This window comes from Flavobacterium sp. FlaQc-47, assembly GCF_044006475.1.
Lineage (GTDB): Bacteria > Bacteroidota > Bacteroidia > Flavobacteriales > Flavobacteriaceae > Flavobacterium.
Window position 1 is genome coordinate 576,716 of sequence record NZ_JBIPCQ010000004.1, and the last position, 57,671, is coordinate 634,386.

General features: G+C 33.2%; 55 protein-coding genes (2 of these 55 running past the window's edge). 29 read left to right on the forward strand and 26 right to left on the reverse strand.

Annotated features, from left to right (window positions below):
• A protein-coding gene (locus tag ACHRVX_RS15730) for a GDSL-type esterase/lipase family protein (RefSeq protein WP_395333858.1) crosses the window boundary here: on the reverse strand, positions 1-891 show its 5' portion. It extends 198 nt beyond the left edge of the window; 891 of the gene's 1,089 nt are visible here — the first part of the coding sequence; it begins with the start codon at positions 889-891; the stop codon falls past the left edge of the window.
• Positions 892-1,090: 199 nt separating this feature from the next.
• Here ACHRVX_RS15730 and ACHRVX_RS15735 point away from each other — a divergent pair, with 199 nt between their 5' ends.
• Entirely contained in the window at positions 1,091-1,597 is a 507-nt protein-coding gene (locus tag ACHRVX_RS15735; RefSeq protein ID WP_395333860.1) for a C40 family peptidase, read from the forward strand.
• A 102-nt stretch (positions 1,598-1,699) separates the two neighbouring features.
• Here the strand turns inward: ACHRVX_RS15735 and ACHRVX_RS15740 are convergent, their stop codons facing one another.
• Positions 1,700-3,274, reverse strand: coding sequence for a murein L,D-transpeptidase (locus ACHRVX_RS15740; RefSeq protein ID WP_395333862.1), 1,575 nt, complete (start codon positions 3,272-3,274; stop codon positions 1,700-1,702).
• Positions 3,275-3,461: 187 nt separating this feature from the next.
• Positions 3,462-3,878 (reverse strand): DUF1573 domain-containing protein, encoded by a 417-nt coding sequence (locus ACHRVX_RS15745; protein ID WP_395333864.1) that lies wholly within the window; start codon positions 3,876-3,878, stop codon positions 3,462-3,464.
• A gap of 160 nt (positions 3,879-4,038) precedes the next feature.
• Between ACHRVX_RS15745 and ACHRVX_RS15750 the strand changes: the two genes are divergently transcribed.
• From ACHRVX_RS15750 to ACHRVX_RS15760, 3 genes are all read left to right on the forward strand, one after another.
• Positions 4,039-5,301 carry a sensor histidine kinase gene (locus ACHRVX_RS15750; RefSeq protein ID WP_395333866.1) on the forward strand — a complete coding sequence of 421 codons (1,263 nt, stop codon included), beginning with the start codon at positions 4,039-4,041 and terminating at the stop codon, positions 5,299-5,301.
• The gene (locus tag ACHRVX_RS15755; RefSeq protein ID WP_395333868.1) at positions 5,298-5,981 is read left to right on the forward strand and encodes a response regulator transcription factor; all 684 of its coding nucleotides are present in this window, start codon (positions 5,298-5,300) and stop codon (positions 5,979-5,981) included. The genes ACHRVX_RS15750 and ACHRVX_RS15755 overlap by 4 nt, the downstream gene beginning before the upstream one ends.
• Before the next feature lie 127 nt (positions 5,982-6,108).
• Positions 6,109-6,873 carry an MBL fold metallo-hydrolase gene (locus tag ACHRVX_RS15760; protein ID WP_395333870.1) on the forward strand — a complete coding sequence of 255 codons (765 nt, stop codon included), beginning with the start codon at positions 6,109-6,111 and terminating at the stop codon, positions 6,871-6,873.
• Between the two features lies 1 nt (position 6,874).
• Here ACHRVX_RS15760 and ACHRVX_RS15765 read toward each other — a convergent pair whose 3' ends face one another.
• The 5 genes from ACHRVX_RS15765 to ACHRVX_RS15785 form a co-directional block, all read right to left on the reverse strand.
• Positions 6,875-9,100 (reverse strand): B12-binding domain-containing radical SAM protein, encoded by a 2,226-nt coding sequence (locus tag ACHRVX_RS15765; protein WP_395333872.1) that lies wholly within the window; start codon positions 9,098-9,100, stop codon positions 6,875-6,877.
• 113 nt (positions 9,101-9,213) lie between these two features.
• Positions 9,214-10,578 carry an alpha/beta hydrolase family protein gene (locus ACHRVX_RS15770; RefSeq protein WP_395333874.1) on the reverse strand — a complete coding sequence of 455 codons (1,365 nt, stop codon included), beginning with the start codon at positions 10,576-10,578 and terminating at the stop codon, positions 9,214-9,216.
• Between the two features lie 16 nt (positions 10,579-10,594).
• A complete protein-coding gene (locus ACHRVX_RS15775; protein ID WP_395333876.1) occupies positions 10,595-11,257 on the reverse strand; it encodes an SdpI family protein in 663 nt (220 codons plus the stop codon).
• Between the two features lie 2 nt (positions 11,258-11,259).
• Entirely contained in the window at positions 11,260-11,514 is a 255-nt protein-coding gene (locus ACHRVX_RS15780; RefSeq protein ID WP_395333878.1) for an autorepressor SdpR family transcription factor, read from the reverse strand.
• 99 nt (positions 11,515-11,613) lie between these two features.
• Complete coding sequence (locus ACHRVX_RS15785) at positions 11,614-12,891, reverse strand: MFS transporter (protein ID WP_395333880.1); 1,278 nt, start codon at positions 12,889-12,891, stop codon at positions 11,614-11,616.
• Positions 12,892-13,159: 268 nt separating this feature from the next.
• Between ACHRVX_RS15785 and bshC the strand changes: the two genes are divergently transcribed.
• The 3 genes from bshC (at position 13,160) to ACHRVX_RS15800 (ending at position 16,922) form a co-directional block, all read left to right on the forward strand.
• Entirely contained in the window at positions 13,160-14,749 is a 1,590-nt protein-coding gene (gene bshC, locus ACHRVX_RS15790; RefSeq protein WP_395333882.1) for a bacillithiol biosynthesis cysteine-adding enzyme BshC, read from the forward strand.
• A gap of 219 nt (positions 14,750-14,968) precedes the next feature.
• The gene (locus ACHRVX_RS15795; RefSeq protein WP_395333884.1) at positions 14,969-16,240 is read left to right on the forward strand and encodes an acyltransferase family protein; all 1,272 of its coding nucleotides are present in this window, start codon (positions 14,969-14,971) and stop codon (positions 16,238-16,240) included.
• A gap of 262 nt (positions 16,241-16,502) precedes the next feature.
• Complete coding sequence (locus tag ACHRVX_RS15800) at positions 16,503-16,922, forward strand: nucleoside-diphosphate kinase (protein WP_055095565.1); 420 nt, start codon at positions 16,503-16,505, stop codon at positions 16,920-16,922.
• 80 nt (positions 16,923-17,002) lie between these two features.
• Here ACHRVX_RS15800 and ACHRVX_RS15805 read toward each other — a convergent pair whose 3' ends face one another.
• The 14 genes from ACHRVX_RS15805 to ACHRVX_RS15870 form a co-directional block, all read right to left on the reverse strand.
• Positions 17,003-17,437 (reverse strand): hypothetical protein, encoded by a 435-nt coding sequence (locus ACHRVX_RS15805; RefSeq protein ID WP_395333886.1) that lies wholly within the window; start codon positions 17,435-17,437, stop codon positions 17,003-17,005.
• A 67-nt stretch (positions 17,438-17,504) separates the two neighbouring features.
• Positions 17,505-17,801 (reverse strand): DUF721 domain-containing protein, encoded by a 297-nt coding sequence (locus tag ACHRVX_RS15810; protein ID WP_213305316.1) that lies wholly within the window; start codon positions 17,799-17,801, stop codon positions 17,505-17,507.
• Positions 17,782-18,222 carry a hypothetical protein gene (locus tag ACHRVX_RS15815; protein WP_395333889.1) on the reverse strand — a complete coding sequence of 147 codons (441 nt, stop codon included), beginning with the start codon at positions 18,220-18,222 and terminating at the stop codon, positions 17,782-17,784. The genes ACHRVX_RS15810 and ACHRVX_RS15815 overlap by 20 nt, the downstream gene beginning before the upstream one ends.
• Before the next feature lie 460 nt (positions 18,223-18,682).
• A complete protein-coding gene (gene ftsY / locus ACHRVX_RS15820) occupies positions 18,683-19,636 on the reverse strand; it encodes a signal recognition particle-docking protein FtsY (RefSeq protein WP_213305322.1) in 954 nt (317 codons plus the stop codon).
• A 270-nt stretch (positions 19,637-19,906) separates the two neighbouring features.
• Positions 19,907-20,059 carry a DUF4295 domain-containing protein gene (locus ACHRVX_RS15825; RefSeq protein ID WP_007805819.1) on the reverse strand — a complete coding sequence of 51 codons (153 nt, stop codon included), beginning with the start codon at positions 20,057-20,059 and terminating at the stop codon, positions 19,907-19,909.
• Positions 20,060-20,163: 104 nt separating this feature from the next.
• Positions 20,164-20,346 carry a 50S ribosomal protein L33 gene (rpmG, locus tag ACHRVX_RS15830; protein WP_047778459.1) on the reverse strand — a complete coding sequence of 61 codons (183 nt, stop codon included), beginning with the start codon at positions 20,344-20,346 and terminating at the stop codon, positions 20,164-20,166.
• A 27-nt stretch (positions 20,347-20,373) separates the two neighbouring features.
• Complete coding sequence (rpmB, locus tag ACHRVX_RS15835; RefSeq protein ID WP_008468080.1) at positions 20,374-20,610, reverse strand: 50S ribosomal protein L28; 237 nt, start codon at positions 20,608-20,610, stop codon at positions 20,374-20,376.
• Positions 20,611-20,681: 71 nt separating this feature from the next.
• On the reverse strand, positions 20,682-21,935 hold the full coding sequence (locus ACHRVX_RS15840) for a CinA family nicotinamide mononucleotide deamidase-related protein (RefSeq protein ID WP_395333892.1): 1,254 nt from the start codon (positions 21,933-21,935) through the stop codon (positions 20,682-20,684).
• Between the two features lie 229 nt (positions 21,936-22,164).
• Positions 22,165-22,509 (reverse strand): Hpt domain-containing protein, encoded by a 345-nt coding sequence (locus tag ACHRVX_RS15845; RefSeq protein WP_395333894.1) that lies wholly within the window; start codon positions 22,507-22,509, stop codon positions 22,165-22,167.
• Positions 22,509-23,120: a fumarylacetoacetate hydrolase family protein gene (locus ACHRVX_RS15850; RefSeq protein WP_395333896.1), complete on the reverse strand. Its 612-nt coding sequence runs from the start codon at positions 23,118-23,120 to the stop codon at positions 22,509-22,511. The genes ACHRVX_RS15845 and ACHRVX_RS15850 overlap by 1 nt, the downstream gene beginning before the upstream one ends.
• 93 nt (positions 23,121-23,213) lie before the next feature.
• Positions 23,214-23,984 (reverse strand): exonuclease domain-containing protein, encoded by a 771-nt coding sequence (locus tag ACHRVX_RS15855; RefSeq protein ID WP_395333898.1) that lies wholly within the window; start codon positions 23,982-23,984, stop codon positions 23,214-23,216.
• Positions 23,985-24,200: 216 nt separating this feature from the next.
• A complete protein-coding gene (locus tag ACHRVX_RS15860; protein WP_395333900.1) occupies positions 24,201-25,526 on the reverse strand; it encodes a dihydrolipoamide acetyltransferase family protein in 1,326 nt (441 codons plus the stop codon).
• An 84-nt stretch (positions 25,527-25,610) separates the two neighbouring features.
• Entirely contained in the window at positions 25,611-26,774 is a 1,164-nt protein-coding gene (locus tag ACHRVX_RS15865; protein WP_395333902.1) for a glycosyltransferase family 2 protein, read from the reverse strand.
• A gap of 30 nt (positions 26,775-26,804) precedes the next feature.
• Positions 26,805-27,986 carry a hypothetical protein gene (locus tag ACHRVX_RS15870; RefSeq protein WP_395333904.1) on the reverse strand — a complete coding sequence of 394 codons (1,182 nt, stop codon included), beginning with the start codon at positions 27,984-27,986 and terminating at the stop codon, positions 26,805-26,807.
• A 210-nt stretch (positions 27,987-28,196) separates the two neighbouring features.
• Between ACHRVX_RS15870 and ACHRVX_RS15875 the strand changes: the two genes are divergently transcribed.
• Positions 28,197-29,189: a hypothetical protein gene (locus tag ACHRVX_RS15875; protein WP_395333906.1), complete on the forward strand. Its 993-nt coding sequence runs from the start codon at positions 28,197-28,199 to the stop codon at positions 29,187-29,189.
• A gap of 38 nt (positions 29,190-29,227) precedes the next feature.
• Here the strand turns inward: ACHRVX_RS15875 and ACHRVX_RS15880 are convergent, their stop codons facing one another.
• A complete protein-coding gene (locus ACHRVX_RS15880) occupies positions 29,228-30,421 on the reverse strand; it encodes a DUF5009 domain-containing protein (protein WP_395333908.1) in 1,194 nt (397 codons plus the stop codon).
• Between the two features lie 115 nt (positions 30,422-30,536).
• Between ACHRVX_RS15880 and ACHRVX_RS15885 the strand changes: the two genes are divergently transcribed.
• Positions 30,537-31,274, forward strand: coding sequence for a tyrosine-protein phosphatase (locus ACHRVX_RS15885; protein WP_395333910.1), 738 nt, complete (start codon positions 30,537-30,539; stop codon positions 31,272-31,274).
• Positions 31,275-31,284: 10 nt separating this feature from the next.
• Here the strand turns inward: ACHRVX_RS15885 and ACHRVX_RS15890 are convergent, their stop codons facing one another.
• Positions 31,285-32,703 (reverse strand): undecaprenyl-phosphate glucose phosphotransferase, encoded by a 1,419-nt coding sequence (locus ACHRVX_RS15890; RefSeq protein ID WP_395333912.1) that lies wholly within the window; start codon positions 32,701-32,703, stop codon positions 31,285-31,287.
• A 145-nt stretch (positions 32,704-32,848) separates the two neighbouring features.
• On the opposite strand from ACHRVX_RS15890, the gene ACHRVX_RS15895 reads away from it, so the two are divergent.
• The 5 genes from ACHRVX_RS15895 (at position 32,849) to ACHRVX_RS15915 (ending at position 37,779) form a co-directional block, all read left to right on the forward strand.
• Complete coding sequence (locus ACHRVX_RS15895; RefSeq protein WP_395333914.1) at positions 32,849-33,814, forward strand: T9SS C-terminal target domain-containing protein; 966 nt, start codon at positions 32,849-32,851, stop codon at positions 33,812-33,814.
• A 307-nt stretch (positions 33,815-34,121) separates the two neighbouring features.
• Positions 34,122-35,984, forward strand: a complete 1,863-nt coding sequence (locus ACHRVX_RS15900; protein WP_395333916.1) for an ABC-F family ATP-binding cassette domain-containing protein — start codon at positions 34,122-34,124, stop codon at positions 35,982-35,984.
• A gap of 122 nt (positions 35,985-36,106) precedes the next feature.
• The gene (locus ACHRVX_RS15905) at positions 36,107-36,475 is read left to right on the forward strand and encodes a four helix bundle protein (RefSeq protein ID WP_395333918.1); all 369 of its coding nucleotides are present in this window, start codon (positions 36,107-36,109) and stop codon (positions 36,473-36,475) included.
• 75 nt (positions 36,476-36,550) lie between these two features.
• Positions 36,551-37,024, forward strand: coding sequence for an FKBP-type peptidyl-prolyl cis-trans isomerase (locus tag ACHRVX_RS15910; RefSeq protein ID WP_395333920.1), 474 nt, complete (start codon positions 36,551-36,553; stop codon positions 37,022-37,024).
• A gap of 212 nt (positions 37,025-37,236) precedes the next feature.
• On the forward strand, positions 37,237-37,779 hold the full coding sequence (locus ACHRVX_RS15915; protein WP_395333922.1) for a hypothetical protein: 543 nt from the start codon (positions 37,237-37,239) through the stop codon (positions 37,777-37,779).
• A 136-nt stretch (positions 37,780-37,915) separates the two neighbouring features.
• On the opposite strand, the gene ACHRVX_RS15920 is transcribed toward ACHRVX_RS15915, so the two are convergent.
• Positions 37,916-39,466 (reverse strand): SDR family NAD(P)-dependent oxidoreductase, encoded by a 1,551-nt coding sequence (locus tag ACHRVX_RS15920; RefSeq protein WP_395333924.1) that lies wholly within the window; start codon positions 39,464-39,466, stop codon positions 37,916-37,918.
• A gap of 159 nt (positions 39,467-39,625) precedes the next feature.
• On the opposite strand from ACHRVX_RS15920, the gene ACHRVX_RS15925 reads away from it, so the two are divergent.
• Entirely contained in the window at positions 39,626-40,417 is a 792-nt protein-coding gene (locus ACHRVX_RS15925; RefSeq protein WP_395333926.1) for an O-methyltransferase, read from the forward strand.
• 204 nt (positions 40,418-40,621) lie between these two features.
• Positions 40,622-41,011, forward strand: coding sequence for an XRE family transcriptional regulator (locus ACHRVX_RS15930; protein WP_395333928.1), 390 nt, complete (start codon positions 40,622-40,624; stop codon positions 41,009-41,011).
• Positions 41,012-41,097: 86 nt separating this feature from the next.
• On the opposite strand, the gene ACHRVX_RS15935 is transcribed toward ACHRVX_RS15930, so the two are convergent.
• Positions 41,098-41,757 (reverse strand): DUF6565 domain-containing protein, encoded by a 660-nt coding sequence (locus ACHRVX_RS15935; protein ID WP_395333930.1) that lies wholly within the window; start codon positions 41,755-41,757, stop codon positions 41,098-41,100.
• A gap of 297 nt (positions 41,758-42,054) precedes the next feature.
• Here ACHRVX_RS15935 and ACHRVX_RS15940 point away from each other — a divergent pair, with 297 nt between their 5' ends.
• From ACHRVX_RS15940 to ACHRVX_RS16000, 13 genes are all read left to right on the forward strand, one after another.
• Complete coding sequence (locus tag ACHRVX_RS15940; protein ID WP_395333932.1) at positions 42,055-42,741, forward strand: ABC transporter ATP-binding protein; 687 nt, start codon at positions 42,055-42,057, stop codon at positions 42,739-42,741.
• Positions 42,742-42,824: 83 nt separating this feature from the next.
• Entirely contained in the window at positions 42,825-43,394 is a 570-nt protein-coding gene (locus ACHRVX_RS15945) for a cob(I)yrinic acid a,c-diamide adenosyltransferase (RefSeq protein ID WP_089478627.1), read from the forward strand.
• Positions 43,395-43,603: 209 nt separating this feature from the next.
• Positions 43,604-43,825, forward strand: coding sequence for a DUF2795 domain-containing protein (locus tag ACHRVX_RS15950; protein ID WP_007138072.1), 222 nt, complete (start codon positions 43,604-43,606; stop codon positions 43,823-43,825).
• 89 nt (positions 43,826-43,914) lie between these two features.
• A complete protein-coding gene (secA, locus tag ACHRVX_RS15955; protein ID WP_395333934.1) occupies positions 43,915-47,256 on the forward strand; it encodes a preprotein translocase subunit SecA in 3,342 nt (1,113 codons plus the stop codon).
• A gap of 242 nt (positions 47,257-47,498) precedes the next feature.
• Positions 47,499-47,876: a hypothetical protein gene (locus tag ACHRVX_RS15960; protein ID WP_395333936.1), complete on the forward strand. Its 378-nt coding sequence runs from the start codon at positions 47,499-47,501 to the stop codon at positions 47,874-47,876.
• Between the two features lie 117 nt (positions 47,877-47,993).
• Positions 47,994-48,797 carry an MbnP family protein gene (locus tag ACHRVX_RS15965; RefSeq protein WP_395333938.1) on the forward strand — a complete coding sequence of 268 codons (804 nt, stop codon included), beginning with the start codon at positions 47,994-47,996 and terminating at the stop codon, positions 48,795-48,797.
• A gap of 248 nt (positions 48,798-49,045) precedes the next feature.
• Positions 49,046-50,086, forward strand: a complete 1,041-nt coding sequence (locus ACHRVX_RS15970; protein WP_395333940.1) for a cytochrome-c peroxidase — start codon at positions 49,046-49,048, stop codon at positions 50,084-50,086.
• A 538-nt stretch (positions 50,087-50,624) separates the two neighbouring features.
• The gene (locus ACHRVX_RS15975; RefSeq protein WP_395333942.1) at positions 50,625-51,584 is read left to right on the forward strand and encodes a transporter; all 960 of its coding nucleotides are present in this window, start codon (positions 50,625-50,627) and stop codon (positions 51,582-51,584) included.
• A gap of 219 nt (positions 51,585-51,803) precedes the next feature.
• On the forward strand, positions 51,804-52,181 hold the full coding sequence (locus tag ACHRVX_RS15980; protein WP_395333944.1) for a hypothetical protein: 378 nt from the start codon (positions 51,804-51,806) through the stop codon (positions 52,179-52,181).
• 93 nt (positions 52,182-52,274) lie between these two features.
• Entirely contained in the window at positions 52,275-54,434 is a 2,160-nt protein-coding gene (locus ACHRVX_RS15985) for a TonB-dependent receptor (protein ID WP_395333946.1), read from the forward strand.
• Positions 54,435-54,661: 227 nt separating this feature from the next.
• Positions 54,662-56,260, forward strand: a complete 1,599-nt coding sequence (locus ACHRVX_RS15990) for a PepSY domain-containing protein (RefSeq protein ID WP_395333948.1) — start codon at positions 54,662-54,664, stop codon at positions 56,258-56,260.
• A 280-nt stretch (positions 56,261-56,540) separates the two neighbouring features.
• A complete protein-coding gene (locus ACHRVX_RS15995; protein ID WP_395333950.1) occupies positions 56,541-56,972 on the forward strand; it encodes a DUF2306 domain-containing protein in 432 nt (143 codons plus the stop codon).
• Positions 56,969-57,671, forward strand: the 5' portion of a protein-coding gene (locus ACHRVX_RS16000; protein ID WP_395333952.1) for a YARHG domain-containing protein. It continues 188 nt past the right edge of the window; 703 of the gene's 891 nt are visible here — the first part of the coding sequence; it begins with the start codon at positions 56,969-56,971; its stop codon lies beyond the right edge, outside the window. The genes ACHRVX_RS15995 and ACHRVX_RS16000 overlap by 4 nt, the downstream gene beginning before the upstream one ends.

Below are 57,671 nucleotides of genomic sequence, written 5' to 3' on the forward strand. Positions count from 1 at the left end.
TTCTCCGCCAACCATTGGGCTGTTTGTAATTACAATTTGGGCTTTCGGATTGTGTTCATAAAGCATTTTTATAAAGTTGATGTAATTCGAAACATACTTTTCAGGATTAAAAGGCAAACGTTCTTTTTTCCCGTCTCCACCTGAAAAATCATTGGTTCCCAAAGCAATACTGATAATATCAGGCTGAAAAGCAAAATCGTATTTAGGTTTAGAATTATCTTTTGTCAAATACAAATTTTGATACACATCCGGCATTATGGCTTCGTCCTTATTTTCGTCATTCCAGTTTCTGTACATTCCAATTCCGGAAACAGAACTCATCAAATAATCCACATCAATTTCTCTCGAAAGCACCGGTCCATAAGCATAATAACCGTTATGATGATCAAAATATTCTCCTTTATCACAATCAACCGAATCGCTCGCTGCGCCACACGTAATAGAATCACCAACAAACTCGATTTTCTTCTTCTTTTTAGCAACAATAGAAGTTACGTTTGCCGTTGTTCCTGCAAATAAAATATTTCCGCTCTGTGCCTCTGTATTTTTATAAATTTCAAGTTTGTGAATTTTTGTATTTGAAATTGTTTTTATTGGAAAAGATTGCGCAGGTCCTTTTTCAATTCTCAATTTTCCGAGGTATTTTCCGTCTAAAACCAAAGAAATATAATTATGATGTTCCCATGCATCAATGCTTTGCAACGAAATATCACATTTGTTGCCGGTAAAATTAAATGAAACCGAAGAAGCGGTTCCAATTAAAACAACAGTATTATTTTGAAGTTTTTCAACCCGTCCTTCATATAGAAATTTACCGGTTTTGTTTTGTGCAATTGAAACAAACGAAATCAGCAAAAACGAAATTAGAAAGGCTATTTTTTTTTGAAACATAATTTATTTGTTAAATATAAATGTGATTCACAAATATACCCGAAATTAAACAGTCAAAAAGATACTAAAACATCAAAAAGTAATAAAAAATCACCAAAAAAAAACTTCGATTTTTATCTATTACCAAAATTCATTTCTTTGATTTTCAAAATGAACCGCCTATCTTTATAAATTAAATCGCACAGATACTTCCTCCCAAATGAAATTAGCCTCTTATATATTATTATCCATCTCTTTTTTATCCTGCTCTTTTACATCAAAGGAAAAGAAAACGTTAATCGACCCAATAGCAAAAACGCAAACAAATACTGAAAGGGATTCCCTTGTACTTTATGCCAGGCAATACTTAGGAACGCCGTATTTATATGCCGGAAGCGATCCGAAAAAAGGATTTGATTGTTCCGGATTTGTGAGTTACGTTTTTAAAAATTTCGGTAAAGATTTACCCAGAAGTTCCGGCAGCTATAAAAACTTAGGTACGGCATTACAACCGGAAGATTTTAAAGTAGGAGACATTTTAGTTTTTTATGGCTATCAGGACAAAAGCATTATTGGGCACTTAGGAATTATTTGCGAAGCTAACGGAATGAAGTCAAAATTTATACATGCCTCTTCTGGAAAAGTAAGCAGCGTAACGATTACTTCACTTGATACAGAACATTATACAAAACGTTTTTATAAATGTATTGACGTTTTATCTAAATAGTTTTTTACCACGAATTACACAAATTTACACTAATTTTTTACTTTGAAATATTAAAAATAATTCGTGTAAATTTGTGTAATTCGTGGCAAACCTTTTTAAACTTTATTCTTCAGTTAACAATTTTATCAAACTTTCATCTCTTTTATAGACATCTTTATAAAAATTCAAATTTCCATCGCGATCTACCCAGGCGGTAAAATAGCCAATGTAAACCGGAATTTTCTTTTTAAGCGTATACCAGCTTTCTTTACCTGCATTCATGGCTTTATCAATTCTTGCCGGTGTCATACTTGGATCTTGTTTTAAAATTTCAATGGCCAAATCCCTTGGTTTTCCTACACGAACGCAACCGTGACTAAATGCTCTGTTTTCTCTTTCGAATAAACTTTTTGCCGGCGTATCATGCAAATAAATATTGTTTGAATTTGGAAACAAAAATTTTACCAAACCAAGCGAATTATTTCTCCCCGGCAATTGACGAACAGCGCCGTTATTCCATTCCAGATTTTTCTGAGCCAGATAATTTTTATTCTTCGCCATTCCGGGTTTTATCTCACTTTTTATAATACTTGGAGGAACATTCCAATACGGGCTGAAAACAATATTATTCATCATTCCGCTAAAGACCACTGTTTTAGTCATTGCTTTACCCACCACAACCGGAGATACAAAAGCAATATCATGATTGCGAATCAAATACAATCTAAATTCAGGAATATTAACCTCAATATATTCTTTTCCTTTCTCAAGTTCAGGATCAATCCATCGGCAACGTTCCATATTGGCAATAATTGTTTTGATTCTGTCCGAAACCGGAATATTCAATTCTGCAATATGTTCTGGTAAAATGATATTTTTTGGTGTTAAACCGTGATGTAATTCGTAGCTTTTAATGGCTTTAATCAAAGTTGAATCACAAATATTACTTTTCGAATTTTCTTTAAGATCTCCGGTAATAAAAAGTCTTTCTCTAATTTGTCCTATTGCAGGAACAGAATCACCTTTTTTTAGGCTTTTAAAATCCTCGCCAACTTCAATTGTTTTCCATCCTCCCTTTTTCTCAATTTCTCTATATTGATGAAGCGCATCGCGAAGCTTGTAATACTGGCTGAACATTTTACTCTTTTTATCATCACTAATCGTAGATTTTTTATAAATCGAATCTGAAAAAACCTGGTAATTCACTTTTTTTCGAGGTAAAAGCCATTCTAATGATCTCGTTGTTTTTTCGTCAACACCGGAAACTTTCTGAACATAATAAAAATACAAATTGCTAATCATCAAATCTGTATCTGATTGTGAAAGCTTGTTTTCGGCTGTATGTTCAAAAATAGGATTGATCTTTTCGTTATAAGCAAAATTAGCTTTCAAACCTTCCTGATCTAGTCCTTTGTATTTATTAAAAAGTGTATTACCATATTCTACCACTCCTTTATTATCCAGCCATAATTGAGTAGAATTGTTTTTTTTGTATAATGCCAAAACCTCATTTTGAAATTTGACCAATTTAGGATATGCCTGGTAAAAAGTTGCAATTTTTGAGCTGTCAATATTGATTTTGAGCTCTGGTATCACTTTTTCTGCAGTCTTTGAATCTTCTTTTTTTCCGGACTTCTTATTACAAGAAACAGCGCTTAAAAGAATAACAAAAGCAACAAGCGGATACAAAATTTTCATAATATTTTTTTTAATAAAAATAGAAAAGTTTTAATGAAAACAAAGCATTTATACAATAATTAATATTGACTTTACAATCTTAAAAAGCAGTAACATTTATAGCAGCTTATTGCTTAATAAAATGCATAAAAAAACTCCGGGCACATTACATACCCGGAGCTTCCACTTTATAAATCAACCTTTATTTTTAAATTACTGTTCCTTTCAGAGTAAGGATTTGCGGAGCTGTTTCCGCACTTGTTGTTACAGTAACTGTTTTTGTAAAACCACCTTTATTTGCCGCATTGTAAGTTGCTGTTACTTTAGCTGATTTCCCAGGCAAAATTGGCTCTTTTGTATAATCTGTTGCAGTACAACCACAAGAACCCTGAACGTTTGTGATTACAACTGCTGTTTTTCCAGTATTTTTAAATTCGTAAACAATTGCTTTAGGTGTTCCTTGCGGAATTTGCCCAACATCAATAGTTTGTGCTTTCCATACAATTGTTGAAGCTGCTATTTCAGCTGTTTTTGTTTCAGACGTAATTGCTTTTATTGGCGCAATTGCTGAAAAAGACATTAAGCTTAAAGCTAAAGCTAACATCGAAATTTTAATAATTTTCATAGTTATTATATTTAATGGTTTATAGTTCTAATTTATTTTTCAAAGATAATTCAGACAAAACCGAATCGCTGTTAACCGCTTTCAAATCTTTGTTAATGACTTGTTAATCGGCGTTTTTAAATCTAAATTTGATTAATATTACACCCTAAAACATCATTTCTTGAAAATAAACAAACTCAATAGTATTATCCTTCTGGGACTTGTGGCCATAATTAGCATTTTGGTGGCGCAATTGCTTTGGACAAAAGAGGCTTTTACTTTGGAACAAAAAAAACTGAGCCAGAAAGCAAATATTGCTTTACTGGAAGTCGCCCGAAAATTATACGAAGGAAAAGATCACGAATCATCGTGCCAGAATCCTGTTCAAAAAATTTCAAACGACTATTATATTGTAAACATTCAAAATGCTTTTGAACCTGATGTTTTAGAATTCTATCTGAGATCAGAGTTTAAAAAAATGAATATTACAACTGATTTTGAATATGCGGTTTACAATTGCCAAAGTGATGAAATGGTTTATGGAAAATATATTTCGTTTTCTGAAAAAGAAAAAGCAAAAAAAACAGTTTCCTTCCCTAAACATAAAAACTTAGTGTATTATTTTGCGATTCGTTTCCCAAATGAGACTACTTACTTATTTAGTTCAATGCGATTTTGGTTCATCCTTTCTATTGCTTTGATTTTAATTTTACTGATTTATGTGTATTCGATTTTTACGCTTTTGCAGCAGAAGAAATATTCTGAATTACAAAGGGATTTCATCAATAATATGACGCATGAATTCAAAACGCCTCTATCCTCCATATTAATTGCCTCAAAATATTTAATTGAGCAGAATCCGATTAAGGACGACAAAAAATTACATACTTACACAGATATTATTATCAACCAAAGTAATAAACTTAACAATCACATAGAGAAGATCTTAAACATTGCCAAATCAGATTATACTCCGTTGGAATTAAAAAAAGAAACAGTTTTAATTGTTCCGATTATTGAAGAAACGATTGAAAATATTCAGTTGAAACATCCAGAAGCTTCCATCAAAATAGAAACAGTATCAAATGAATATCACTTAGAAACTGATGTTTTTCATTTTTCTAATCTGGTCTATAATTTACTGGATAATGCTATTAAATATTGCAATGAGAAACCTGAAATTAAGATTGGAATTTTAGTTGAAAATGCTACTTTAAAACTGACTTTTACAGATAACGGAATTGGAATTTCAGGCAAAAATATTTCTTTTATCTTTGATAAGTTTTACCGTGCCCAAAACGAAAAAAGTAATGAAGTAAATGGTTTTGGACTGGGTTTGTATTATGTTAAAGAAATTTGCAATTTGCACAACTGGAAAATAAAAGCAGAAAACAACACAACAAACGGCATTAAGATAACTTTGTCAATTCCTTATAAAAAATGAAACAATTCAAGATACTTTATACTGAAGACGATGAAACATTAGCGTTTTTGACCAAAGACAATTTGGAACAAAACAATTATGAAGTGGTACATTGCTGCGACGGAAAACTGGGTTTGGAAACCTTTAAAAAAGAAAATTTTGACATTTGTATCTTTGATATTATGATGCCAAAAATGGATGGTTTTGAATTGGCTACCGAAATTAGAAAAGCAAATACTGATATTCCTATTATATTCCTTTCGGCTAAAACTTTAAAAGAAGACAGAATTAAAGGTTTGCGTCTGGGCGCCGATGATTATCTGGTTAAGCCTTTTAGTATTGAAGAATTACTATTGAAAATTGAAATTTTCCTGAAGCGTTCCCAGAAAAATATTCCGGTAGAAAAATCAGTTTATGAAATTGGGAAATATCAATTTGATACGAACAATTTTATCCTTTTTAATGAAAACGAAAAAATCAGTCTGACACAACGAGAAGCCGAATTATTGAAATTATTTCTTGATAATAAGAATTCGGTTTTAAAAAGAGAACAAATTTTGACTTCACTCTGGGGAACCGATGATTATTTTATGGGAAGAAGCCTTGATGTTTTTATTTCGCGTTTGCGTAAAATCTTAAGTAATGAAAAAGGTATTTCTATAGAAAACCTGCACGGAATTGGTTTTCGATTTACCATGTAAATTATATTTTTAAATCTCCCCGGACTATATTATTAAATAAGTTTATTTATTTTTTAAAACAAATAAAGGAAAATCTGTAAGATTAATTATTGTTAAATTTCGTATTTTAGTATCTAAATTTCCAAATATGAAAATACATCATTTACGCAACGCCACTTTAGTTATTGAAACTGAAACCGATGTTATATTGGTTGATCCCATGTTAGGAAAAAGAAAAACGATTCCGCCTTTTACTATTTTCAGATACAAACCTAAAAGAAATCCACTTGTAGCTTTGCCAAAAAACAGCCGTGATATTTTAAGCAGAGTCACAATTTGTCTGATCACGCATTTGCATCCTGATCATATTGATAAAGCCGGCGAAGTTTTTTTAAGACGCAAAAGCATTCCTGTAGTTTGCAGCACAAAAGATCAAAAAGCATTAGTAAAACGAGGATTAAATATTATTCAGAGTTTGAATTATTGGGAACCGCAAGAATTTTTAGGCGGTAAAATAATTGGTATTCCTGCCATTCATGGTTATGGGTTTATTGCCCGATTAATGGGAAACGTGATGGGATTTCATATTGAATTGCCCAATCAAAAGTCAGTTTACATAAGTTCTGATACGATTTTTACAGAACATGTTCAAAAAGTTTTAATTGAATGGAAACCTGACATTGCAACTGTAGCCTGCGGAACTGCCAGATTAGATATTGGTCAGCCTTTATTAATGAGGATGAATGATATTTTGAAATTTACAGCTTTGGCACCGGGAAGAGTTTTTGCCAATCATTTAGAGGCTTTAAATCATTGCCCAACAACAAGAGCCGAATTACGATCAGCATTTTCTGAAAATAATCTTTTGGATAAAGTTGATATTCCAAGTGATGGAACTAATGTAGAATATTGATTTACAAAACCAGTAATCCAAATTCGCGTAAAGTATTGATGGGTTTTGAATACCAAAACAATTCAAAATCATCTAAACTCGTTTCAAAATCGGCTTTTACTTCCTGAAAAGTATAATTTTTCGCATTTGAGATTGTGATTTTGGTTAAAATTTCAACCAGCCATTCCCCTTCATTTTTATTGGTCTGAATATTGAAACTTTCTTTTTTATCATGAAAAGTAAAAGTCATCATTTCCCATGAATTTCCTTTTTTAGATTTTGTAAAATGCTCAACAAAAGGTTTTCCTCCTAACCAGACTACTTTTGCATTTGGTTTTGTATTGAAATCATTTCCTTCTTCAAGTGCATTAAAAATAAAGTCCGGATCAATTTTTGTCTTCGGAATTTTAAAATCGAACCAATCCTGCAATTCATAATCAAAACAGATTCCGTGCATGAAATTAAAAAGGGATTTCTTTAATCCAAAGCTAAACTTATCGTGATTGATTCCTGTAGAATCTGTATAATCAATATCATTGTTGGCAAAAGTTCCAATGGCTTCCGTTTTTTTTGTAACTCCAAATTTCTCCGGATACAATCCAACGGGACTGTGAGCTGTCATGGCAAATTGATGCCAAAATCCGGATTGTAAAATCCCGGCTTCAAACAATTGACGTACCATTTCAAGACTATCAACGGTTTCCTGAATCGTTTGTGTTGGATAACCGTACATTAAATAGGCATGAACCATGATTCCTGCTTCAGTAAAATTTCGGGTCACTTTTGCAACTTGTTCTACTGTTACGCCTTTGTCAATTAATTTTAATAATCGGTCTGAAGCTACTTCTAAACCACCGGAAACGGCGATACAACCAGAAGCTTTTAGCAATAAACATAAATCTTTTGAGAAGCTTTTTTCAAACCGAATGTTTGTCCACCAGGTTACGGCTAATTTTCGACGTAAAATTTCCAAAGCCAAAGCACGCATCAAAGCCGGAGGAGCTGCTTCATCAACAAAATGAAAACCATTTTGACCTGTTTGCAGCATCATATCTTCCATTCGATCACACAGCAAATTTGCCGCAACAGGTTCATAAACCTTTATATAATCTAAAGAAATATCACAAAAAGTACATTTTCCCCAATAACAACCATGTGCCATTGTGAGTTTATTCCAGCGCCCGTCGCTCCACATTCTGTGCATTGGATTCACAATTTCGATAACAGAAATGTATTTATCCAAAGACAAATCAGAATAATCCGGAGTTCCTACATAAGCCTGTTTATAATCGTGTTTTAGTGAATTGTTTTTATAGACCACTTTTCCGTGTTCAAGTAAAAAAGTTCTTTTGTAACGCTTCTCGACTTCGCTCGAAGTGACAGTATTTGGATTTTCGAGATTGAAAATTAATTCTTCAATTGGCACTTCACCATCATCTAAAGTGATAAAATCGAAAAACTCAAAAACACGCGCATCAGAAAGGGAACGTAATTCGGTATTGGGAAAACCACCTCCCATTGAAATTTTAATCTCAGGATGATTTTGTTTAATCCATTGTGCACATCTAAAAGCGCTATATAAATTCCCAGGAAAGGGAACCGAAATTAAAAAGAAAGTAGGTTGTACGGCTTCAACTTTAGTTTTTAAAATCGAAATTAAAATTGCATCGATATAAGTCGGTTTTTGCTGTAAAGCTTCGTACAACTCATCAAATGAATTTGCGCTTCGGCCTAAACGTTCTGCATATCGGCTAAAGCCAAAATTTTCATCTACACATTCTACAATATAATCAGATATATCCTCAAGATATAAAGTCGCTAAATGTTTTGCCTTGTCTTGCGTTCCCATCGTTCCAAAAGCCCAATCGAGTTCTTCTAGCTGTGCAAAACGAGACGCTTCGGGCAGAAAATCTTCCTGACAAATTTGCAATGCTAATGTTGGGTTTTTTCCCTGTAAAAACTGAATTACAGCATCAATCGTTTTGATGTATTCATCCTGTAAAGCAAAAATACGTTTGGAATTATCTGATGTTTCAAAATTTGAAACTTCAAACCTGAAACGGGAAACCTGAAACAAATCTATCAAACCCTTTTTCGAAAACAATTCTAAAATCACATCAATACCCAAATCAGCCTGAACCGATTCGATATTTTTGGTATTCAAAAATCCTTTTATATACGCTGTTGCCGGATACGGTGTATTCAGTTGGGTAAAAGGTGGCGTAACGACAAAAAGTTTGGTTTTCAAGGCGACTTTATTTTTTTGCAAAAATACGGGATATTTAGAGACTTTTCAGGAAAAGATTTTATTGTGAGGTGTTTTGGAGTTTGGGATTTAAAAATATTAATTTTCACTAAGGTTTATTTCGTTTGTACCAAAACCCAGTTGAAGATTTCTTCTAAAGCAACTGGAGAAATTGTCTGCTCAATTGTTTCATATTCCTGAACAGAACCTGTTTTACATTCCTGAAATAAATGATTTAAACCGGGAAGTTCTTTGATTGTTACATTTTTATTCCCTGCCCTGATCAAAGCTTTTTTGATCGCTTCTAAATTAACCGTTGAAGCAACTTGCAAATCCTTACTTCCGTTAAGTGCTAAAACAGGACATTTTACTTTTGCTAAAGCTGTCGCCGGATCAATTCTTAAAAAATTGTACCACCAGACATTTGTAATTTGTTCTATAAATAATTTTGAAGTTTTATCATCAAATTTTGACTGGGCGTAGTTACTTAAATTATCTTTCAACTTTTCATCATTTCCAGCAGAAGCCACGATAATGTCATAGGCACCTTTAAAAATTTCCTGACCTTTTTGAATGTCATTTTCAGGAACTCCAAATTGCCTTTCGAGCATTTCTTTTTGTACTAATAACAATTTATCGCCACGAACACCCGGCGCAGCTAATAAAACTATAAAATCAATATCTTTTGAATTTCCTGCAATAATTGGAGCTATTATTCCTCCCTCACTATGACCTAATAATCCAATTTTGTCTTTATTAATTTCATTTCTGTTTTTCAAATAATCAACGGCAGCCTGAACATCTCTCGAAAAATCAATCGTTGTTGCTTTTGTAAAATCACCAGTAGATTCGCCTGCTCCACGATCATCAAAACGTAAAACGGCAATTCCTTTTTTTGTCAAATAATCAGACAAAACTAAAAATGGTTTATGTCTTAATACTTCTTCGTCTCTATTTTGTTTACCGCTTCCTGTAATTAAAATTACAGCTGGAAAATTACCGTCTTTTTTAGGTAAGGACAAAGTTCCTGCTAAAGTTACATGATCTGTTTTATTTTCAAATTTCACTTCCTCGGTATAATAAGGAAAAGGTTTTTGCGGTTCTTGTGGTCTTGCATATACTTTTTTAAGAACGATTTCTTTTGATAAATTCAATTCTATAGATTGTCCTCCCTGCTTAAAAGTACCTACAATAATATTGTCCTTATTTAATGTTCCCTGATAAGAAATTTGCGCACTTGGTATTTCTAATTTTAAGATTGAATTCTCAAAAGTCGTTTTTTCTAAAGGTATTCCCATCGCTTTCTGGTCTGGACTATCCATTGTTGAACTGTATCCATTTTCTGTTTTAGAAACATTAAACACCACTCTTAATTGAGCGTCCTGAATTTTTAAAACACCATTCCATTTTCCTGAAATTTCTTGTCCTGTCATTATAAAAAATCTTAAACCTGTTATTATAATAAGTATTGTTTTTTTCATTTTCAATTGGCGATATTTATAAAAGGTTTTCTTTTTTTTCTAAGTTCCTAAATTTAAAAAAGGAATAAATTACGGGCAGAAATGCGATTATAATACCAATGGTAATAAAGCCTTTGAAAAAAGTAAAATCAGGAAAAATTAATCCGCCTAAAATGATGATAAATCCGCCAACAAACCAAAGCTTACCTGCAAATAGGTGCGTTGCTTTCCAGATCTGACGGCTTTCTAATGTCCACGGAGTTCGAATTCCAATAAAATAATTGGGCTGAATCACTTTCAAATAATTACCCAGAACCATTAATAAAATTCCAGCTAAAACATAAACTAAATTAGGACTTGAGAAACTTTGATTTTTTATAAGATAAATAAAAAACACAGCAACTGTAGACTTGAACAGGATCATGAAAAACTTCAGCTGGTAAAATTTTCTTCCCATAAGATAAATTCTCATTTTAGGATCAAATTTTATGGCAGCAAGAGTAACGATATACATTAAACCGGGCAGCATAACAACCAAAACAATTAAGAGCCACTTACTTCCCCAATGTTCAATTTGTCCATTAAGATTCCAATGTATCGGAATTCTTTCAGGAAGACTCGTCCATATTATCGCCAAATACAAAAAAGGTATCAAAACAATTCCAAGTATTGGAAGTTCTTTTTTCAATTCTAAATTCATTTTTATTTTTTAAAGGTTAGTATCCATTGCAAAACATCTTCCATTATGGTGGTATTGATGGAGTAAATGATGAATTGCCCGTTTTTTTCAGATGAAATTAAATCAGCGCGCTTCAAAATATCTAAATGATGTGAAATACTAGGTTTCGAAATATTAAAAGCATCCGCAATTTCTCCAGCCGACAAATCCTTCTCTTTTAAAAGCTCCAGAATTTCACGTCGGGTTGCATCATTTAATGCTTTAAAAATATCATTCATCATTTATATATTTAGACAAATATCTAAATACTTTTTTAATTGACAAAAAAAAGCCGCAATTTTTTTAAATCACGGCTTCTTTTTATCTGCAAAATAGTTTTAAAACTTATGTTCTTCTTTACTAATCACCAAAAATGCAAACAAAGAGATGCATGCCGCAATGGTTAAATACAAGCCTACATAACTTACACTATAAGTTGAGGCTAACCAAATTGCAATCATTGGCGCAAATGCCGCACCAAGAATTCCTGCCATGTTAAAAGTTAAGGATGCACCGGAATAACGAACATTTGTTGGAAACAACTCTGATAAAAAAGTTCCTAAAGGTCCATAAGTGAATCCCATTAAAGCCATACCGATACAGGCAAAAGTGGTCACCAAAACAATGTTTCCGGAACTTAAAAAATAAGAAAAGAAAAACCCGAAAATCCCGATAGCCACCGTAGCAATAATAAGCATTTTACGCCTTCCGATGTTATCTGCCACTACAGCCGAAACCGGAATAAAAATAGCAAAGAACAATACCGAAAATAATTGTATTAATAATCCGTCTCTTTTCACAATCCCTAAATCTGAAGTCGCCCAACTTAATGTAAAAACAGTCATTAAGTAAAAAACCAAAAAAGTTGTAATAGCGGCAAACGTTCCAAAGATTAGTTGGTTTTTATACGATTTGACAAGCGTTAAAAAAGGAATTTTAACTTCTTCGTGCTCTTTTTTAGAATTTTCAAAAGAGGGAGTTTCAGTAATTTTTGTTCGAATGTAAAAACCTACTATTACCAAAAGTGAACTGGCAATAAACGGAATTCTCCATCCGTAATCCATAAAATCTGCATTGCTCATTGAATCTGTTAAAAATAAAAAAGTTCCACCGGAAAGTAATAATCCTATTGGAGCTCCTAATTGCGGAAACATCCCGTACCATGCTCGTTTATTTGGCGGTGCATTTTCTATAGCCAATAAAACAGCTCCTCCCCATTCGCCTCCTAAACCTACACCTTGTCCAAATCGGCATAACATTAATAATAACGGAGCTGCAACGCCAATACTGGCATAACTTGGTAAAAAACCAATGCAAACAGTAGAAATCCCCATCGTTAATAAAGCGGCAACCAGAGTAAATTTACGTCCGATTTTGTCTCCATAATGTCCAAAAAATGCAGAACCTAAAGGGCGGGATAAAAAAGCTATTGAAAAAGTAGCCAAAGATTCCAGAGTCGCCATGGTCGAATTAGAACCGGGAAAAAATAATTGCGGAAAAACCAATACGGCTGCATTGGCATAAATATAAAAATCAAAAAATTCAATTGTAGTTCCAATTAAGGAACCAAAAAGAACATGTTTTAATGAGTTCTTCTTTTTTGGGTTAGCTTCCATGTAAATAGATATATCTTTTTTAATTACAAAAATATAATTTCGTTATTAATAATTCATCTTTATTATAAATACTTTCAAAATAACAATCTTTTTTAACAACTAACACTCATTCTGTACTTTCTAAAACATTGAATAATGCAAACAGTAAAAACCTGATTACGGGAACTTTAAAATAAAAATGAAAAATGAAATCATAAGCAATCGTTAAAACCGTTTTTAACTGCATATTTTCATTAAATTTACAGCTGTCAAAAATAAATATAAAATTATGCCAACCGACTGTATCAGCTATCAAACTTCAGGATATTTTTCTCAGTTAATGCAAGATTATTTAGATCAAAAATCAGAATTAAAACCGCTGTACAATCATTTTCCAACATTGGAAAACTTTGAAAAACAAATCATTGAGAAAGCGAAAAATTTTGATAATGCAAACCGAATTCCTTTGGTTAATACATTAAAAAAGCAATATCAACATATCGAAATTTCAGATGCTACCAATCAAAACATTGAGCTTTTAGCACTTGCAAACACTTTTACCGTTACAACCGGACATCAATTAAATTTGTTTAGTGGTCCCTTATACTTTTTATATAAAATTATTTCGACGATTAATCTTACCAAGGAATTAAAGCTAAAATATCCCACAAATAATTTTGTTCCCATTTACTGGATGGCGACGGAAGACCATGATTTTGAAGAAATTAATTATTTTAATTTTAAAGGAAAAAAATTCAGATGGAATAAAGAAAGTACTGGTCCGGTAGGAAGACTTTCTACAGAAGGATTAGCTGAATTTCTGGAAATATATGCTGCAGAATTAGGATCCAGTACAAATGCCAGCTTTATAAAAAAGCTTTTTGAAGATGCCTATTTAAAACATGAAAACTTAGCCGATGCCACTCGCTTTTTAGCCAATAGTTTATTCGCTCAATACGGTTTAGTGATTTTAGATGCTGATGATGCGAATTTAAAACGCGCTTTTATTCCCTATATTAAAGAAGAATTAGAACAACAGACTTCTTTCAAAACAGTTCAGGAAACGATAGAACAACTTAAAGAATATACGGTTCAGGTAAATCCGCGTGAAATTAATTTATTTTATATTGAAGATGATTTACGCGAACGAATTATTTTCGAGAGTGACAGATACGATGTTAACAATACCAAAATCTCATTTTCGAAAGAAGAAATTTTAAAATTATTAGAGAATAATCCGGAAAATTTTAGTCCAAACGTGATTATGCGTCCTTTATACCAGGAAATTATTTTACCTAATTTATGCTACATTGGCGGAGGCGGGGAAATTGCGTACTGGCTGGAATTGAAATCATTCTTTGATGCTGTAAATATTACTTTCCCAATGCTTTTAGTTCGTAACTCAGTACTTTTAGCAACTGAAAAGCAAGGTAAAAAAGCTGATAATTTAGGCTTAAGCTGGTCAGATCTTTTCACAAAATCTGCCCGGTTAATTAATGTTATTACTCATAAATTATCACCATTTCCGATTGATTTAAGTCCGCAAAAAGAAATTTTGGAAAAACAATTTGAATATCTTTACGAATTAGCACAGCAAACGGACAAATCATTTAGCGGAGCTGTAAAAGCGCAGGAAGTAAAGCAAAAGAAAGGCTTAGACAATCTTGAAAAAAGATTATTAAAAGCTCAAAAACGAAAATTAGATTCTGAATTACAACGTGTTACTGATTTACAATTTGAGTTGTTTCCAAATCAGAGTTTGCAGGAACGCCATACAAATTTTTCGGAATTTTATCTTGAAAAAGGCGAACAGTTAATTCCGCTTTTAATTCAAAAACTGAAACCTTTAGAAACTAATTTTAATATAATTATGATATAAAAAAAGTTTGCCACGAATTACACAAATTTCCACGAATGTAAATGCTCAAAGGAAAAGCAATATGCTTTTCTTTAAAATTAGTGCAAATTCGCACAATTAGTGGCAAACAAACAATAAAGTAATAATCCTCAGAAACAAATAACCACTTCTTCTGAAATTATTGCCTCTCTAAACCAAATAGTAACTTTTAAAACAAAAATTAACCTATTTACCAAAATTATGACCAGAGAGCGCTTGATTTCGTTGGATGTCTTTAGAGGACTCACTATTTTATTGATGACAATTGTAAACAATCCCGGAGATTGGGGCAATGTTTACCCGCCTTTATTACACGCCGAATGGCATGGCTGCACACTAACCGATTTGGTTTTTCCTTTTTTTATTTTTATCATGGGAGTTGCTGTTCCTTTAGCAATGCCGGATAAAATCTACGACAAAAATACTTTTAATAAAATTTTAGTTCGTTCCTTACGCATGTTGTGTTTGGGAATATTTTTTAATTATTTCAGTAAAATACAATTATTCGGACTTGACGGGATTCCGCTTCTTATTGGCAGATTAATTATTACTGTAGCCGTTGGTTATGCTTTAATGGGCAGTTTCAGTTCAAAAGTCAAAAATATACTGGCATTTTCAATTTTGATTATCTATCTCTTTTTAGCTTACAGCGGCATTGAAGCATATCACGACGTACGTTTACCGGGAGTTTTACAACGTATTGCAATTGTTTATTTTTTAGTTTCACTTCTGTATTTAAAAACATCACAAAAAACACAAATCATAACCGGTATCGTTTTACTATTAGGTTATTGGGCGATAATGACTTTGATTCCGGTTCCGGGCATTGGCGAAGCAAATCTGGAAAAGGGCACAAATTTAGCCGCCTGGGTTGATAGTGTTTTCCTTAAAGGACACATGTATCGTGGAACAGTTACCTGGGATCCGGAAGGAATTCTAAGTACTATTCCCTCAATTGTAAATGGAATTATTGGCTTGTTAATCGGACAAATATTGCAACGTGAAATTACCAAAACTCAAAAAGCAACTAAAATTGCGATTGCTGGTATAATACTAATAATCGCAGGTTTAGTGTGGAATATTGTTTTCCCCATCAACAAGTCAATCTGGACAAGCAGTTATGTTTTATACACAACAGGATTAGCGGCAACATTTTTATCCATATTATATTATATAATTGACATTGCCGATTATAAAAAGGGATTCAAACCATTTTTAATTTGGGGTGTAAACCCAATGATTGTATTTTTTACTTCTCAAATCATTCCCCAGGCTTTGGTCATGATACAATTTAAAAACCCGCATAATCCTGAAGAACAAATTAATCTTTTAACTTATTTATACACTTTCGGTATTGCACCTTTTTTCAGTAATCCAATGGCAGCCTCTTTAGCGGGTGCATTGATTTATGTTGGAATATGGACATTTATATTATGGGTCTTTTACAAGAATAAATTGATTTTCAAAGTTTAGAAGTTTTTACCATAATGTAATATTCTACCATATAAGTAATATAAGATGTTATAAGTAGAAGGACGCACAAATTGCGTCCTTCTACTTATAATTTAAACCTATAAAACTTTTTCTAAATAAACTTATATAACTTATATGGTGAAAATATATTTTTTACCTTTCTTCACTAAAACATCAATCTACATCGTTTTAATTACGAATTAATTAAAATCAATTCATAAAAAATGTATACTTTTGCACAAAATTAAAAATAAGCAATAAAATGGCAACAAATAGAACGTTTACAATGATTAAGCCAGATGCAGTTCAAAACGGACACATCGGAAATATCTTAGCAATGATTACTAATGGAGGATTTAAAATCGTTTCATTAAAATTAACTCAATTAACTGTAGCTGATGCTAAAGCATTTTACGCAGTTCACGCAGAAAGACCTTTCTACGGAGAATTAGTTGAATTCATGTCTCGCGGACCAATTGTTGCTGCAATTTTAGAAAAAGACAACGCAGTAGAAGATTTCAGAACTTTAATTGGAGCTACAAATCCTGCTGAAGCTGCTGAAGGAACTATTCGTAAAGCATATGCTACTTCTATTGGAGAAAATGCAGTTCACGGTTCTGACAGCGACGAAAATGCTGCTATCGAAGGTGCATTCCATTTTGCCGGAAGAGAGCAGTTTTAATATTATTTAAAGTCTCAGTGACAGTTTTCAGTCACAGAAATGCATAAAAAATCCTGTTTGTTTTACAAACAGGATTTTTTTTATGAATTTTTCAAAAATTCGGAAATATTATCATGCCCTTTTATTTCCCCTAAATCAGTCAAATTTTCTTTTAAAACCAATTTTAAATTATTAAAATTACTTAGGTAATAACTACAAACACAAACAACTCTTTTTCCTTTTTCAAGAATAAAAAGAGACTCAGAAACACCAAGTCTTCCACTTTCGAATAAAACTATAAAACCATCTAATTGGCTAAAGCTATAAACTATAGATTTACCTAATCCATAATAACGCTTAACTATTATATTGTTTTTTTTAATTATTACTTTATGAACTCTGGTTCTCACTAAAGCAAACCAAAAATAAGCAATAAAAATAAATACTACTAAAGGCAAAGCCACACTTTCTTTTGGAGAAATACTATAAATATAAATAGCCAGAAATGGAAAAATACTTAAAATCGCAACTAACAAAATTGGCAGAAATTTAAATCTGGATTTCAATGTAATCATGATTGTTTTGTTAAACACTTAAGCAACATTATCTCAAAACCACATCAGTAACCACTTCACGCCTCAACTCTTCATTAATCATTTTGACAATTTTAGACTTTCCGTGACTTAATTCCTCTCTTAAAACTGCCGATGTCAATTCTACATACAACGTACTGCCTTTTAATACAACGTTTTTAGTATACGTATTCACACCATTCCCCATCAATTGTCTCCAGGCATCCTTTACATCAATTTGATCCATTCCTGCACCCAACTTATTCACCTGGATAATCTGTTGCAAAACAGCCCCAATCGTACTTTGATTATTTAGTCTTTTTGCCATCTTTTAATAAATTTATTGGTCCTGCCTTTTTATAATGATATTCTTTATTCTCTTGGTTTTTCACCACCAGTTTATCTTCTGAAATCGAAATCAATTCCTCACTCCACTTTGCATAATCCGTTTTATAATCCAGAAAAACCTGATCGCCTTTAAACCGAACCGAAACATTTTCAAAAGAATCACTTGTTAAAAAAGTTCCGTCAAATTGAGGCATAACTTTTTTTCTGATTCCTTTATTATTTTTAATATCAAAATAATCAAAACTCTCATTCATTCCGTAATCTTTGTCTTCGCCCTTATCAAAAACTACTTTTTCAATTTCCCAATAGCCATTTAATTTCGTAATATCTGCCGGTTTAATTTCCTGTTTACAACTCACAAATAAGAGCGATAAAACCAAAATCATAAAAGTATTTTTCATAAGTAATAATATTTATCAGGAGCTAATCCTGCTGTCCGCTATATCTTTTACTTGCTAAAGAAGCAAGTAAAAGGATACCGCTACCATCAGGGCTACGACTCCGGTTTTCACAAGAAAATTTTCAGATTACAAAGTTAACTTTATAAAATTCAAAAGAAATAAAAACTGCGTAAAACAAAAATAAGATTCACATCAAGTTATAAACATTGTTAAAAAACAATCTAATTTGATGTAATCTTTTTTTGAAGAGTATCTAGTAACCTATCGTTTTGTACGCAATCTTTTCAGGATTCCCATAAAAAAGAAAGCCAATCCCAAAACTAATAAAACAAAGTAAAAAGGTAAACTTTGATCTTTTATTACATTTGCCAATACAAAACAGATTACGCTTCCGAAATAAAAAGTAAGAGGCGTTATATTTTTTAAAGAAGAAAAATCCATTAAAAATTATCTTAGAATATTATTTAAAAAAACTATCTACAAATTCGTATTTATTAAACACTTGCAAATCCTCAATTCCTTCACCAACTCCAATATACTTTACAGGAATCTGAAACTGGTCAGAAATACCAATTACAACACCACCTTTTGCAGTTCCGTCAAGTTTAGTTACAGCAAGAGAAGTTACCTCAGTTGCAGCAGTAAATTGTTTGGCTTGTTCAAATGCATTTTGTCCGGTAGAACCATCTAAAACCAAAAGTACATCGTGTGGTGCATCAGTTACAACTTTTTGCATTACGCGTTTTACCTTAGTAAGCTCGTTCATTAAATTAACTTTGTTATGCAAACGTCCGGCAGTATCAATAATAACAACATCGGCATTTTGAGCTACGGCTGATTGTAAAGTATCAAAAGCAACAGAAGCCGGATCACTCCCCATATTTTGTCTTACAATTGGAACTCCTACGCGATCAGCCCAAACTTGTAATTGATCGATAGCAGCAGCACGAAAAGTATCTGCAGCGCCTAAAACTACATTATAACCCGCTTTTTTAAACTGATAAGCCAGCTTACCTATTGTTGTTGTTTTACCAACTCCATTAACACCAACAACCATTAAAACATATGGTTTTTTGTCTTTTGGAATATCGAATTCGGTTGCTTCGCCAGTATTGGTTTCAGACAATAAAGCGCCAATTTCTTCCCGTAGAATTTGATTTAATTCTTCTGTTCCCAAGTATTTGTCTTCGGCAACACGTTTCTCGATTCTTGTGATTATTTTCAACGTTGTATTTACACCAACATCTGAAGCTACAAGAATTTCTTCCAGATCATCCAGAACATCGTCATCGACTTTAGATTTTCCGGCAACGGCTTTGCTTAACTTTGAAAAAAAAGTGGTTTTTGATTTTTCAAGACCTTTGTCTAAAGTCTCTTTTTTATCAGTAGAGAATAATTTTTTAAAAAAACTCATTTTTATAGGTTGTTAGTTTTTTAGATTATACGATTATTTGACAATCTAAATAATCCTAATGTTTAAAGAAGACCAACTGTTTTAATCCAGCCCCGATAGTATCGATATCCTTTGCTTTCCTTCTTTAGGAAAGTAAAGATATAGAGGATAGCGGGAATTATTGCTTAAAAAAAAGCCAATTGTTGTGCTTCAATAAAATTTTAGACAAATATAAAAAATAAAAAAGCTACTTCCGAATGAAAGTAGCTTTTCTATATGATGTGTTTGTTATTATTTCTTTTTCAAGAAAGTATCAACTTCTTCAGGAGCCATAATAGATTCTACGAATGTATATGCACCAGTTTTAGGAGATTTCACCATTTTAATGGCTTTTGATAATCTCTTAGAAGATGTTTGTAACGATGCTACGGTTTTCTTTGCCATGATTTAAATGTTATCGAAATTTAATAGATCTTAAAATATTACTAATAGTACCAATATTATTTAGTATTACCGCATTATCCTTAGACTAAAAAAATTCTAAGTTATTACTTAATTTCTTTATGAACAGTTACACGTTTCAAGATTGGATTAAATTTTTTAATCTCTAATCTGTCCGGAGTATTTTTTTTGTTCTTAGTTGTAATGTATCTTGAAGTACCTGAAACACCAGAAGTCTTGTGCTCAGTACATTCTAAAATTACCTGGATTCTATTACCTTTCTTTGCCATCTTGCTATATATTTATTTAGGAAAAGATTATTTGATAAATCCTTCTGACTGAGCTTTTTTCAAAACCGCAGTGATTCCATTTTTATTAATTGTTTTTATCGTAGATGCTGCTACTCTAAGAGTAATCCATCTATCTTCTTCTGGAAGATAAAAACGCTTTTTAACTAAGTTTACAGAAAATTTTCTCTTAGTTTTGTTCATAGCGTGAGAAACGTTATTTCCTACCATCGCTCTTTTACCTGTAAGGTCACAAACTCTTGACATTATACTTATCTTTTATCGTTATTCAAAATCAGGGTGCAAAGAAAAGAAAAATAAACGATTGAAACAAAAAATTATAGCACATTTTTTAAAATTTCTTTCTGTAATATTTCTAAACTCTTAATCACGGCTCTATCTATCACTTTTTCACGTGGTTGACCAAAATTAAATTCTTCAACAATTATTCCGGTTGGAGTAGATAAAGCGATAAAAACAGCTCCAATTTCTGCATCTGAGTCACCTTTTGTAGGTCCGGCGTTCCCGGTTGTTGCAATTGCATAGTCTGTTTTAAGTATCTCTTTCACCTTCAAAGCCATAGCCGAAGCAACTTCTGCACTAACTACCGAAAACTGATCGACTAAATCCTGCGAGATACCAAGAACATTAACCTTTGCCTCTGTTGCATACGAAACCACACTGCCTTTGAAGTAATTAGAAGCTCCGGGAACTGCAGACAAAACAGAAGCTACTTTTCCTCCCGTAAAGCTTTCAGCAGTTGAAATTGTTTTGTTTTGTTTACTTAATATTTTACCAACTACAGATTCTATGGTTTCATTTTCTTCATAACCTACTATAATATCATGAATTATAGCATCTAATGATTGTACGTTTTCTTCGATTGCCGCTTCTAAAAGCTCCTTATTTGTTCCTCTGGCAGACAAACGCAAACGCACTCTTCCGGGATTTGGCAAATAAGCCAGCTTGATAAACTCGGGTAAATTATCCTCCCAATGTTCAATACGTTCTGCCACTAGGCTTTCGCCCTGACCGTAAGTCAAAATGGTTTTATGAATGATATAAGGGCGTTTATATTCACGAACTATTTTAGGAATTATTTCTTCTTCGACTAAATATTTCATTTCATACGGAACTCCCGGAAGCGAAATAAAAACGGTATCTTCTTTCTTCATCCACATTCCCGGTGCTGTTCCCATTTTATTATGTAAAACGGTGCATTTTGACGGAACTAAGGCCTGATCTTTATTTAATTGTGAAATTGGTCGTTTATAAAATCCTTCTATCAATTCGGTTACGTGAGCTAAAACTTCCGGATTAACAATTAATTCATCATCAAAGTAATCGCAGAATGTTTTTTTTGTGATATCATCTTTTGTTGGGCCTAAACCGCCGGTTATAACCACAACATCGACTTTGTTTTGCAAAAGGGCAAACGTGTCTAAAATGTGTTTTTTGTTATCACTTATCGAAATCATTTCGTGAACTTCGACACCAATTCGGTCGAGGGATTTAGCAATAAAACCTGAGTTTGTATCTACAATCTGACCTATTAAAATTTCATCTCCAATAGTAATGATAGTTGCTTTCATAGCTGTGGAATATTTTTACTTACCTATTAGTAAGTGATTATTATAAAGTAGGTTGTTGTCGCAATGATTTTGCGTGAGGGATAGAAACGGCATGCTTTTGTAACAAACGAAAAGTGCTCGCTAAACGATTTTTTTAATGGAACAAAAGATATAATATCCCGATAAATATCGGGACAACTCCATTTTTGCCCTCATATTTAAAGGCAAAAATGAAGTCACGCCTACATCTTTACAAATCAAAGTCTTTTTTGATTTCTTTTATTGCCTCTTTCACTTGTATCTTGATACTTTTGAAAGTTTCGACAATTTCTTTTTTCTTGCCTTCGGCCTTTGTCCAGGCTTCGACTTGCAGAATTTCTTCAAATGCTACATTTAAACCCATTAAATCTAATGTAGGTTTTATTTTGTGTGCATAAGAATAAGCATATTTATGATCTTTTTTCTTAATTCCTTCTTTGATTTGTTGCAAATCCTCAGGAACTTCGGTAACAAATAATTTAAGAATTTCGTTTACAAATTCCGGATCATTGTCTGAAAGTGCATATACTTTCGAAAGGTTATATTTTAAAGCCATTATTTTACTTGTATTCTGAATAATTTTTTATCTTCTAAAAAGCCTTCTAAAACATCATTTGGTTTTACTGCAGCAACACCTTCCGGGGTTCCTGTAAAAATAATATCTCCAATTTTTAAGGTAAAAAATTGCGATACATAAGAAACAAGTTCATCAATTTTCCAAAGCATAAAGCCTGTATTCCCTTTTTGAACTGTTTCTGAATTATTTGTCAGCTCAAATGTAAGATTTTCCATCGAAGTAAAATCGGTTTTTGGTAAAAACTCACCAATAACTGCAGAACCATCAAATGCTTTCGCTTTTTCCCAAGGCAACCCTTTTGCTTTTAATTTATCTTGTAAATCTCTGGCAGTAAAATCAATACCCACACTTATTTCATCATAATACTTGTGCGCAAACTTAGGCTCAATGTATTTCCCAACTTTACTAATTTTAACAACTATCTCTATTTCGTGATGAATCTCTTCAGAAAATTCCGGAATCACAAACGGATGTTGCTTCAACAAAACTGCCGAATCCGGTTTCATAAAAACTACTGGTTCTGTTGGACGCTCGTTTTTTAATTCTTCAATATGATTGGTATAATTTCTACCGATACAAATAATCTTCATTTTTTTATGAGTTGCTAAGATGCTAAGTTACTAAGGTTCTAAGAAAAAAAATGCAAAAAACTTAGCATCTTAGAACATTAGTAACTTAGTACCTTATTTAGTATTTAACTTTCTTAATTTAATTGCCGTCAAAACCTTTTTGGTATATAATGGAAAATCAGCATTTTGAATCCAGCTGAAATATCCCGGTTCTGTTTCCAGAATTTTATCTACTTTGACACCTTTATGTTTTCCGAAGGTAAAAATTTCTTCGTTGTCCTGATCAAAAGCAATCATTCCGGCAAAATCAGCGATTTTTTTACGGGTTGTAAATTCAGATAATGACTTCATATCATTTTCTAAATCAGGATAACGGTCTAATTGTGCTTTAAGAATTTCGTAGGTCGCCATGGTGTCTGCTTCTGCAGAGTGGGCGTTTTCAAGATTTTTTCCGCAATAGAATTTTAATGCCGCACTTAAAGTACGTTCTTCCATTTTATGAAAAATAGTCTGCACATCTACCGAAACTTTATTTTTCATATCAAAATCAACTCCGGCGCGAAGCAATTCTTCTGCCAATAACGGAATATCAAAACGATCTGAATTAAAACCTCCTAAATCACTGTCTTTAATCATATTATGAACCTGAGTTGCCAGTTCTGCAAAAGTGGGTTCATTAGCTACTTTTTCATTGGTGATACCATGAACGGCAGTTGTTTGCGGCGGAATTGGAATCGTAGGATTCACTAACCATGTTTTACTTTCTTTATTTCCGTTTGGAAAAACTTTGAATATCGAAATTTCTACAATTCGATCTTTACCGATATCAATTCCGGTTGTTTCAAGATCAAAAAAGCAAATTGGTTTGTTGAGTTTGAGTTCCATTTTTTAATTTTATAAGATTACAAATGTAATTTTTAAAGCCGAATTTTCTCTTTTATTCTTAACTTTTTTAAACAAAAATCACCTCAATTTTATGTTTTAAAGATTTAAAATTATCCTAAAAGAAAGCATCGGTTGTTTTTTCTAATATTTTCTTACAAACAAAAAACCCGGAAAATAGTACAATTTTCCGGGTTTTGAATGTATTATTACTGATTTTTAGAAATCTCTGTTGACATCAAAAGCTTCTAAATATTCTGCTACTCTTTTTACGAAACTTCCGCCTAAAGCACCGTCTACAACTCTATGATCGTAAGAATGCGACAGGAACATTTTTTGACGAATTCCGATAAAGTCACCTTCCGGTGTTTCGATAACCGCAGGAACCTTACGAATCGCTCCAAGAGCCAGAATTCCTACTTGCGGCTGATTGATAATTGGCGTCCCGAAAACACTTCCAAAAGTACCCACATTCGTAACCGTATAAGTTCCGCCCTGAGTATCGTCCGGTTTTAATTTTCCTGTTTTAGCACGGTTTCCTAAATCGTTAACCGCTTTTGCCATTCCAACTAAATTCAACTGATCTGCATTTTTAATTACAGGAACAATTAAATTTCCGTTTGGTAAAGCCGCAGCCATTCCTAAATTTATATTTTTCTTTTTAATGATATAATCACCATCTACAGAAATATTCATTCCAGGGAAATCTTTTAATGCTTTTGCAACCGCTTCCATCATAATTGGTGTAAAAGTCAACTTCTCCCCTTCTCTTTTCTCGAAAGCAGTTTTAACTTTTTCTCTCCATTTTACGATATTAGTCACGTCAACTTCAATAAACGATTGTACGTGTGCCGAAGTTTGTACGGAAGCCACCATATAACCTGAAATCAGTTTTCTCATTCTGTCCATCTCGATGATTTCATCACCTCCATTTACAGAAACAGGAACTGCTTGCTGGCTTTTTTGAACCGGAGCAACCGGAGCAACCGGCTCTGCTGCTTTTGGAGTTTCAACAACAGCTTCTGGAGTTGCAACGCCTGATTTACGGGTTTCAATATGTTTTAAAATATCTTCTTTTGTTACGCGGCCATCTTTTCCTGAACCGGCAATACTTTCTAATTCAGCTACAGAAATACCTTCTTCTTTTGCAATATTTTTTACTAAAGGAGAAAAGAATTTGTCTGATCCTGAAAAATCCTGTGGAGACGAAACTGAATCTTTTGCAACTTCAATCGTTTGCTCGATAGCAGCAACCTCAGCTGGAGCAGCAATATCTTCAACTACTTTTGCTGTTGGCGCATCACCTTCAGTTTCAATAATTGCAATGGTTTGTCCTACCTGAACTAAATCATCTTTGCCAAATAACTGTTCAACTAAAATTCCTGAAACTTCGCTTGGTACTTCACTGTCAACCTTATCAGTTGCAATTTCCAGTACAGCTTCATCAGCTTCAATTTTGTCTCCTACTTCTTTCAACCAGTTGGTAATAGTTGCTTCAGCGACACTTTCTCCCATTTTAGGAAGCTTTAATTCAAATCTTGCCATATTGTTAATCTAAAGGATGATTTTGATTTTCTGATTGCGAAATTACTGAATATTTTAAATATAAATTACACTTAATATAATTTTTTACTCAATTTTTATAACTTGCCCTCTGTCATTACGGGAATTGCTTCCAATAATAAAATCTGTGTTTTTGGGGAAAATCTTAAAAGTAACGTTCTTATCTTTAAGAGTTTTTATGATTTTGATACATTTTTTGAATGAAACATACTGATTATCCAAAATAATCTCAACCCTTTTACCCTTAAAAACCAGCGACGAATTTACTATTTTTTCTTTTTTTAAATTCATAAAGCGTACTTTATTTTTTAAAATAGAAGGCAATTTTTCAGACAATTTTTTATTTGAAGAATAAAAAACAACCGTTTCCGGTAACGGTTTTGCTTTCGTTTTTCCCTGAAACATTTTTGCAAAGGAGAAAAACCAAATCCCGATTTGGATAAAAAATTCAAAAAACCACGATTTCTTAAAATGCTTGTGATAGAAAAAAGTCATCGCTTCCTGAAAACGTTTCATGTATTTTTCATCTTTAACCGTACTTTCTCCTTTATAATGCAAAACGGTGGTTTCGTGGAAATAATAATTGGATTTGTTTTTCTGTAAAACGCGGTACGACAAATCGATATCGTCAGCATACATAAAACATTTTTCATCAAAACCTTCTAATTCTACATACAAATCCCGTTTCATCAACATAAAAGCGCCTACTAAAATATCAACTTTTCCGGTTTCATCTTTTGCTAAATGCTGGGCATAATATTGATTGAAAAGTTTCCATTTTGGAAAAACTTTATACAATCCAAAAATCTTTGTAAATGCAATCCATGGCGTTGGGATTCCGCGTTTGCTTTCCGGCAGAAATTCTCCTGTTCCGTCAATTAATTGACAGCCTACAATTCCTAGATTGATTTGCCTTTCGGCGAAAGCCAAAACTTTAATAAATGTATCTTCTGCAACAACTGTATCAGGATTTAAAATACAAATGTATTTTCCGGAAGCTTGCTCAACTCCTATGTTATTCCCCTTTGGAAAACCAAAATTGGTAGTATTCTGAATTAATTTTACCGTTGGAAATTTAGTTTTCATCATCGAACAACTCTCATCTGACGAATTATTATCGATAACAATGATTTCGGCGTCAAGTGCAGCAATCGCTTCCTGAACACTTAATACACACTGTTCCAGAAAGTAACGTACATTATAATTAAGAATAATTACCGATAATTGCATGAAAAATAGTGGAATTGATTTTTTCGAAAGTTAGAAATTTTCAGCCAAACCAAGTCGTAAAGACCAATCGTTTTTACTAACTCCAAAATCAAGGATCAAATTGCTATTGTTTTGCTTATTCCATTTAATGCGCAAACCGGTTCCTACAGCCGGATTCCATTTTTTAAAATCGTAAGTATCAAGTTTCGAAACTGACGAAATATTGGTAAAAAAAACAGCCCCAATAAAACCGTTTTTAGTAATATCAGTTCTGTATTCGGTTTCAAAATAAATTAAGGCATTACTTCGAAATCTGTTTCTGGTAAAACCCCGACCTGTTTTTCCGTCACGATCCCAACCAATACTTGGAAGATCGAGATAATGCGGTTTCCCTCCAAAAGTGGACCAATAAAAAGCACGATAAGCTAAAACCCGATGTTTATATTTACTAAACGAATGATATTTTCGAGCATCAAAATAAAAAGATTTCCATTTTTGATCTTCTACCCCACTTGTATTAATTCTGTAGTCAGCTTCGATATATAAACCTTGTTCAGGATTGACATTGTTTTTTCTGGAATCGTACAATCCCTGAATGGCAACTCCAAAAGAATTTTCATCTGAAAAATCCCCATTCATATATTTCACATAATCAGTTTCATCATCGACATATGAGTCTTCTGAAATATTTTGGTAATTATCCAGTAATAATCCCAAGCCTAAACGAAAATTCCCAATTACTTTACGGGTTGCAAATTGGTAAAAACGCCATTGCTGATAATCCAGCGTTGACATTTTTTTGTCTGTATTATGTCCGCCTAAACCATAAGTATCCTGCGGATAAATCATAAAACGATAATCGCCTATAAAATTCCAATTGTTATCTTTTGTATAAATATAGGTTTGAATGGGAAAAACATATTGATTTGTAAAACTGAAATAAGGCGAAAATATAACCTGAGACATTCTGGTAGTTTTGCGATCGCCAAGATAAAATGTGGTTAAAAAGGAAACTACTAATCCTGCATTTTTATTGGCATCTACAGGAACAGGAAGCAAAGAGAATGCTACTTTCTTGTCCGGATTTATTCGTACTGAATCATTTTTATGAAAGAGTTTGTACAAAACATCTAAAATATCTTTTCTGTTATTTGTAACTGAATCATTTTGTGAATAACAAAATGGCATCAGAAAGAAGAATAATAAAATAATTAGAGATTTTATATTTTTCATTTCGTAAGTTTTTCAGAGACAAGTTCTTACAAATTTAAAATTTTATAAATACAAATAAGAAATAGTTTAAAAAATTCTTGGAGAGATTAAATTAAAATTGTGACACAATAACTTCAATACAAATAAATAATTCATATGTAATTTATTACTTTTAAAACTTAGATTTGCATTCTAATTATAAGAATTATTTATCTATTTTAAACCATAATTATGAGAAATTCTATTTACATTTTTATTACTATCATCATTTTAATTAGTTTTTCTGTAAATGCACAAACTTTAAATCCTGCTAATGCTATATCTTCTCCCAATCAGGCAGATAATTTTAAAGGAGGGTATACATTTTCATACTCCACCGCAGGAACTCCTTGGAATGGCTCGTTAATAAGCTATGGAGGCTTTACAAATCAATATGATTGCCAAATTAGCTCCCAATATTCACCCGGAAATCACATAAGCTTTAGAACTAGAGATGGGGATCCTACTAAAAACATCTGGAATCCATGGTATGAACTATGGCATTCCGGAAACCTTAATAATGCAAACAGTGATTTTCTTGCTAAAACAATAAAAAGCTCCGCATTAAATGTCTATGGCAATAATCCTGACGCAACCAATATTATTTTAGCTGCAGATTATGCTGATATTTTCCGCTGGAGAGTAAAAACAAAAGACAGAGGAAATGCAATTGATCTTGATTTTACTTCCTCTGATATCAATGATACGCAGGAAGATGTTTTAAAATTATCCCGATCAAATTCAGGAAGACCACAATTTCAACTCTACAACAATGCAATTGTTGCCAATAACGGAAACGTAGGTATTGGAACAGCAAATCCAACATCAAAACTTACTGTTGCGGGAGATATAAACTCACGAGAAGTAAAAGTAACTGTCAATGCCGGAGCTGACTTTGTGTTTGAAAACAACTATGAACTTCTTACCTTAGAAGTATTAGCTGAGTACATAAAAACCAATAAACATTTACCGGAAGTACCATCTGCCAAAACAATGCAGGAAAACGGCATAAACCTTTCTGAAATGAATATTAAACTATTACAAAAAATTGAAGAATTAACACTTTACGTAATAGAACAAGACAAAAAAAATAATGTTCTTCTATTAAAAGTTAAAGATTTAGAAAACGAAAGCGATAAATTTAAATCACTATCAGACAGATTAGCAAAGCTTGAAAATAAATAAAATATCAAAATTTTTATTTTAATAAACACTTAACTTTACTACAAATGCAGTTGAATTTTATACTTGTTGCATAATTTCATCACAAACAACATTATCGTTGAAAAAACCAGCGACCAGATAATTCCCGGAACGCCTACACGAAAATACCCGGGAATAATATGAATTTGAAAAGCTTTACAGAAATAATAAATCACACCCGGCAAAATATAAATCAATAACGGATTTGCTGCTGCGGGCATAAAGAAATTACTCCATTTGGTGATTTTTTTAATTTCCATTAACCAATACAAAAAGTAGAATAAAACGGTACATATTGCTGCCGAAAACATTGTCCATGACGGCGTTCCTTTTATTTTTGAGATTCCAAAATAAGGTCTTAATAAATATCCTGTTATAAAAAACAGAACGGCAAAACCTATTACTGCCCAATTGATTTTAGCCGCTACTTTTCGGTCAAAAAACAACAACGAAATTACTACTCCGGCAGCAACTAACGCAGCGTGGGTTAAATGTCCGGCAATAAAACTCAACCAGGACGCTTGTTGTATAAATGATCCTTCGGTTAAATTGATAGTATTTCCTGCTACACAAACAACTAAAAATGCAATCATCGCCCATAATCGTCCGGAAACGATCCAATAGTAAACCACTGTAAAGAGATACGCCCAACCAATTAAACCTAAAATTCCCCACCATTTTGGTGTCATTCCTATTTCGCCAGTTTCTTCCTGAACGTATAAAAAATAGAGAACTATCAAAACTAACATTCCGCCATATTGAAGGGTATATTTTAACCAAACCGGAAAATCTTTAGCATATTTATTCCAAATAGGAATTGGCATAAAGTAAGCTAAAAGTGCCCAAAATACTGGCGTAATTATCATTTTTGTCGCGTCATAACCATATTCGGCGTTGACCATAAAAACACCTATAATAATTAAGGCTAAAGCTCTTTTTAAAGTATGTGTCCAGATTTTTTTCGCACTATCACCTTTTAGTAATCGTGCATTAAACGCAAACGGAATTGACATACCAACAATAAATAAAAAAGCAGGAAAAACAACATCTACAAAAGTCATCGCATCAGCATCAGCCGGCATATGCCTCATCCACTGCGGCACTTGTTTTATACTTGCCAGCTCATTTACAAAAATCATAATAAAAATAGTAATTCCGCGTAAAGCGTCAATAGAAATAATCCTTTTATGGTATAAATTTTCTTTGATTTTCATAAATAATTATGTTTTTATCAATCTCAAATATAATATAATTATAAAATGCGCAGTTACAATTGTTACATTAAAATTTAATAATAACAAATCCTTTGTATTTCTATACTTTTGCAATATGCTATCCTTCTTAAAATCCAAGCCAAAATTAAAAGATCTGTTATCTGATAATTATATCGATATCCATTCCCATTTATTACCTGGAATAGATGATGGCGCAAAAACTATTAGCGACACTATAAAACTGGCTGAATCATTTGAGGAAATGGGAATTTCGCACGCTATTACCACGCCTCATATCAGTCATTATGTCTGGAAAAACTCTCCTGATATAATAACAGCCAAACATCAGGAAACTAAAGTTTTATTAGAAAAGGAAAATATTAAAATTCCTTTTAATGCTGCCGCAGAATATTTTATGGATGATTGGTTTGAAAATCATCTTCAGACCGAAAAACTTCTTACGCTAAAGGACAATTATGTTTTAGTAGAAATGTCGTATCAAAATGCTCCACTACAGTTGTATAAAATTATATTTGATTTACAAGTTGCAGGATATATTCCTGTTTTGGCCCATCCGGAACGTTATTTATATTATCGAAAAGATTTTAATGAATATGAAAAACTAAAGAAAGCCGGATGTTTTTTTCAGTTGAATTTATTATCCACAGTTGGTTATTACGGAGAAAGAATTACTAGAACTGCCGAGGAACTTTTAAAAAAAGGAATGTATGATTTTACAGGAAGTGATGTACATCATATGAAACATATTGCCTCTTTTAGCGAAAAAATCAAAGTTGACAGTATTTCGAATTTAAAGGAAGTGATTAAAAATAATGCGTTTTTTAAATTCTGATTCAACTTTATCAATAAGCGTTCTCTTCGCCTTTGAAGATATTAATAACTGTTTTTACAATAATTTTCATATCCAGTAAAAAGCTCCAGTTTTCGATATACCAAATATCATATTCCACTCTGTTTTCCATATCGCTTAATATTTTTGTTTCACCACGAAACCCGTTAACCTGTGCCCAGCCTGTAATACCGGGTTTTGCATATTGACGCACTACATAATTATTAATCAAATCACTATATTCTTTTACAACATTCATCATATGTGGTCGTGGACCAACAACAGACATGTCTCCCCAGAAAACATTAAAAAATTGCGGCAACTCATCAATACTTGTTTTACGGATAAAAGCGCCAAATTTAGTTACACGGCTATCTCCTTTTTCAGTTATTTTATGATGGGCAAAATCATTTAGGTACATGCTTCTAAATTTTAAACATTTAAAAGATCGTTTATCACGGCCTTCCCGTATTTGTTTAAAAAAAACAGGACCTGGCGATTCGATTTTGATAATCAACATTATTATGGGAAACAACCACGGAAAAACGAGTAGAATCACTAAACTTGAAAAACAAATATCAAATGCTTTTTTCAACAACCTGTTTACAGGAAATTCCAAAGGTTCTGTACGAAACATTAATACTGCCGTATTTTCATAAAAAGTAACCTCAACTTTGCTGGCTTTTGTATACAACTGAAAATCCGGAATAAATTTGATTCGCACCATATTTTGCTCACAAATTCGCGTTAGTTCATTGATTATTTCAATATTATCAATGTGTAATGCAACATACATTTCATCGACTATTTTATCATTTACAAATTGACTGATTGTATCAAATCCGCCTAAGACTAATTTAGGATCGACAATTTTATTTTCGATGGTTTCATCAAAAAAGCCTAAAAACCGATAACCGTAAGTTAAATCCTTAGCTAAAATTTTCCTGATTTTTTCTCCTGATTCATTGGCACCAACTACAATAAAGGTTTTAAAATTATATCCTTTTGCGCGAATATATTTTAAAAGCTTCATTGATAAATAACGGGAAATCATTAATAACCCAAAGAAAATAAAATAAAAAGAAAGCAGCCTGATTCTTGAAATATCATTGTATTGTAAATAAACTACAAAAACCGAAATTAGGGCAGCATGAATGACCAGCTTTTTGATTGTTCTTACTAATATGGATTCAATTGGTTCAACTCTTATGCTTCGGTTAGAATCATTTTGAAGTAATAATGCTATCCAGATTAAAATTGCAAGTAACGAAACTGTTTTCTCCTCTTTTGATAAAAGCATGTCTAAACTGCCAAATCTAGCCAATGCTGAAAGTATGGTAGCTAAATTTAACAATACCACATCTACGCCAACAAATAAAAGTTTAAAATAGCGTGAAAACCGGTAATGGGACAGTTTTTGTAAAATTTTCATATTTGGTATTTATGCTTTACTAAAAAAACAAAAATCAATTAGTAAAAGCGATGCAAAATACTACTTTAATTATATTTTCAATAGTAATTAAATCTATTCTTTTAAAACTTTACTTTTATTGCATGCAAATTTAATATTGCAGATCATGATAAAAACTATTTTATTCTTTTGCCTGATTATATCTACCGGTTATGCACAAATTCAGGGATGCACAGATCCGCTTTCTAAAAATTACAACGCTAATGCAACAATAAATGACGGAAACTGCATTTATAAAAACGTTAAGGTAAAACCTGAATATTCAAATCAATTAAGTGATTCCGTCAAAGAAACTTCTGGTTTAATTGCCTTTGATAATTTATTGTGGACTCATAATGACGATCATGACAAAACAATTTACGGACTGGATTCTTTAGGGAAAATTCAGAAGAAAATCATTTTAGACAAAGTGAAAAATCATGACTGGGAAGAAATTTCGCAAGACAGTACGCATTTATATATTGGAGATTTTGGTAATAATTTCTCCGGAAACAGAACTGATTTGAATATCCTGAAAATAGAAAAGAAGTCTTTTTTAGAAGGAAATCCAGTTATCGAAACTATTTCATTTGGTTACGCTGACCAAACTGATTTATCAGCGCAAAAAGGAAATACCACTAATTTTGATTGTGAAGCTTTTATAGTTTCAAAAGACAGCATTTATTTGTTCACCAAACAATGGAGTGCATCAAAAACCAGCATTTACGTTTTACCGAAACAAGCAGGAAATCACATTGCCAAATTTAAGGAAACGCTGGACACAAAAGGTCTTGTAACGGGCGCTACATATTTAGAATCTAAAAAGCTGATTGCTTTGTGCGGATATTCAAAATTGGGGAAATCGTTTTTATATCTTTTATATGATTTTAACGATCATGATTTTTTATCGGGAAATAAACGAAGAATTGATTTTAAGCTGTCTTTTCATCAAATAGAGGGAATTGCGACCCACGATGGTTTACATTATTATTTATCGAATGAATCTCTGATTCGAAAACCGGTAATAAATACGCCTCAGCAAATTCACTATTTAGATTTGAGTTCTATATTGAATTCGTATCTCCATAAATAATTGACAAATCCCATATAATAGTCTACTATTGGAAAAAGATATTTAGATGACCCGTTGGTATCATTATTTTTAAGATATAGATACATACTTTAGACTCTCTTTTTTTAATTTTTGGAATTCACCTTTTCTTATGTGCCATTGAAACGGACACGAAAAGAATTTTCGCGCTATTGTTGAGCATATCAGAAACATCGAGTTCCTATCTCCATAAATAATTCGTAAATGGCAATATAATAACTTACTTTTGCAAAAAGTTATGTTTTGTAAATCATTCATAACTTATAATTTATAACTCATAATTTACAAAGTGAATTACCTATCTGTAGAAAATTTATCGAAGTCGTTTGGCGAAAAAACGCTGTTTGACAATATCTCGTTTGGAATAAACAAAGATCAAAAAATTGCTTTCATTGCCAAAAATGGTTCGGGAAAAACAACCATTATGAGCATTATTAATGGTTTAGAAGAACCGGATACTGGTCAGGTGGTTTTAAGAAAAGGGATAAAAATGGCTTTTCTTTCTCAAAGCAACAATTTGCAGGAAGAACTGACTATTGAAGAAAGCATTTTTGCATCTGATAATGAGACTTTAAAAGTTATCGAGAAATACGAAAAAGCACTTGAAAATCCAGACGATGGAGAAGCTTATCAAAAAGCTTTTGATGGAATGGACCAACATAATGCGTGGGATTTTGAAACGCAATACAAACAAATTCTTTTTAAATTAAAACTGGAAGATTTTAAACTTAAAGTAAAAAATCTTTCTGGAGGACAAAAAAAGCGTCTTTCACTAGCGATTATTCTAATCAACCGTCCTGATTTATTGATTCTGGATGAGCCAACCAATCACCTGGATCTTGAAATGATCGAATGGCTGGAAAGTTATTTTGCCAAAGAAAATATTACGTTGTTTATGGTAACGCACGACCGTTTCTTTCTGGAACGTGTTTGTAACGAAATTATCGAACTTGACAACGGAAAATTATACCAATACAAAGGAAATTATTCTTATTACTTAGAGAAAAAAGAAGAAAGACTTACCTCTGAAAATGCCAGCGTTGATAAAGCAAAAAATTTATTTACGAAAGAATTAGAATGGATGCGCCGTCAGCCAAAAGCGAGAACGACAAAATCGAAATCGCGTCAGGATGATTTTTATGTAATTAAAGAAAAAGCACAAAGCCGTCGTCGTGAAAACAAAGTGGAACTTGAAATTAATATGGAACGTATGGGAAGCAAGATTATCGAGCTTCACAAAATCTCTAAAAAATTCAAGGATCATGTTATTCTGGACAACTTTAGTTTTGATTTTCAACGTGGAGAACGCATTGGAATTATTGGTAAAAACGGAACCGGAAAATCTACTTTTTTAAATCTTTTAACAGGAACACTTCCGTTAGATAGTGGTCGCGTAGTAAAAGGGGAAACCATAAAAATTGGCTATTATACACAAACCGGAATCAACCCGAAACCGAATCAGCGTGTAATTGACATTATCAAAGAATACGGAGAATTTATTCCGCTTGCAAAAGGCAGAATGATTTCGGCTTCACAATTATTGGAGCGTTTTCTTTTTGATGCGAAAAAACAATATGATTTTGTAGAAAAATTAAGCGGTGGAGAATTGAAACGTTTGTATTTATGTACCGTTTTAATTCAGAATCCTAACTTTTTAATTCTGGATGAGCCAACAAATGACTTAGATATTGTAACGCTTAATGTATTAGAAAGCTTCTTATTGGATTATCCTGGTTGTTTGCTTGTAGTATCTCACGACCGTTATTTCATGGATAAAATTGTCGATCACTTATTTGTTTTCAGAGGAAATGGTGAAATCGAAAATTTCCCGGGGAATTATTCTGATTTCAGAGCTTATGAAGACAGTTCTGATGTTGCTCAAAAAGAAGAAAACAAGGCAGAAAAGAAAGATTGGAAACAAAATAATCCAACAGGAAATTTGACTTTCAACGAGCAAAAAGAATATCAAAAACTGGAAAGAGAAATTAAAGATTTAGAAATCGACAAAACTAAAATCGAACAATTATTTTCTGATGGAAAAGTCGCTGATGCTGATATAGAGAAAAAAGCAAACGAATTACAAAACATAATCAATAAAATAAATCAGAAAGAAGAACGTTGGTTTGAGCTTTCGGCTAAGATTGAAGGGTAGGTTTTTTTAGTTTTCAGTCGCGGTTTTCAGTCGCAGTGTCAGTTATCAGGCTTAGTCAAAATAATTACATTTAAAAGTAATATTTTTCTTATTTTTTAATTATCCTTGTGAAAAATTAAATAATGGATTTTAAAGAATTACTGGCTTATAAAAAGTCCTTTGAACTTGCAATGGAAATATTTCAATTATCAAAGGCATTTCCGAAAGAAGAAAAATTTTCACTAACTGATCAGATAAGGCTATCTTCTAGAAGCGTTTCTGCAAATATTGCAGAGTCATATCGAAAGAGAAGATATGTAAATCATTTTATAAGTAAATTGACTGATAGTGATGCTGAAAATTCTGAAACAAATGTTTGGTTAGAATTTTCACTAAAATGTGAATATATAAATCAAGAAAAATTTGATCTGTTAAATGCAAAAAACGCTGAAATTGGAAAACTAATTAATTACATGATTAACAATCCTAATAAATTTGGATGCAGTATTTAATATCCACAAAACAAAACTGAAAACTGACACTGAGACTGAAAACTTTATTATATTAGCGCTCTTAATCCACATTTCATGAAATACATTTTAACTTCATTATTAGCTTTAACGCTTTTCATCTCTTGTAATAGTGATAAAGAAAAAAGCAGTGAACCACAAGAAACAGATTATACTGTTGAAAACGATAAAGAGATAACTGACTACATTACCAAAAACAAACTAACAGCTATTAAAAGCGACACTGGTTTGTATTATGTAATCAACGAACCAGGAACTGGGAAACAGCCAACAGCAACATCAAATGTAACTGTAGCATACAAAGGATATTATTCTAACGGAAATGTATTTGATCAAAGTAAACCCGAAGGACTTTCTTTTGGACTGAATCAGGTGATTAAAGGCTGGACAGAAGGAATTCCTCATTTTAAAGAAGGCGGAAGCGGAATTTTATTAGTGCCTTCACATTTAGGCTACGGAAGTTTTGACTCGAATGGAATCGCAGGTGGTTCTGTACTTATTTTTGACGTTAAATTAATTAAAGTCAACTAAGTAAATTAAAGCATCATTTATTTAAATAAAAAAGACCACAACAGAATTATATTTTGTTGTGGTTTTTTCATTTAAACTAAAAACAGCAAACGATTTTAAGAATAACAAAAAATCCACATGTAATAAATTGAAAAAATTATGTAAATGATACTTCATTAGTTTTCCGAGATTTGTGTAAGTGAAAATGAATTCACAATTAAAACATATATAAAATGGAAAATCTAAATAACCCAGACGGAACTAAACGTCAAATACTTACAGGAATGTTCACGGATCGTGAAAGCACAGAAAGAGCTTACAACACTTTACATGACAGAGGATATACAAAGGACGAAATAAACCTTATCATGTCTGATGACACAAGAAAAAAACATTATTCAGACAAGCACGATCACTCTGAATTAGGAACAAAAGCAGCTGAAACTGCCGGAACAGGATCTGCAATTGGCGGAACAATTGGAGCTATCGTAGGTGTTGTTGCAGCATTAGGAACAAGCCTTGTTATTCCTGGATTAGGATTAATTATCGCTGGTCCGTTAGCAGCAGGTTTAGCAGGTGCAGGTGCAGGTGGAATCACAGGAGGTTTAATTGGTGCTTTAGTAGGATCAGGAATCCCTGAAGAAAGAGCAAAAGTTTACGAATCAGGAATTAAAGAAGGTCACGTTGTATTAGGAGTTCACACTCGTAATGACGAAGATGCTGAATATTTTGAAAGAGAATGGAAATCAAATAAAGGAGAAAACATTTACCGTTAATCCCTCTCATTTTTCAAAAAGAAAACCACAACAAAATTTATTATGTTGTGGTTTTTTATTTATTTACTAAGAATGAAAACTGATATTGAAACTGAGACCGAGACCGAGACTGAGACTGAAAACTAAGCCTAAAAAACTACCACGGAATCGGATTATAATCTTTCAGGAATTTCCCGCACCAGTGTTTTCCTGTATTAATTCCGTCAAACAAAGGATCCATCACTCGGGCTGCGCCATCAACAATATCTAATGGCGGTTGAAAATCTTCCAGTTCTTGTTTTTTCTTCGCTAATTCGGCAGGATCTTCATCAGTCACCCAACCTGTATCAACAGCATTCATAAAAATACCGTGTTTTGCCAAAGTTCCGGATGAAGTATGCGTTAACATATTTAGCGCCGCTTTTGCCATATTAGTATGCGGATGGCGGTCTTCTTTAAAAAAGCGATGAAACTTCCCTTCCATTGCCGAAACGTTTATAATGTGTTTTTGTCCCGTATTATCTTTCTTCATTACTTCCGAAAGACGGTTGCATAAAACAAAAGGCGCAACAGAATTCACCAGTTGAACTTCGATCATTTCTGTAGTTTCTATTTGACCCAAACGTAAACGCCAGCTGTTGGTTTTTCTTAAATCAACTTGTTGCAAATCAGCATCAAGTTCTCCTTCCGGAAAAACTTCATTTGCTACTAATGCATTATCGAAAGAATATGGAATCTGGGATAATTTTGCAGAAGCCCTCAAACCAATTCCGGGTTCAGGTCCGTGCCACGTTACCGGCATATTTTCGTTAGAAGAAGCTCCGCTTGTCAGCATTTTTAATTCATCCAGACAATTAAGATGATCTAATAATAATTCCTGCGCTTGTTTTGGCAGTGCGCTAATTGGCAATTCTTCATTCTCCATTAAATGCGAATAAAAACCAGCCGGACGCCTCACGGTTTGTGCCGCATTATTAATCAGAATATCTAAACGTTCATATTTTTGTTCGATAAAATTGCAGAAAATCTCCACACTCGGAATATGCCTTAAATCCAAACCATGAATTTTTAAGCGATGTCCCCATTCCATAAAATCGTCTTCCTTAGCAAAACGCAAAGCCGAATCTACTGGAAAACGAGTTGTAGCGATAACAGTTGCTCCGCCACGCAAAAGCATCAATGTAATATGGTAACCAATTTTTAAACGAGAACCTGTAATAATGGCAACTTGTCCTTTTACATTGGCAGTCTGGAAACGTTTTGCATAATTGAAATCGCCACAATCTGTACACATTGTATCATAAAAGTGATGCATTTTAGTAAATTCGGTTTTACAGACGTAACAATTTCTTGGTGTTTCAAGCTCCAATTGCTCTTTATGGGCAAGATCATTAAAGGCTAACAACTTAGGTGCGACAAATATACTTGCTTCACGCGCATGACGAATTCCGGTTTCTTTACGAGCAGTTTTGTCTTTTTTGTCTTTTTTACGTTTGGTAGCTTGTAAACCATCTTTAACTCTTCGCGAAAATTCACCTCTGTCAGGTCTGGAAAACATTCCTGCTTCCTTAATTAAAGCAATTCGTTGTTCTTTCGGAATATCAAATATCTGATCTGTATTTGTATTCAATTGTGCTAAAATAGCAATGCATCGATTAATTTCTTCAGAAGATATTGTACTTCTGTCCTCTATTTCTTCCTTCAACATCATAAAAACGTATTACTATTAGCTTAAATTTAAAGTCCGCAAATATAGTCTTTTTAAAAGTCTAAAGTCGTAAAGTCAAAAGTCATAAAGCAATACATATCTCTAAACTTTCCGCCTTTCTACTTTTTTGTATATTCGCGCTTATATGTAACTATTAATATGCTATTTCAGATAAAATCTTATTTAAAATTTCTTTGGAACTCCAAAAACGAACACGGCGTTCATTCGCCTTTTGTTTTTAATTTATTAACGAAGTGTTTCTACGATAAAAAACCAAAACCGGAATATTCGATCCTCAAAAATTACCGAAAATCTCTTTTAGAAAATAAAAATTTTATCGAAGTAACTGATTTTGGCGCAGGTTCAAAAGTTTTTAAATCAAATAGAAGACAAATTTCTAAAATAGCAAAGACTGCAGGAATTTCACCAAAACGTGCCGAATTGCTTTTTAGGGTTACTAACTATTTTCAGTCAAAAAACATATTAGAAATTGGAACTTCATTAGGTTTGGCTACTTCTGCCCTTGCTCTGGGAAATACAAATGCTACAGTAATTACGTTAGAAGGCTGTCCTGAAACCGCAAATCAAGGTCAATTGCAATTTCAAAAATTCAATTTCAATAATGTAGATTTGGTAATAAGTGAATTCGAAATTTATCTTCAGGATATTAAACTGAAACTGGAAACTGAGACTAAAAACTTTGACCTTATTTATTTCGACGGCAATCACTCAAAGAAAGCAACTTTAGCTTATTTCGAACTTTTATTGATTACAATAACAAATGATTCTGTTTGGATTTTTGATGACATTCATTGGTCACAAGAAATGGAAGAAGCTTGGAAAATCATTAAAAAACATCCAAAAGTAACTGTAACGATTGACACTTTTCAATGGGGATTTGTATTTTTTAGGTACGAGCAGGAAAAAGAACATTTTGTGATCAGGACATAAAAAAGACAATTATTTTCAGATAATCTTTTCATTTGACCACTTAAGCAACTGAATTCCATGAATATTATTAAGATAAACTATTTTAAATATTAGCTATAATATCCTACAAAAATAATCATTTTGTGAGTTGTTTTTTTATCTTTGAAATTCACTTTTTAGTACAGATAACTTTATCTTTGAACTTTTAGAAAAATAATATTCATTATGGAACATAAAATTCACCAGGGAAGAAACGTAAAACGCTTCAGAGAAATGCTTGGCATCAAACAAGAATCATTGGCTTATGATCTGGGAGAAGACTGGAACCAGAAGAAAATTTCTATGCTGGAACAAAAAGAGATAATTGAAGATAATCTACTAAAACAAATATCTAACTCTATGAAAATTCCTGTTGAAGCTTTTCAAAATTTTGATCAGGATCAGGCATTAAATATCATTGCAAATACTTTTAGTGATAGTACATTAATAATTAATAACTACAATCCAATTGAAAAGATTATTCAATTGCATGAAGAAAAAATCGCACTGTATGAGCGTATGCTGAAAGAGAAAAATGAAATGATGGAAAGACTTGAAAAACTAATAATCAAATAAATTTCAGGACAATTCAGCAAAATTAGAGCATAAAAAAAAGACAACCATTTCTGATTGTCTTTTTAATACTAATTCAATTGACCAAATTATTTTTTGGCATCTTTATTTTCTTCAGATTTAGCACCCATTCTGTTAACAGTATACATTGGTGCAAATTTCAATTTTAAACCTGCAATTTTTCTATTATCTTCAGATGTAAGACCTTCTTTTTCAACTGTATTTTTACGGCTGTCAAGTGCTTCATACATCAATTTTACTTCATCCCAATCTTCACGAGAATATTTATCTTTATTATCCTCTACGGTATGAACAAACTGTTGGTATACACTATGAATATTTTTAGCGTTTACCCAGTCAAAATTCATATCATCGCCAATTTTTCCTTCACCAAATAAGGCGTTTCTCAATTGTTGTTTTGGGCTTGCAGCTGGAGGGGCAAAAACGGTGGTCATTTCATTTTTAAATTCTTCATACTTGATTTTACTCGTATTGATTTTTTCTGTTGCTGCTGTATTGTCTTTAACGTCAGCAAGTGCAGCTTGAGCTTCTGCCGCTCTTCTGTCGTACTCAGCGTCAACATTTTTCCAATCTGCTTTCAAATCGTCAGCTTTTACATTTTTTACAGAATCGACGTAGGCTACATAAGAGTCGATTGTTTTTTGAGCTTTCTCTTGTTTTTCGTCTTTACAAGAAGTTAAACTTAGTGCAATTAATGCAATTCCCGATAATAATTGTATGTTCTTCATAATTTTGCTTATTTAATATTACATCACAAATATAGTTAAAAATTCTAATAATTATACATTATTATCAAAAATTTAATAAAAATTGAAAATTAAATTTAATAAAAAATACAAAATATGATAATTATGTAAAAACAATTATAAATCATATAACAACTTTTTTAATAAGTAAAATATCTTTTTTATAGAAAATTAAAAAGTTCCTGTAAATGCTGGGATCTGTAACAAAAATCAATTTATAGCTACTTATCGTTTATTGAAAAGTGTTTTGTACTTTTAAATCCAAAATTGTAAATCGAAATGGCAAATCCATTAATTAAAATAACCAACATCAAAAGAGATTTTGTATTGGGTAACGAAATTGTCTATGTTTTAAAAGGTATAGATTTAGAAATCAACAAAGGCGAATACGTAGCTTTAATGGGACCGTCAGGATCTGGAAAATCAACTTTGATGAACTTATTAGGTTGTCTGGATACTCCAACTTCCGGACATTATATATTGAACGGAAAAGACGTTAGCCAAATGAAAGATGATGAATTGGCAGGAATCCGTAATAAAGAAATTGGATTTGTATTTCAAACCTTTAATCTTTTACCCAGAACAACTGCTTTAGACAATGTCGCTTTACCTATGATTTACGCCGGACATTCAAAATCTGAACGTAATGAACGTGCGATTGAAGTTTTAAAACAAGTAAATCTTGCTGACAGAATGGATCACCAGCCGAATCAATTATCCGGAGGACAACGCCAGCGTGTTGCAATTGCCCGCGCCCTGGTCAACAAACCTTCTATTATATTAGCCGATGAACCTACCGGAAACTTAGACAGTAAAACTTCTGTAGAAATCATGAAGCTTTTTGGCGATATTCACGAACAGGGAAATACTGTAATCTTAGTAACCCACGAAGAAGATATCGCAGCCTACGCCCACCGCGTAATTCGCTTGCGAGACGGTTTGATTGAAAGTGACACTACGAAATAGTTTAATTGTTTATTTGGTTATTTGTTTAATCGAAAACAAAAACTCAGTCACTTAGTAACTCAGAACCTTAGCAACTTTAAAAAATGAAAGTATATACAAAAACAGGAGATAAAGGAACAACGGCTCTTTTTGGAGGCACACGCGTTCCTAAAGATCACATACGAATTGACAGTTACGGAACCGTTGACGAATTGAACTCTTATATAGGACTTATTCGTGATCAGGAAATGGATTCACATTATAAAACGATTTTAATCGAAATTCAGGATCGTTTATTTACCGTAGGTGCAATTTTAGCTACTCCGGCTGAAAAAGAAGTCCTGAAAAACGGCGAACTCAGATTAAAGAATCTTGGAATTATTGATACTGATATCGAATTATTAGAAAACGAAATTGATAAAATGGAAGAAAGCCTTCCGCAAATGACTCATTTTGTTTTGCCTGGAGGACATCCAACTGTGTCACATTGTCATATTGCACGTTGCATATGCCGTCGTGCAGAGCGGTTGGCAGTACATTTAAGCCACAATGAACATGTTCCAGAAATCGCAATCATGTACTTAAACCGACTTTCTGACTACCTTTTTGTCTTGGCACGGAAGTTGTCGTCAGACTTAAAAGCGGATGAAGTGAAATGGATTCCGAGAAAGTAAACGGTTTACAGTCGCAGTCACAGTTTTATACTGAAAAGCGAGTTCTTAAAAAGAAGTAAACAGTTACAATTTTCAGTTTTCAGACTGTAAACTGTCACCGAAAACTGAATACTAAATAGAGACGTTCTTAAATTTTATTAAAATAAATCAAATTTTACTTGTCTTTTTCAGTAAAAAATTTATTTTTGCACAAACTAAACAGATAACAGATGTATTGGACATTAGAATTAGCATCTTATTTAAGTGATGCGCCATGGCCTGCTAACAAGGATGAACTTATTGACTACGCCATTAGAGCTGGTGCTCCATTAGAAGTAGTAGAAAACCTTCAGTCAATTGAGGATGAAGGAGAGATATATGAATCAATGGAAGAAATTTGGCCTGATTATCCAACAGACGAAGATTATCTTTGGAACGAGGATGAATATTAAAAAATAAACCAAAGGAAAAAGTCTCATCACCGAGGCTTTTTTTTTGGTTCAAATACACATTTACATAAAAAATAGAAATACCATAAATCATGAGTTTCATAAACAGTATTATAAAAGTCTTTGTAGGTGATAAATCACAGAAAGATGTCAAAGCTTTACAGCCCTATTTAACTAAAATTAAAACATTCGAAACTAGCTTAATGAGTTTGTCTCACGACGAATTGAGAGCCAGAACCGTATATTTTAAAGAAAAAATAAAAGAAGCAAGAGCGGATAAAGATGCTAAAATTGCCTCGCTTAAAGCGGAAGTAGAAAACATTGAAGACATTGACAAAAGAGAAGATCTTTATGATGCTATAGATTCTCTTGAAAAAGAGGCTTATGAAATTTCAGAAAAAACTTTATTAGAAATTCTTCCTGAAGCTTTTTCTGTTGTTAAGGAAACCGCTCGTCGTTTTAAAGATAATTCTTTTATTGAAGTTACTGCAACTGCAAAAGACAGAGAATTTTCAGCTTCAAAAACATATATTACCCTTGACGGTGACAAAGCAGTTTGGGCAAACAAATGGAATGCTGCGGGTAAAGAAATTACCTGGGACATGATTCATTATGATGTTCAGTTAATTGGTGGTATGGTATTGCACGAAGGTAAAGTTGCCGAAATGCAAACAGGTGAAGGAAAAACTTTAGTGGCTACATTACCGCTTTACTTAAACGCATTGACAGGAAACGGAGTTCACTTAGTAACTGTGAATGACTACCTTGCAAAACGTGATAGTACATGGAAAGCACCTTTATTCGAATTTCACGGTTTAACTGTTGATTGTATCGATAATCATCAGCCAAGTACAGAACAAAGAAAAAAAGCATACGACGCAGATATCACTTACGGAACCAATAATGAATTTGGTTTTGACTATTTAAGAGATAACATGGCACATTCGCCAGGAGATTTAGTGCAAAGAAAACACAATTATGCTATTGTCGATGAGGTCGATTCAGTATTAATTGATGATGCAAGAACACCACTTATTATTTCAGGACCGGTTCCTCAGGGAGATCGTCATGAATTTAATGAGTTGAAACCAAAAATTGAAAACTTAGTAGCACAACAACGTCAGTTAGCAAATGGATTTTTATCAGAAGCTAAAAGATTAATCAAAGAAGGAAACACTAAAGAAGGTGGTTTCTTATTATTGAGAGCTTACAGAAGTTTGCCTAGAAATAAAGCATTAATTAAATTTTTGAGTGAAGAGGGAATTAAACAATTGCTTCAAAAAACCGAAAATCAATACATGCAGGATAACAATCGTGAAATGCATAAAGTAGATGAAGCTTTGTATTTTGTAATTGAAGAAAAAAACAATCAGGTTGAATTAACTGATAATGGTATCCAATACCTTTCAGGAGATACAGATCCGGACTTTTTCGTACTTCCGGATATTGGAACTGAAATTGCAGCGATTGAAAAACAAAAACTGGATAAAGATGGTGAAGCTGAAGCTAAAGAAAGATTATTCCAGGATTTTGGAGTAAAAAGCGAACGTATTCACACCCTTACTCAACTTTTAAAAGCGTATGCTCTTTTTGAAAAAGATGTAGAATACGTTATCATGGACAACAAAATTATGATTGTCGATGAGCAAACAGGTCGTATCATGGATGGTCGTCGTTATTCTGACGGATTACACCAAGCGATCGAAGCTAAAGAAAATGTAAAAATCGAAGCTGCTACACAAACTTTTGCTACTGTTACATTACAGAACTACTTTAGAATGTACAGCAAATTAGGTGGTATGACAGGAACAGCCGTTACAGAAGCTGGAGAGTTATGGCAGATCTATAAATTAGATGTTGTTGAAATCCCAACAAACCGTGGTATGTTGAGACAAGACAAAGAAGATTATATCTATAAAACTACACGTGAAAAATTCAACGCTGTAATTGAAGATGTTACTCAGTTATCAAATGCAGGAAGACCAGTATTGATTGGAACTACTTCTGTAGAGATTTCAGAATTATTAAGCCGAATGTTGAAGATGAGAGGCGTTACACATAATGTTTTGAATGCTAAAATGCACAAACAAGAAGCGCAAATTGTAGAAGAAGCAGGTAAAGCCGGAGTGGTAACAATTGCCACTAACATGGCTGGTCGTGGTACCGATATTAAGTTATCCCCAGAAGTAAAAGCTGCCGGAGGTTTAGCAATTGTGGGTACAGAACGTCATGATTCCCGTCGTGTAGACAGACAGTTACGTGGTCGTGCAGGACGTCAGGGAGATCCGGGAAGTTCTCAGTTTTATGTTTCTCTTGAAGATAACCTAATGCGTTTATTTGGTTCTGAAAGAGTAGCAAAAGTTATGGACAGAATGGGATTACAGGAAGGTGAAGTTATTCAGCATTCTATGATGACAAAATCTATCGAGCGTGCTCAGAAAAAAGTAGAAGAAAATAACTTTGGTGTTCGTAAACGTTTATTAGAATATGATGACGTTATGAACTCGCAACGTGAAGTAGTATACAAACGTCGTCGTCACGCATTATTTGGTGAGCGTTTGAAACTGGATATCGCGAATATGTTATATGATACTTGCGAATTAATCGTAAGTCAAACTAAACCGGTTAACGATTTCAAGAATTTCGAATTTGATTTGATTCGTTATTTCTCCATCACTTCTCCAATTTCTGAGGCTGATTTTTCAAAATTATCTGACATTGAAATCACGGGAAGAATTTACAAAGAAACATTAGCTTTCTATACAGAAAAAACAGAAAGAAGCGCAAGAGAAGCGTTCCCAATTATACAAGGTGTTTATGAAGAACCTAATAACCAATTCGAGCGTATTGTAGTTCCGTTTACAGATGGAATCAAAACCTTGAATGTTGTGACAGATTTGAAAAAAGCGTATGAGAGCGAAGGAGCTCAATTAATTGCTGATTTCGAGAAAAACATCACGTTATCTATTGTTGATGAGGCTTGGAAAAAACATTTACGTAAAATGGACGAATTGAAACAATCTGTTCAATTAGCCGTTCACGAACAAAAAGATCCATTGCTTATTTACAAATTAGAAGCTTTTAATTTGTTTAGAGGAATGTTAGACAACGTTAATAAAGAAGTTATTTCATTCTTGTTCAAAGGTGATTTACCGGCTCAAAACGTTCCTGAAATTCACGAAGCAAAAGAAGTTCGCCAAAAAGAAAACTTCAAATTAAGCAAAGACGAAATTGTAAACAGCGAAGATATCAACCGCGAAGCTGGAGAAACACAACAACGTCAGGTTACAGAAACAATTGTAAGAGACATGCCGAAAATCAATCGTAATGATACTGTTACAGTTCAGGAAGTTGCAACAGGCAAAACGGAAGAAATGAAATTTAAAAAAGCAGAAACTTTAATCGCTTCTGGCGCTTGGGTTCTTGTTAAATAAGTTACAGTTTATAGTCGCAGTCTCAGTTTGCAGACTGATATTCTAAATTAGATATTCAAACCCGACAGGTTTTAAAACCTGTCGGGTTTTGTCTTTTAAATATTTTTCGCTTTTATCCCAATCTTGCTTATAGTCAGTAACTGTAAACTGAGACTGTAAACTTTTTTTAGGAAAACTTAAAAATAAATTCTTTCTAAATCGAATAAACAGTACTTTTGCAATCATAATCAACGAAAAAAGCTTTGAAGCGAATTTTAATTACATTTCTTTCCTGCATGCTTCTAGTGCCATCATTTGGCAGTTTCTTTGTTTATACCTCATTCAAATTAAATCAGGAAGAAATTTCTAAAACTATTTGCGTGCAACGAAAAATGCTTTTTAATTCCTGTAATGGTCGATGTGAACTGCAAAAAAGTTTAAAAAAATACGCCGACAACGAAAAGAAAATGCAAAACAACCTGAAGGAAAAATCAGAAGTTGTTTACATTCAAAACACAATCACACCACTATTAAAATTAGCAGCTCCAATAGTATCTAACGCAAAACTTTTTGCGACTTTGGACGAAAAACCTATTTCGGTTTCAATGGCTACTTTTCGACCTCCCTCCTATTTTATATAATTTTTTAAATCACATTTCAATTTCTTATTGAAATGAATATTTCGTTGTTCCTAAAACAATGAAATCGTGTTGACGCACACCCAAAATTTAAAATTTCAATTATATAAAATTCACAAAATGAAAAATACTTTATACAAAGCATTCGCTATTGTGGCAATTTCTATAGCACTAAGTTCATGTTCAAACGACGATAACAAAAATGATGTTTCAGGATCAGGAAGCCTGGTTCTTGAATATGATAACGGATTTGGAGCAAACGATTTGATTTTAAACACACAAGGAAATACAACTTCAAACAACGAAGTATTAAAAATAAGCCTTGTAAAATACATCATCAGCAATGTAGTTTTAACAAAAGCTGACGGAACTATTTTTACTTACCCAAAAAGCAAAAGCTACTTTATCGCAGACGAAAGTTCAGCAGACGGACACGAATTTAAACTTACAGATATTCCTGCCGGAGATTACGTAAAAGTAAAATACGGAATTGGAGTTGATGAAGAACAATGGAAACTTGGCGCTGCCGGACAAGGTGATTTTCTGGCAAAAGCTAATGACGCCGGAATGTTGTGGTCGTGGGCTGCGGGATATAAATTCTTTGCTTTAGAAGGTACATTCACATCGTCAACTGTTACTACTGCAACTCCTTTTATGATTCACACCGGCAAAACCGGAACTGATTATAATTATACTGAGGTTACCCTTGATTTACCAACAAAAGCATTAGTTCGTACTACAATTACCACAACGATTCATTTTAAAATTGACTTGTCTAAAGTCATTGACGGAACTAACAAAATCAAACTGTCTGACAACAACGCAGGCGGAATGGGTGCGATGATTATGGGCGGCGCGAACTTACCGCTTATTACTCAGAACATTTCGACTATGTTCAAAGTAGACCACGTACACAACGACTAATTTTATTTTCTGGAGCACAAAAGTTTCGATTCATAAGTAATAACGTCCCGCTTTTCGTTTCAATCTTTTTGTTTTTAAAGAAAAAACAAAAAGGATTTTTACTGCAATCGGGGCTAGACTACAACTTTTGTGCTTCTAATAAACCATAAAGCATCACAACAAAAAAATTTTAATGCCATTGTAATTCATAGAAATTGTGCAATTCGTGGCAAAAAAACACATTGTTTTGCTTTTTTAATTTAAAAATCATGCTGAAAATAAAATATTTTCTATGGCTGATGATTCCGTTGTTATGGAGTTGCTCAGGTGAGGAAGACGAATATGTAAATATACCTTTAGAATTTAAAGTTCCGTCAAATTTTCCTGATTTAGCATACAACATTGCACAGAATCCACCAACAGAAAAAGGCTTCGAATTGGGCAAAAAACTTTTTTACGACGGGCGTTTAGCGTCTGACGGAATAGTTTCCTGTGGCTTTTGTCACATTCAGGCCAACGCTTTTACACATCACGGACATACTGTAAGTCATGGCGTAGACAATGCGCAAGGAACCAGAAACACACCATCAATCCAGAATCTGGCATATCAAACTACATTTATGTATGACGGCGCCGCAGATCATTTAGACTTGCAGCCTATAATTCCGTTGACGAATATTGTAGAAATGAACGGCAATTTGAACAATATTCTTAAAATGATGAAAGCCGATAAGGATTACCAAAAATTATTTGGACAAGCTTTTGATGATGGCGCGATTACAACCGAAAACATGCTGAGAGCGCTTTCGCAATTTATGGTTATGGTAACTTCATCTAATTCAAGATTTGACAAATACCGACGCAATGAAACTGGCGGAACTTTGACAAGTGAGGAATTGGTAGGTTACGATTTATTCAAATCCAAATGCGCATCATGTCATGCAACAGATTTACAAACCGATAATTCATTTCGAAATAATGGTTTAGCCGTAAATCCAATGGTAAACGACGTTGGCCGTTACAGATTAACAGAACTCGCTGCAGATTATTACAAGTTCAAAGTGCCAAGTTTAAGAAATGTAGAGGTTTCCGGGCCTTATATGCACGACGGAAGATTTGGAAGTTTAGAAGGCGTTCTGGATCATTATGCCAGCGGAATAGAAAACTCGGCAACTCTGGACCCAATATTAAAACAAAACGGGAAATTTGGAATTGTACTTTCTGAAACTGATAAAAAACAAATCATAGCTTTTCTGAAAACGTTGACGGATAATCAATATTTAACTGATAAACGTTTCTCTGAATTTTAAAAATTAGCCCACAGATTGTACGGATTTCGCTGGTCAACACAGATTAAAGCAATTGAAATCTTACTTTTTTTTAAAATATTTTAATCCCTTTATTTAATAGCTATCGGGAGTAGTAAAAGAATTTATGAATAGCGTAAGGTTTTAGCCGGATGTAAATAATAGATTAGACAAAGGCTTTAGCCAAATTTAAGGGTTTGGCTAAAGCCAAGATAAAATTTAAATTTATTCCTCCAGCTAAAGCTGAAGGCAACTCAAAATAGTAGAAAGAATACAATTTTGCCACAGATTAACTGGATTACCGAAGATTAAAAACAATTTATCCCAATAGTTATCAAGAGTGGCAAAAAAAATAAAATATATAATGAAAACCGGAGTCCTAGCCCTGATTGCAGTGGAAAGCCTTTTTGAAAAAAGACCTAATTTTTCTTGGATTTATAAAGCGACCAGCGGAAGCTTTATAAAGGCATAGGAAAATGGGATTTTGAGAAAAGCTTGAAACGAAAAGCGGGATTAGCTCCTAAAAATAATAAGAATGAAAATGAAAAAAATAATAGTAATGTTTGCTCTTTTGGTTGGTTCATCAGCCTTTAGTTTTACTGTAAAAGATAGTATTTCGGGCTTTACGTTTCAGCGTTTGGCGATGATGGAAGATTTTGACTGTGATGCTTGTGGCTGTTCGGCAAGTGGCGGAAGCATGGGTTTTGGTTCTATGCTGAACAATAATTTTGTGGGTTTGAGATATATGAAACAAAGCTACACAAGCCGCGACGGAATCTTTGCCAATTCTCCGTGGATTGATGAAAACTTTAATACCATTCAGGCTTGGGCAAGAATTCCGGTGACGGAGAAAATTCAGATTTCGGCATTGGTTCCGTATCATTTTAACGAAAGAAAACTGACCGCCGGAACCGAAGATATTTCTGGTTTAGGTGATATTACCGTAATGGCTTTATACACCGTTTTTGAGACAAAAAAAGACAGTACATTTTTTACCCACAAAATAAATCTTGGCGGAGGAGTTAAAATTCCCACCGGGAAATTTACTGAAGCGAATAATTTAGGAAGTGTCAACCAGAGTTTTCAATTAGGAACCGGAAGCTGGGATTTTCCTGTAGTGTCTGAATATGTAATTAAACACAAAAACCTGGGGTTGAACACCACCCTAAATTACATCTTTAAAACGGAAAACAGTAAAAATTATCAATATGGCGATCAGTTTAATTATGCAGGAACATTCTTTTATCTGTTTGATTTAAAATCTGTTCAGATTGTTCCACAAGCTGGATTAGCAGGTGAAGTTTACCAAACCAACAATCAATATAGTTTGGCTGTACCCAATACCGCTGGCGATATTTTGTTTAGCAAATTTGGTATTGAAGCCGGAAAAGATAAATTTTCGGTTGGTTTAAACGTCATGCTGCCTATTCATCAAAACCTTTCAAGCGGTAATATGGAGGCGAATTACAGATGGAGCGTAAACTTAAATTATACGCTGTAATTAATATATAAAAAGTTTACAATTCGTGCCGTTAGGTACCAAATATTGGTAGAAAATATCAATTAAAATAAATTTAGCGTGCCGTAGGTGCGCTACAAAACGATAATTATTGCGTACCTACGGCACGCCAATAAATTTCAAATCAAAAAGGCTACCAATATTTTGTACCTAAAGGCACATTTTAATTCTTAATTTATTTAAAAAACAACGAAACAAGCTTTGAGAAAAATTGTCATCATATTTCTTTCCTTCATGCTTTTAATGCCATCATTTGGCAGTTTCTGCGTTTACACCACATTCAAATTAAATCAGGAAGAGATTTCTAAAACTATTTGTGTACAACGCAAAATGGTTTTTAATTCTTGTAATGGTCGTTGTGAGCTTCAAAAAAGCCTTAAGAAATATACTGACAACGAAAAAAAAATGCAGGACAATCTGAAAGAAAAAGCAGAAGTAATTTATATTCAGAATATTTCGTTGAGTAATTTCAAATTAGTTGCACCAATAAGATCTCGAAAAGCCGTTTTTGCTTATTTCGATAAAAAACCAATTTCGGTTTCGAATGCTACTTTTCATCCTCCTTCCCATATGATATAAATTTTAGTCCTGCTTTTCAATGTTTTTGAAAAGCTTTTATTGGTATTCTACCAAGAGAATACCGGCTACTTTTTAAAATTTATATCATTTAAAATGAACAAAATATATTTTATCCTATTGATTATAGGACAATGTGTCTTAGCACAAAATAAAACAGAAAAAGATACTACAAAATCGCAAGAACTGGATAATGTTTTTATAACTGCAAATCGCACCGCTACCTTACGAAAAGAAACTCCGGTTGCCATTAGCAAAATAACCGCTAAAACCATTAATGAAACCAAGGCAACTGCCGTTTACGAAATCATCAATAAAACGCCCGGAGTTTTAATGGTTAATTTAGGAAACGAACAGCACATGATGTCGATTCGTCAGCCTATGACCACCAATGCTTATTATTTGTATCTCGAAGATGGTTTGCCAATTCGCCCCATGGGAATTTTTAATCACAATGCTTTACTGGAAATTAATCAGTTTAATTTGCAGAGTATCGAAGTGGTAAAAGGCCCGGTTTCGTCTTTGTACGGACCTGAAGCAGTTGGCGGAACGATTAATTTAATTTCGCTGAAACCGCCTGTTGATCCGGAATTTAAATTTGGGGTTCAGGCAGATAATTATGGCTATAGAAGATTTCAGGCTGCCGGCGGAGCAACAATAGGGAAAGTTGGTTTTCATATTGCGGGAATTTCAAGTTTGCAGGAAAATGGCTGGATGACCTATTCTGATTATAACAAAGATAATCTGAATGCGAGAATCGATTATAATATCTCCTCTTCTACCCGATTGATCAGCAATACAATGTATGGCAAATATTACTCTGACATGAGCGGAACAGTGAACGAAGAGGCATTTAATAACCGAACTTATCAGAGTACTTCTAATTTTACTTATAGAAAATCTGATGCTTTGCGAACACGATTAACACTAGAACACGATTGGAACCCTAATTCGAGCAGTTATATTACAGCATATTTAAGAGACAATAAACTAGGCCAAAATCCTTCGTACGGAATCAGATGGAGCCCAACTGTAAATCCTACAACTGCAAAGGGCGAAGTCAACTCGAACAACTTTAAAAGTTACGGTGCCATTGGGCAACATACTCAAAAATTCGATTTTTTGAATACTAAATTGGTTGCAGGTGCCTTATACGATTATTCGCCTGTGACCTATTGGTCGTACGTTATTGATTTAAAAGCGAATTTAAATCCCGGTGAATCTGGTAAACAAACCGTTAGTTCTTATGAGATTATCGCAGAACATCCGGATTCAAAACTGGCTGATTATACGGCTGATATTTTCAACTCAGCCGGATATGCACAATTGAGTTTTAACCCTGTCGAAAAACTGATTATTACGGTGGGCGGTCGTTACGATAATATGAAAGTGAATTACAATAATGCTTTAGACAATTCGACCGGCAGTAAACTTTATGACAAAATGACTTTTAAAGTTGGTGCTAATTATAATCCGTTTGACTTTGCCGGTTTTTATGGCAATTACTCACAAGGTTTTGCGCCTCCCGGAATTACCTCTATTTTTAGAACAAAACCCGGAACTGGCGGTACAACAGGCGTTCCTGCCGACTTTTATTATAATCTCGAACCTGCTACTTTCGATAATTACGAAGTGGGCGGATGGCTTTCTTTCTTTCAAAATAAATTAAATTTTGATTATGCTTTATATTATATGGAAGGAAAAAATGAACTTTTGAATATTAAACTCGCTGATAATTCAACAGATTATCGTTCTGCTGGGGAAACGCGTCATAAAGGAATTGAGTTTGGTGCTTCGTACCGACCTTCAAAACAATTCAATATTCGTCTTGGTGGAACTTACGCCCAACATACTTACATCGATTTTAAACTTTCGGACAAGCCAAGCGATCCTGTTCAGGATTTAAACGGAAAAGAAATGCCTGCTGCACCCAAATGGTCCGGAAATTCTGAGGTAAGTTATTACCCCAACTGGCTTCCAAATCTAAGAACTTCGGTAGAATGGCAGCTTGTTGGCAGTTATTATCAGGATCAGATCAATACGGTAAAATATAGTGGTTACAATATATTCAACGCCAGAGTGGGTTACCAATGGAAAAAAATTGAAGCCTACGGAAACGTACTTAACCTAACGGATAAATTATACGCTTATAACGTTTCCAGAGCAAATACCACAAACGCCCAACCCACTTATACTGCCGCCGCACCAAGAACTTTTGTGTTTGGAATACAGTATAATTTTTCATTAAAAAAATAAGGTTTGCCACGCCTATAAAGCAAGTTTAAAATTTGAACCATTAAGATATTAAGTTTCATTAAGCCAAACTTAATTTTTCTTAATCTCTTAATGGTAAAAAAATCATTTTAATCAGTGGCAAAATAATAATAATTATTAGAAGCTAATCCCGCTCTCGGCTTTATCTTTTTATGGCAGGAAAAGCCATAAAAAGGATACCGCCTCCATCGGGGCTAAAAAACCTAACAATGAGTAAAGAAATAAATAAGGACAAAAAGTCTAAAAAGAAAGATTCAAAGTTTGTCAAAAAAATCAAGCAGCACATGTACAAATGGCATAGAACAATAGGTTTAATCACCATTGTTCCTGTTATTTTCTGGACACTTTCAGGATTGATGCATCCGTTTATGGCACATTTTTTTAAACCTGAAATTGCCCATGATAAACTCGAAGCACAAGTAATTGATAAAAGTCAGTTACACTTTTCGATTCAGGAAGTTTTAGAGAAAAATGAACTCACGCAATTCAAGAATTTCAGAATCGTCACTTTCAACCATAAAACCTATTATCAGCTTAAAACTATCATTGGCGAATTATGGTATTTTGATACTTCGACCGCTGAAAAACTGGAAAACGGAGATCAAAAATATGCCGAATGGCTTTCGCGTTATTTTCTGGACGATCAAAAAAGTGCGATTAAACAAATCGAAATCGTAACTGAATTCACCTCACAATACAAATACGTCAATCGTTATTTACCTGTTTACAAACTCAGTTTTGATCGTCCGGATGCTATGCAGGTTTATGTAGAAACATCTTCTGGCAAATTAGCAACTTACAACCCAACTTCAAGACAGGCGTTTATCTGGTTCTTTGACACGTTTCATAATTGGTCGTTTATAGATGCTATTTCAAACAACAGTATCCGAATCATTACGATGATTTTCTTGTTGTCAATCATTGGATTTTCTGCCTTGAGCGGAATTTTAATTTATGGCTTACTTTGGAAACAATTTAAAAAGACAGATAGTTTACAACCTAAAAAAGGTCTTAGAAAATACCATCGCCAAATAGGGATTTGGATTTCGCTTTTTACTTTAACATTTGCTTTTAGCGGCGCATATCACGCCACAACAAAATGGAATCCCTATACTTTATCGCAAATGGTTTACGAACCCACTTTTGTAACGAAAGAAATCCCGGTTGCCAATAATAATCTGGATTTAGACTGGAGCCGTTTTCAGAATATGAGTATTATTACTTTAAACGACACAACGTATTTCCGTTGTGAATTGCTTGAAAAACAAAAATTCAAAACATCTAAATCAGATTCTAATGCAAAATGGAATAAAAAAGACGACCCAAAATCTGAGGTAATTTACATTAATGCTGCAACCAACAAAGTTGCGCCAAATCTGGACTTTCAATATGCTGAATTCCTGGCTTATTATTTTACAGATGGCGCTCCTAAACTTGCTTGTTGCGAAATGGATCAAAGTTCTGATGAACCTCATACTTCTTTAGAAAATGTAAAATTATTAGAATCTAAACTTTTAACCGATTTTAGCAGTCGCGAATATGGTTTTGTCAACAAAAGATTGCCAGTTATAAAATTGGCTTATGACACACCCGAAAAAACAACATATTTTGTCGAAACTTCGACTTCACGATTGGCTGCCGTAGTTAAAAATTCAGATATGGTTGAAGGTTATTCGTTTGCCATCCTGCACAAATTTTTATTTATGGATTGGGCAGGAAAAAACATTCGCGATCTCACAATGGTTTTAGCCGCATTAACTATATTGATTGTTAGTATTTTGGGCTTTATTTTGTTTTTAAAAAAGTAGAAAAAATCTATTCATCCCTCAGCATTCTTACGCCGGGGGATTTTCTTATATTTGTTTCAAATTTATTTTAATTAAAATTGAAAAGAAATCTAAGCTTTTTATTACCAATTATATGGATACTGTGTTTCAGCTATTTTTTCATATTAATGATCAGGATTACCTGGCAATATATTCCAATTAATAATAACGTTGCTTTTCTTCAAATCAAGCAAACTGAGATTAGTCAAATTCCATTTTACTATTCTATATTTTACGCTCATGTTACTCTGCTATTTTTGTTTTGCTTGCCGGATTTTTTCAATTCAACACTACTCTTTTAAAGAAGTTTCCTGTTACGCATCGAAATATTGGAAAGTTTTATGTTTTCACAGTGCTTTTTTTAAGTGCACCTTCAGGTTTATTTATCGGTCTTTTCGCAAACGGTGGACTTTACTCTAAAATCTCTTTTGTTACTTTGTCGCTTTTATGGTTTTACTTCACGCTCAAAGGTTTTACATCCATAAAAAATAAAAATATTACCCAACATAAAGCGTTTATGCTACGAAGTTTTGCTTTAACATTTTCTGCCATAACGTTACGCTTTTGGAAGGTAATTCTAGTATATTTGTTTCATCCGGCACCAATGGATGTTTATCAGATAATCGCATGGCTGGGCTGGATTCCTAATTTATTAATCGTTGAATATTACCTTTATAACCAACTAAAAAAATGAAACACCTTTTTTGTTTATTATTATCACTACTCCTTTTTTCCTGTAATTCTAAAGAGAAAAAAACAATAAAAGCTAGTGCCGAAAGTCAGCCTAAAGAAATTAGAACTGATTTGTACGGTTCATATGTTGGTGATTTTACTGTTTTAGAACGTGATACCAGCAGACCTGCAAAAGAAAATGAGATTAACAAGATTAATATTGTCATCAAGAAAATTACAGAGTCAAAAGTTACAGGACAAAGTGTTGTTGCCGGGAATAGCAGACCGCTTACAGGCACAATGAATGTAGAAGGAACTATAATCCATTTTATACTTAAAGAACCTGGCGATGATAAAAATGATGGCGTTTTTGATTTTGAAATAAAAAATGACACGCTTTTAACAGGAACCTGGACCGCTAATAATTCTAAAAAAGAGGTAACTAAAAGAACATTTGAACTTACAAAAAAAGAGTTTAAATATGATCCAAATGTAATGCTTCCGGAGGAAGGAATGTATATTGATTATGAAAACCCAAAAGAAGAACAAGTAACAGAGAGTGCTGAGGATCCTGAAGTTCAAGAGACTGAAATATATATGGAAACTGTTTACAGAGCAGCATCTGAAAGTATTGTGACCCTAAATTCATCAACAAAAAAATTAAAAGAATCAGATATAAAAAATCTAAAGAAAATTGATTTGGAGATTCTTAGAAATACGA

Coding starts and splice junctions, on each gene's coding strand:
- ACHRVX_RS15810 (WP_213305316.1), bottom strand. CDS start 17,801: ATGGCAAAAAGACTAAATAATCAAAGTACGATTGGGGCTGTTTTGCAA.
- ACHRVX_RS15890 (WP_395333912.1), bottom strand. CDS start 32,703: ATGAAAATTTTACAAAAACTGTCCCATTACCGGTTTTCACGCTATTTT.
- ACHRVX_RS15950 (WP_007138072.1), top strand. CDS start 43,604: ATGTATTGGACATTAGAATTAGCATCTTATTTAAGTGATGCGCCATGG.
- ACHRVX_RS15850 (WP_395333896.1), bottom strand. CDS start 23,120: ATGAAGATTATTTGTATCGGTAGAAATTATACCAATCATATTGAAGAA.
- rpmG (WP_047778459.1), bottom strand. CDS start 20,346: ATGGCAAAGAAAGGTAATAGAATCCAGGTAATTTTAGAATGTACTGAG.
- ACHRVX_RS15990 (WP_395333948.1), top strand. CDS start 54,662: ATGAGTAAAGAAATAAATAAGGACAAAAAGTCTAAAAAGAAAGATTCA.
- rpmB (WP_008468080.1), bottom strand. CDS start 20,610: ATGTCAAGAGTTTGTGACCTTACAGGTAAAAGAGCGATGGTAGGAAAT.
- ACHRVX_RS15970 (WP_395333940.1), top strand. CDS start 49,046: ATGCTGAAAATAAAATATTTTCTATGGCTGATGATTCCGTTGTTATGG.
- ftsY (WP_213305322.1), bottom strand. CDS start 19,636: ATGAGTTTTTTTAAAAAATTATTCTCTACTGATAAAAAAGAGACTTTA.
- ACHRVX_RS15755 (WP_395333868.1), top strand. CDS start 5,298: ATGAAACAATTCAAGATACTTTATACTGAAGACGATGAAACATTAGCG.
- ACHRVX_RS15915 (WP_395333922.1), top strand. CDS start 37,237: ATGGAAAATCTAAATAACCCAGACGGAACTAAACGTCAAATACTTACA.
- ACHRVX_RS15855 (WP_395333898.1), bottom strand. CDS start 23,984: ATGGAACTCAAACTCAACAAACCAATTTGCTTTTTTGATCTTGAAACA.
- ACHRVX_RS15910 (WP_395333920.1), top strand. CDS start 36,551: ATGAAATACATTTTAACTTCATTATTAGCTTTAACGCTTTTCATCTCT.
- ACHRVX_RS15735 (WP_395333860.1), top strand. CDS start 1,091: ATGAAATTAGCCTCTTATATATTATTATCCATCTCTTTTTTATCCTGC.
- ACHRVX_RS15895 (WP_395333914.1), top strand. CDS start 32,849: ATGATAAAAACTATTTTATTCTTTTGCCTGATTATATCTACCGGTTAT.
- ACHRVX_RS15945 (WP_089478627.1), top strand. CDS start 42,825: ATGAAAGTATATACAAAAACAGGAGATAAAGGAACAACGGCTCTTTTT.
- ACHRVX_RS15775 (WP_395333876.1), bottom strand. CDS start 11,257: ATGAATTTAGAATTGAAAAAAGAACTTCCAATACTTGGAATTGTTTTG.
- ACHRVX_RS15875 (WP_395333906.1), top strand. CDS start 28,197: ATGAGAAATTCTATTTACATTTTTATTACTATCATCATTTTAATTAGT.
- ACHRVX_RS15880 (WP_395333908.1), bottom strand. CDS start 30,421: ATGAAAATCAAAGAAAATTTATACCATAAAAGGATTATTTCTATTGAC.
- ACHRVX_RS15965 (WP_395333938.1), top strand. CDS start 47,994: ATGAAAAATACTTTATACAAAGCATTCGCTATTGTGGCAATTTCTATA.
- ACHRVX_RS15975 (WP_395333942.1), top strand. CDS start 50,625: ATGAAAAAAATAATAGTAATGTTTGCTCTTTTGGTTGGTTCATCAGCC.
- ACHRVX_RS15885 (WP_395333910.1), top strand. CDS start 30,537: ATGCTATCCTTCTTAAAATCCAAGCCAAAATTAAAAGATCTGTTATCT.
- ACHRVX_RS15985 (WP_395333946.1), top strand. CDS start 52,275: ATGAACAAAATATATTTTATCCTATTGATTATAGGACAATGTGTCTTA.
- ACHRVX_RS15745 (WP_395333864.1), bottom strand. CDS start 3,878: ATGAAAATTATTAAAATTTCGATGTTAGCTTTAGCTTTAAGCTTAATG.
- ACHRVX_RS15785 (WP_395333880.1), bottom strand. CDS start 12,891: ATGGAAGCTAACCCAAAAAAGAAGAACTCATTAAAACATGTTCTTTTT.
- ACHRVX_RS15870 (WP_395333904.1), bottom strand. CDS start 27,986: ATGAAAAATATAAAATCTCTAATTATTTTATTATTCTTCTTTCTGATG.
- ACHRVX_RS15840 (WP_395333892.1), bottom strand. CDS start 21,935: ATGAAAGCAACTATCATTACTATTGGAGATGAAATTTTAATAGGTCAG.
- ACHRVX_RS15825 (WP_007805819.1), bottom strand. CDS start 20,059: ATGGCAAAGAAAACCGTAGCATCGTTACAAACATCTTCTAAGAGATTA.
- ACHRVX_RS15800 (WP_055095565.1), top strand. CDS start 16,503: ATGGCAACAAATAGAACGTTTACAATGATTAAGCCAGATGCAGTTCAA.
- ACHRVX_RS15865 (WP_395333902.1), bottom strand. CDS start 26,774: ATGCAATTATCGGTAATTATTCTTAATTATAATGTACGTTACTTTCTG.
- ACHRVX_RS15760 (WP_395333870.1), top strand. CDS start 6,109: ATGAAAATACATCATTTACGCAACGCCACTTTAGTTATTGAAACTGAA.
- ACHRVX_RS15860 (WP_395333900.1), bottom strand. CDS start 25,526: ATGGCAAGATTTGAATTAAAGCTTCCTAAAATGGGAGAAAGTGTCGCT.
- ACHRVX_RS15795 (WP_395333884.1), top strand. CDS start 14,969: ATGACCAGAGAGCGCTTGATTTCGTTGGATGTCTTTAGAGGACTCACT.
- secA (WP_395333934.1), top strand. CDS start 43,915: ATGAGTTTCATAAACAGTATTATAAAAGTCTTTGTAGGTGATAAATCA.
- ACHRVX_RS15740 (WP_395333862.1), bottom strand. CDS start 3,274: ATGAAAATTTTGTATCCGCTTGTTGCTTTTGTTATTCTTTTAAGCGCT.
- ACHRVX_RS15920 (WP_395333924.1), bottom strand. CDS start 39,466: ATGTTGAAGGAAGAAATAGAGGACAGAAGTACAATATCTTCTGAAGAA.
- ACHRVX_RS15780 (WP_395333878.1), bottom strand. CDS start 11,514: ATGAATGATATTTTTAAAGCATTAAATGATGCAACCCGACGTGAAATT.
- ACHRVX_RS15935 (WP_395333930.1), bottom strand. CDS start 41,757: ATGAAGAACATACAATTATTATCGGGAATTGCATTAATTGCACTAAGT.
- ACHRVX_RS15905 (WP_395333918.1), top strand. CDS start 36,107: ATGGATTTTAAAGAATTACTGGCTTATAAAAAGTCCTTTGAACTTGCA.
- ACHRVX_RS15930 (WP_395333928.1), top strand. CDS start 40,622: ATGGAACATAAAATTCACCAGGGAAGAAACGTAAAACGCTTCAGAGAA.
- ACHRVX_RS15845 (WP_395333894.1), bottom strand. CDS start 22,509: ATGGCTTTAAAATATAACCTTTCGAAAGTATATGCACTTTCAGACAAT.
- bshC (WP_395333882.1), top strand. CDS start 13,160: ATGCCAACCGACTGTATCAGCTATCAAACTTCAGGATATTTTTCTCAG.
- ACHRVX_RS15770 (WP_395333874.1), bottom strand. CDS start 10,578: ATGAAAAAAACAATACTTATTATAATAACAGGTTTAAGATTTTTTATA.
- ACHRVX_RS15925 (WP_395333926.1), top strand. CDS start 39,626: ATGCTATTTCAGATAAAATCTTATTTAAAATTTCTTTGGAACTCCAAA.
- ACHRVX_RS15940 (WP_395333932.1), top strand. CDS start 42,055: ATGGCAAATCCATTAATTAAAATAACCAACATCAAAAGAGATTTTGTA.
- ACHRVX_RS15815 (WP_395333889.1), bottom strand. CDS start 18,222: ATGAAAAATACTTTTATGATTTTGGTTTTATCGCTCTTATTTGTGAGT.